This window comes from Taklimakanibacter lacteus, from assembly GCA_003576695.1.
Taxonomy (GTDB): Bacteria; Pseudomonadota; Alphaproteobacteria; order Rhizobiales; family Aestuariivirgaceae; genus Taklimakanibacter; species Taklimakanibacter lacteus.
The window spans coordinates 446367-495327 of sequence record QOZQ01000004.1; the positions used below are offsets into that span (position 1 = coordinate 446367).

At 61.0% G+C, this 48961-nt stretch carries 33 protein-coding genes (1 of these 33 running past the window's edge); 11 read left to right on the plus strand and 22 right to left on the minus strand.

All coding sequences use genetic code 11. The features are described from left to right. Together DT068_RS10390 and DT068_RS10395 are read left to right on the plus strand one after the other, a co-directional pair. A protein-coding gene (locus DT068_RS10390; protein ID WP_119389806.1) for a cupin domain-containing protein crosses the window boundary here: on the plus strand, positions 1–396 show its 3' portion. Its footprint begins 84 nt before the window's first position; the window shows 396 of its 480 coding nt (coding positions 85–480); the start codon falls outside the window, past its left edge; the stop codon is at positions 394–396. Between the two features lie 127 nt (positions 397–523). Continuing rightward, positions 524–835, plus strand: coding sequence for a PQQ-binding-like beta-propeller repeat protein (locus tag DT068_RS10395; protein ID WP_119389738.1), 312 nt, complete (start codon positions 524–526; stop codon positions 833–835). A gap of 6 nt (positions 836–841) precedes the next feature. Here the strand turns inward: DT068_RS10395 and DT068_RS10400 are convergent, their stop codons facing one another. From DT068_RS10400 to DT068_RS10435, 8 genes are all read right to left on the minus strand, one after another. Continuing rightward, positions 842–2134: an NAD(P)/FAD-dependent oxidoreductase gene (locus DT068_RS10400; protein WP_119389739.1), complete on the minus strand. Its 1293-nt coding sequence runs from the start codon at positions 2132–2134 to the stop codon at positions 842–844. 8 nt (positions 2135–2142) lie between these two features. Then, positions 2143–3189, minus strand: a complete 1047-nt coding sequence (locus tag DT068_RS10405) for an ABC transporter substrate-binding protein (RefSeq protein WP_119389740.1) — start codon at positions 3187–3189, stop codon at positions 2143–2145. Positions 3190–3261: 72 nt separating this feature from the next. Beyond that, positions 3262–4323, minus strand: a complete 1062-nt coding sequence (locus DT068_RS10410; protein ID WP_119389741.1) for an ABC transporter ATP-binding protein — start codon at positions 4321–4323, stop codon at positions 3262–3264. Continuing rightward, positions 4320–5120, minus strand: coding sequence for an ABC transporter permease (locus DT068_RS10415; protein WP_119389742.1), 801 nt, complete (start codon positions 5118–5120; stop codon positions 4320–4322). Before DT068_RS10415 ends, DT068_RS10410 begins: the two co-directional genes overlap by 4 nt. Then, complete coding sequence (locus DT068_RS10420; RefSeq protein WP_119389743.1) at positions 5117–5950, minus strand: ABC transporter permease; 834 nt, start codon at positions 5948–5950, stop codon at positions 5117–5119. Before DT068_RS10420 ends, DT068_RS10415 begins: the two co-directional genes overlap by 4 nt. 3 nt (positions 5951–5953) lie before the next feature. Further along, the gene (locus DT068_RS10425) at positions 5954–7123 is read right to left on the minus strand and encodes an acyl-CoA dehydrogenase family protein (RefSeq protein WP_119389744.1); all 1170 of its coding nucleotides are present in this window, start codon (positions 7121–7123) and stop codon (positions 5954–5956) included. After that, on the minus strand, positions 7120–9240 hold the full coding sequence (locus tag DT068_RS10430; RefSeq protein ID WP_119389745.1) for an acetate--CoA ligase family protein: 2121 nt from the start codon (positions 9238–9240) through the stop codon (positions 7120–7122). The genes DT068_RS10425 and DT068_RS10430 overlap by 4 nt, the downstream gene beginning before the upstream one ends. A gap of 204 nt (positions 9241–9444) precedes the next feature. Beyond that, positions 9445–10368, minus strand: coding sequence for a LysR substrate-binding domain-containing protein (locus DT068_RS10435; protein WP_119389746.1), 924 nt, complete (start codon positions 10366–10368; stop codon positions 9445–9447). 369 nt (positions 10369–10737) lie between these two features. Between DT068_RS10435 and DT068_RS10440 the strand changes: the two genes are divergently transcribed. Together DT068_RS10440 and DT068_RS10445 are read left to right on the plus strand one after the other, a co-directional pair. Continuing rightward, a complete protein-coding gene (locus DT068_RS10440; protein ID WP_162914120.1) occupies positions 10738–12612 on the plus strand; it encodes an autotransporter assembly complex protein TamA in 1875 nt (624 codons plus the stop codon). After that, on the plus strand, positions 12612–16880 hold the full coding sequence (locus tag DT068_RS10445; RefSeq protein WP_119389748.1) for a translocation/assembly module TamB domain-containing protein: 4269 nt from the start codon (positions 12612–12614) through the stop codon (positions 16878–16880). Before DT068_RS10440 ends, DT068_RS10445 begins: the two co-directional genes overlap by 1 nt. On the opposite strand, the gene DT068_RS10450 is transcribed toward DT068_RS10445, so the two are convergent. The 4 genes from DT068_RS10450 to DT068_RS10465 all read right to left on the minus strand — a co-directional run bounded on the left by DT068_RS10450 (position 16874) and on the right by DT068_RS10465 (position 23408). Next, positions 16874–18214 (minus strand): glycoside hydrolase family 15 protein, encoded by a 1341-nt coding sequence (locus DT068_RS10450; protein ID WP_119389749.1) that lies wholly within the window; start codon positions 18212–18214, stop codon positions 16874–16876. The two genes, DT068_RS10445 and DT068_RS10450, sit on opposite strands and share 7 nt — an antisense overlap. Positions 18215–18333: 119 nt before the next feature. Further along, a complete protein-coding gene (locus DT068_RS10455) occupies positions 18334–19623 on the minus strand; it encodes a glucoamylase family protein (RefSeq protein WP_119389750.1) in 1290 nt (429 codons plus the stop codon). Next, on the minus strand, positions 19620–21443 hold the full coding sequence (locus DT068_RS10460; protein WP_119389751.1) for an ABC transporter ATP-binding protein/permease: 1824 nt from the start codon (positions 21441–21443) through the stop codon (positions 19620–19622). The genes DT068_RS10455 and DT068_RS10460 overlap by 4 nt, the downstream gene beginning before the upstream one ends. A 234-nt stretch (positions 21444–21677) precedes the next feature. Further along, positions 21678–23408 carry an ABC transporter ATP-binding protein/permease gene (locus DT068_RS10465; protein ID WP_162914121.1) on the minus strand — a complete coding sequence of 577 codons (1731 nt, stop codon included), beginning with the start codon at positions 23406–23408 and terminating at the stop codon, positions 21678–21680. A 371-nt stretch (positions 23409–23779) separates the two neighbouring features. On the opposite strand from DT068_RS10465, the gene DT068_RS10470 reads away from it, so the two are divergent. Next, positions 23780–25933, plus strand: a complete 2154-nt coding sequence (locus tag DT068_RS10470) for a glycoside hydrolase family 3 N-terminal domain-containing protein (RefSeq protein ID WP_119389753.1) — start codon at positions 23780–23782, stop codon at positions 25931–25933. Between the two features lie 326 nt (positions 25934–26259). On the opposite strand, the gene DT068_RS10475 is transcribed toward DT068_RS10470, so the two are convergent. Together DT068_RS10475 and DT068_RS10480 are read right to left on the minus strand one after the other, a co-directional pair. After that, positions 26260–27453: a glycosyltransferase family 4 protein gene (locus DT068_RS10475; RefSeq protein ID WP_368904620.1), complete on the minus strand. Its 1194-nt coding sequence runs from the start codon at positions 27451–27453 to the stop codon at positions 26260–26262. After that, complete coding sequence (locus DT068_RS10480; RefSeq protein ID WP_119389755.1) at positions 27450–28517, minus strand: hypothetical protein; 1068 nt, start codon at positions 28515–28517, stop codon at positions 27450–27452. Before DT068_RS10480 ends, DT068_RS10475 begins: the two co-directional genes overlap by 4 nt. 771 nt (positions 28518–29288) lie before the next feature. On the opposite strand from DT068_RS10480, the gene DT068_RS10485 reads away from it, so the two are divergent. The 3 genes from DT068_RS10485 (at position 29289) to DT068_RS10495 (ending at position 32097) form a co-directional block, all read left to right on the plus strand. Further along, positions 29289–29816 (plus strand): hypothetical protein, encoded by a 528-nt coding sequence (locus DT068_RS10485; protein ID WP_162914123.1) that lies wholly within the window; start codon positions 29289–29291, stop codon positions 29814–29816. Positions 29817–30007: 191 nt separating this feature from the next. Beyond that, positions 30008–30331 carry a hypothetical protein gene (locus DT068_RS10490; protein ID WP_162914124.1) on the plus strand — a complete coding sequence of 108 codons (324 nt, stop codon included), beginning with the start codon at positions 30008–30010 and terminating at the stop codon, positions 30329–30331. Between the two features lie 425 nt (positions 30332–30756). After that, positions 30757–32097: a porin family protein gene (locus tag DT068_RS10495; protein WP_119389758.1), complete on the plus strand. Its 1341-nt coding sequence runs from the start codon at positions 30757–30759 to the stop codon at positions 32095–32097. A gap of 151 nt (positions 32098–32248) precedes the next feature. Here the strand turns inward: DT068_RS10495 and DT068_RS10500 are convergent, their stop codons facing one another. The 4 genes from DT068_RS10500 to DT068_RS10515 form a co-directional block, all read right to left on the minus strand. Continuing rightward, positions 32249–33343, minus strand: a complete 1095-nt coding sequence (locus DT068_RS10500; RefSeq protein WP_119389759.1) for an SGNH/GDSL hydrolase family protein — start codon at positions 33341–33343, stop codon at positions 32249–32251. A 17-nt stretch (positions 33344–33360) separates the two neighbouring features. Next, the gene (locus tag DT068_RS10505) at positions 33361–35268 is read right to left on the minus strand and encodes a glycosyltransferase family 2 protein (RefSeq protein ID WP_162914125.1); all 1908 of its coding nucleotides are present in this window, start codon (positions 35266–35268) and stop codon (positions 33361–33363) included. A 56-nt stretch (positions 35269–35324) separates the two neighbouring features. Then, the gene (locus DT068_RS10510; RefSeq protein ID WP_119389761.1) at positions 35325–38627 is read right to left on the minus strand and encodes a DUF6212 domain-containing protein; all 3303 of its coding nucleotides are present in this window, start codon (positions 38625–38627) and stop codon (positions 35325–35327) included. A 243-nt stretch (positions 38628–38870) separates the two neighbouring features. After that, positions 38871–39182, minus strand: coding sequence for a hypothetical protein (locus DT068_RS10515; RefSeq protein ID WP_119389762.1), 312 nt, complete (start codon positions 39180–39182; stop codon positions 38871–38873). A gap of 449 nt (positions 39183–39631) precedes the next feature. Between DT068_RS10515 and galE the strand changes: the two genes are divergently transcribed. After that, complete coding sequence (gene galE, locus DT068_RS10520) at positions 39632–40606, plus strand: UDP-glucose 4-epimerase GalE (protein ID WP_119389763.1); 975 nt, start codon at positions 39632–39634, stop codon at positions 40604–40606. A 597-nt stretch (positions 40607–41203) separates the two neighbouring features. Here the strand turns inward: galE and DT068_RS10525 are convergent. Continuing rightward, positions 41204–41737, minus strand: a complete 534-nt coding sequence (locus tag DT068_RS10525) for an AAA family ATPase (protein WP_119389764.1) — start codon at positions 41735–41737, stop codon at positions 41204–41206. Positions 41738–41740: 3 nt separating this feature from the next. After that, entirely contained in the window at positions 41741–43033 is a 1293-nt protein-coding gene (locus tag DT068_RS10530; protein WP_119389765.1) for a hypothetical protein, read from the minus strand. 334 nt (positions 43034–43367) lie between these two features. Here DT068_RS10530 and DT068_RS10535 point away from each other — a divergent pair, with 334 nt between their 5' ends. Then, positions 43368–44552, plus strand: a complete 1185-nt coding sequence (locus DT068_RS10535) for a glycosyltransferase family 2 protein (RefSeq protein ID WP_119389766.1) — start codon at positions 43368–43370, stop codon at positions 44550–44552. A 56-nt stretch (positions 44553–44608) separates the two neighbouring features. Beyond that, complete coding sequence (locus tag DT068_RS10540; RefSeq protein WP_162914126.1) at positions 44609–44971, plus strand: GtrA family protein; 363 nt, start codon at positions 44609–44611, stop codon at positions 44969–44971. Positions 44972–44989: 18 nt separating this feature from the next. Here DT068_RS10540 and DT068_RS10545 read toward each other — a convergent pair whose 3' ends face one another. Together DT068_RS10545 and DT068_RS10550 are read right to left on the minus strand one after the other, a co-directional pair. After that, the gene (locus DT068_RS10545) at positions 44990–46000 is read right to left on the minus strand and encodes a UDP-glucuronic acid decarboxylase family protein (protein WP_368904622.1); all 1011 of its coding nucleotides are present in this window, start codon (positions 45998–46000) and stop codon (positions 44990–44992) included. 479 nt (positions 46001–46479) lie between these two features. Then, entirely contained in the window at positions 46480–48435 is a 1956-nt protein-coding gene (locus tag DT068_RS10550; RefSeq protein WP_119389769.1) for a D-apionate lactonase family protein, read from the minus strand. Between the last annotated feature and the right edge of the window lie 526 nt (positions 48436–48961).

The following is a 48961-nucleotide window of genomic DNA, read 5'->3' on the forward strand; positions in this document are numbered from 1 at the left end:
ACGGCGCAGACGCCCGGCATGGACCGGCGCGCGGCCATCAATTTCGCGCGCGTCGGGGCGCAGAAACTGTGGGCGGGAACCGTCACCATCCATGCCAATGCCAAGACGGGCGCCCATCATCACGGGCCGCTCGAAAGCGTCATCTATGTCGTCAAGGGCAAGGCACGCATGCGCTGGGGCGAGAAGCTCGAATTCGTCGCCGAGGCGGGGCCCGGCGACTTCATCTATGTGCCGCCCTTCGTGCCGCATCAGGAGATCAATGCCAGCCCGACGGAGCAGCTCGAATGCGTGCTGGTGCGCAGCGACGGCGAGGCCGTGGTCGTCAATCTCGATATCGAGCCGGTGGAGAAGCCGGAAGCGGTGGCCTGGATCGACCCGATCCATAAGGCTCCGTAGCGCTGCTCTCCAAAACCTCCTGAGCTACCATGCCGCCTGTGCCTGCAAGGTAACGCTCGGGCGGCTGAGAGGGAGGCTTTCCTTGTGCGCCACGTCAGCGGCTTGACCAGGCGGCCGCCTGTTCCCGATGTCGGGCAGGCCCTACGGCATCAATCTCACCACCTTCCTCAACCCTCTCGGCACGCCGTGCTGGAAGCCGCCGGTCATCACCGCGAGCGGCCTGATCTTCATCGGCGCCTCGATGGATTCGATGGTGCGGACTCTCGATCTCAAGACCGGCGAGGTATTGTGGAAGGCGCTGGTCGGGGCGCCAGCGGTAGCACTTCCGGCCGTCTACCAATACAAGGGCAAGCAATATGTCGTCTTCACCGCCGGCGGCAATTCGATCCTGACGCCCAAGGTGAGCGATGAGATCGTTGCCTTCACGCTTCCCGACTGAGCTGGTCTAACGGGATTCGAGCCAGTCGAGCAGGCGATAATACTGGCTCATCGCGAAGACGCCGAGCTTGCGGAATTCATGCAGCACAAAGGGATTGGGCGCGGTCACCGGAAAGGCGAGATCGCGAGGGGCCGTGCCCGAAGCGAGCTCGGCAATGATCTTGCCCATCATGGTGCACATCGCCACGCCGCGGCCATTGCAGCCAAGCGCCGCGATGAGTCCCGGCGCCAGCATATGGAGATGCGGCAGCGTATCCTTGGTGATGGCGACCTTGCCGCTCCACACATAGTCGATCATGCGCGCATCGAAGCCCGGGAAGATGCGCCGGATCGCCGCCTGCAGCGGTGCCGCATCGGACCGGGCCGGGTTATCGTCGACCGGCGAGCGTCCGCCCATGATGAAACGGCCCTCATGATCGAGGCGGAAATAGAGAAGCAGCCGGCGCGTGTCGGTCACGCCCTGGCCGCCCGGAATGATGCAGGCGCGTGTTGCCGCATCGAGCGGGGCGGTGGCGACCTGGAAGCTCGATACGGGAATGACGGTGCGGGCGAGGCCCGGCCACAGCGCGTCCGTATAGGCATTGGTGGCAAGGATGACCTGCTTCGCGGTGAGCTCACCTTGCGCCAGTGACAGGCGCCAATGATCGCCAGCACGCGCCAGTGTTTCGACCTTGCTGCTGGCGCAGACCCTGGCGCCCTCGGCCATGGCGGCGGCAGCGAGGCCGCGGGCATAGCTCAAAGGCTGCAGCAGCCCGCCGCGCGGGTCGAGCCAGCCGCCGTGATAGGCCTGCGGGGTACTGCCGACCAGTGCCGCGACTTCGCTTTTATCGAGCAGGCGGGCGGCGACGCCGCGGGCCTGCCATTGCCGGCAGCGCGGCACCACGAGATCGTCATAAGGCCTGGGACCATGCGCGGCCTGGATCCAGCCGGTGCGTGTGGCGTGGCAGGCGATGCGGTATTCATCGATGAGCGCGAAGACGAGATCGGCGGCGGCGCCCATCGCGGTCGAGATGCGCTCGCCCGTCTCAGGCCCGAAGGTCTCGTTGAGGTTGTCAGGATTGTGCTTGAGGCCGGCAATGACCTGCCCGCCATTGCGCCCCGAAGCGCCCCAGCCGGGCTCGGCCGCTTCCAGCACGGTGACGCCGAGGCCCCGCTTTGCCAGATGCAGGGCGGCGCTGAGCCCGGTGAAGCCGCCGCCAATGATCGCCACATCGCATCTTTCGGTGCCGGCGGGAGTGGAATAGTCCGGGGGCGGCGAGGCCGTCGCCGCCCACAGACTTGCCGGAAGAGAGCTGCTCACTTTCCGGATCAGCCCAGCATCAGCTGGTTCCACTTCTCCTCATATTCATACGAGTATTTATTCGCTTCCTCCTCATTGAGGATCAGCATGTTCTTCACATTGTCGGGCGCCATGACCAGGATCCTGGCGGTCTCGGCATCGGCACCCGCGGTGGCCGAGCCCAGGACCGGCCCATAGGTCTTGAGGGTCAGCAATTTTGCCTGCTGCTCCTCGGCGAGCGCGAAGTCGATCGCTTCGTGAGCCAGATCGCGATTGGGCGATCCCTTGGGGATCACCCACCAATTGGCCCAGGCGATTCCGTCATTATAGGTGTGGCCGACGGGCGCGCCTTCGGCCTCGGCGGCAAGCATGCGCCCGCTCCAGGCCGAGGACAGAGCCAGTTCGCCCGTCGACAGGAGTTGCGGCGGCTGCGCGCCCGCACCCCACCACACCGAGACGCTGGGCTTAAGCTCCTTGATCTTGCCGAGCGCCATGTCGGCCTTCTCCGTCGTATAGGGGAAGACCTCCTCGCGCTTGACGCCCGCGGCGAGCAAAGCGGCTTCGTAGTTGTAGTAAAAATATTTATAGAGACCGCGGGCGCCCGGGAAGCGCTTGACGTCCCAGAATTCCGCCCAGCTCTGCGGACCGGCTTCCGGGAAAGCCGTCTTCGACCAGGCGATGATGCTGGCGCCGGTCGAGGTGGCGACGCCAAAGGGCGACACCCAGCCTTTTTCGAGCTTCGCCGCATTGGGGATCCTGGCGAGGTCGAGGCTTTCGAGGAAGCCTTCCTTGCCGCCCTGCCACACCGTGCGGCCGCCGACGTCGACGAGGTCCCATTCGACCTTGCCGGCCTGCACCATGGCCTTGATCTTGGCGGTCTCGGTGGGCGAGGTATTGACCACCGGGATGCCCTTAAGCGTGCCGAAGGGATCGATGAAGGCTTCCTTCTCCGCATTGGAGAGGGCGCCGCCCCAGGATGTGAAGGTGAAGGGCCGGTCCTGGGCGTGAGCCGATCCGGCGAGACCGGCCATGGCGCCTGTCGCTGCAACACTCATCAGAAATTCGCGTCTACGCATTTTGCTTCCTCCTTGGTTGGCTCGTGAGCGTTTCCCTGTCGCGAAAGTCGAACAACTCTCGCGGAAGACGCTTTAGTCTTTGGGCACGATGCGGGCCGCAGCCCGTTCCCATGAAACCTTGACCGGCATGCCGCGCTGCAAGGCCTGATTGGTGATCTGGCGTCCCCACAAGGTGGCGCCGCCGGCGAGGCGCAGGTGAAAGGCGGTGAGCTCACCCAGATAGACGACCTCGGTGATCTCGGCCGCGAGGCCTTCGCGGTCGATGCGGACATGCTCCGGGCGGATCAGCAGCAAGGCGTCATCTCCGGGATTCAGCCCGTCTGCCGCCGGCACGGTCGCGTTCTGCGCGAAAGCCCCGATAGCGACATTGGCTTCGCCGCCTTCGAGCGATGTGACCTTGGCCGGCAGCAGATTCGATTCGCCGATGAAGCCCGCGACGAAGGCGTTGACGGGCTTGTCATAAAGATCGCTTGCCGAGCCCAGTTGCTCGATGCGGCCGTCACGCATGACGGCGACGCGGTCGGACAGCACGAGCGCCTCCTCCTGGTCATGGGTGACATAGATCGTCGTGCGGCGGTGCTCTTCATGCAGGCGGCGCAATTCAAGCTGCACCTGGCGGCGCAATTGCTTGTCGAGGGCGCCCAGCGGCTCGTCCATCAGGAGCACATCGGGCTCGATGACGATGGCGCGCGCCAGGGCGACACGCTGCTGCTGGCCGCCGGACAGTTCCTGGATGCGCCGGCTTCCATACTCTTCGAGGCGCACCATGGCCAGAGCGGCGGCGACGCGCCGGGCGATCTCGTCCCTGGGGCGGCGGCGCACGGTGAGTCCGTAAGCGACATTGCCGGCCACCGTCATATGCGGGAAGAGCGCATAGTTCTGGAACACCATGCCGATATTGCGCCGGCGCGCCGGCAGATCGGTCACATCGCGCTCGCCGATGAAGATGCGCCCGCCCGAGGGCTCGAGATAGCCGGCAGCGAGATTGAGGAGCGTCGTCTTGCCCGAGCCCGATGGTCCGAGCAGCGTCAGGAACTCGCCATCGCGCACTTCGAGATCGGTGGGCTTGAGGGCCTGGACCTCGCCATAGCTCTTGGCCGCGGCGGCGAAACGCAAGGGAAGGCCTCTGTTCATGCGGTCCGTCTCCCGGCCGATTTGGTGAGGAACTGGGCCAGGGCAAAAAGCACGACGGCCAGGATGATCATGAGGGTCGCAGCGACGGCGACGACAGGCGTGAATTCAAGGCGGATCGATTCCCATATTTTCACCGGCAAGGTCTTGTTGGCGTAGCCCGCCAGGAAGACGGCGACCACGACCTCATCGAAAGAAGTGATGAAGGAGAAGATGGCGCCGGCGACGATGCCGGGCGTGATATTGGGCAGCGTCACGGTGCGGAAGATGGTCCAGGGGCCGGCGCCGAGGCCGGCCGCGGCGCGCAGCCAGTTCTCCTCCACGCCGCGCAGCGCGATGCCGACATTGATGACGACGAAAGGCAAAGCCAGCAACGCATGCGCAAGCCCGAGGCCCACAGGCGTGCCGCTCAGACCGACATCGAGCGCGCTTCTATAGACGGCGACGGCGGTGACGATGACGGGCACGATCATGGGGGCGAGGAACAGGCCGGTGAGAAGTGAGCGCCAGCGGCCGTCGGCGCGGTGAAGCCCCATGGCGGCGGCGGTGCCGAAGACGACCGCGACGAGGGTGGCGATGACGGCGACATGGAGGCTGGCGAGGAGCGCATTGCGCCATTCGGCATCGGCGATGAAGGCTTCATACCAGCGGCTCGAATAAGCGAGCGGCGGGAGGGCGATGAAGCTCGCCTTGTTGAAGGAGGCGGGAATGACGGCGAGGATCGGCAGGCAGAGGAAAGCGAGCACCAGCCCGGCCGAGCCTTGCGCGAGAATTTTCAGCCACAGCGGGGTCTTGCTCATCTGGCATAGACTCCCTTGCCGAAGGGCAGGAAGCGGGCGGTGACGGCCAACAGCGCCAGCACGATGACGAGAAGGATCAGCGAGCCCGCCGCCGCGAGCGACCAGGCCAGCCGGTCATTGATGAAGCTCGCGATCAGCATCGAGAGCGTGATGGCATTCGAGCCGCCAAGCAGCGCCGGCGTGATGAAGAAGCCGAGGGAGAGCAGGAAGACGAAAGTGGCGCCACCCACAAGGCCCGGCAGGCAAAGGGGGAAATAGATGCGGCGGAAGGTGTCGAAGAGGCCGGCGCCAAGGCCATCGCTCGCCAGCAGGAGGCGCTGGTCGATGCGCAGCATCGCGCCATAGAGCGGCAGGATGGCATAGGGGAGGAGGACATGCACCATGCCGATCATCACGCCGGTGTCGTTGAAGAGCAGGCTCAGCGGCTTGTCGGTGATGCCGATATTGATCAGGAAGCGGTTGAGCGGGCCATTGCGCTCGAGCAGGATCATCCAGGAGAAGGTGCGGACCAGCACCGAGATCCAGAAGGGAAACAGCACGCCATAGAGCGCGAAAGCGAACCAGAAGCCTTTCAGCCTGGTCAGGATATAGGCCACCGGCCAGGCCAGCAGCACGGTGATGAGCGCCACGGCGAAGGCGACGAGGAAGGTGTTGACCATCACCCGGCGATAGACCTCGCTGTCGATGAGCGTCGAAAAGGTCGAGAACATGCCCGCCTCGTCGGTGAAAGCGAGCGAGAACAGACGCGCCAAGGGGGCGACGAAAGCCAGGCCTAAGAAGATGACGGCCGGCGCCAGCAGCAGGAGTGTCTCGATGTGCCGGCGCTTCATGCGTCAGCTCCAGCCGCTGAACACGCCAAGGCCGCGCTTGCGGATCTGGCCGGCTACGATCACGCGCTGGATCTCGGATGTGCCTTCCCAGATGCGGTCGACCCGGATGTCGCGATAGAGGCGCTCCACCGGGTTCTCGCGCATATAGCCGCGCCCGCCCAGCACCTGCAGCGCCTTGTCGATGACGCGACCCGCCATTTCGGAGGAATGGAGCTTGAGGGCGCTGGCATGGGCATGCACCAGCTTGCGGTCGAGGCCGTTGTCGATCTCCCAGGCGACGCGATAGAGCATCGACTTGGTGGCGAAGATCTCGACCGCCATGTCGGCGAGCATGAATTCGACGCCCTGGAAATCGCGGATCGGGCGGTTGAACTGATGCCGTGTCGTCGCATAGCCGTTGGCGAGCTCGGCGGCGCGGATGGCGGCACCCAGCGCATGCGAGGCGATCTGCAAGCGGGCCTCGACGAACCAGTCCTTGGTGAGCTCGAAGCCCTGGCCGATCCTGCCCAGCATCCGGTCTTCGGGAAGGATCACATCCTCGAAGCGCAATTCCGCATGGTCGAAGGCGAAATTATGCATGAATTTCGGCGATCGGAGATGGACGAGGTTGTCCGCCGGCTTGTCGACCAGGAACAGAGTGGGCTTGTCGGGATCGTCATCGACATGGGCATGGACGATAATGAAATCGGAGGCATTGTAGGAGGTGACGAACCATTTCTCGCCGGCGAGGTGCCATTTGCCGTTCTTCAGCACGGCGCGGGTCTTCACCTGGCGCGGGTCGGATCCGGCATCGGCCTCGGTGATGGCGAAGCAGCCGCGCCGATGGCCGGCGCAGGAGGGCAGGAGATAGTCCTTGATCTGCTGCGCGGTGCCGAATTTGAGACTCACCGGCGGGCGCCAGACGCAGCTCCACAGGCCGTTGGTGACACGGCCCAGCTGTTCCTCGATGAGCGTCTGGTCGAGCATCGACAGCCCGAGACCGCCATGCTCCTTGCGGTGGTTGATGCCGGCAAGACCCCAGGCGCGGACCTGGTCCTTCACGCCGTCGCGCCGATCCATGGGCAATTCGCCATGCTCGTCGGCGACCTGCTCGAGCGGCAGCAGGACCTCGTCGCAGAACCGGCGGCCAAGATCCGCGAGCTCCTTCTGCCGGGCGGTGAGTTCGAAATTCATGGGGTCCTCTTCTGCGGGATGACGAGCGCATCGACGGCGACGGCGCCCGATGGAGAAACGATGAGCGGATTGATGTCCATCTCGCCAATGAGATCGCCCAGCTCCTCGGCGATGGCGGAGAGGCTCATGACGGAAGCGGCGAGGCTCGCGAGATCGGCGGGCGCCGCGCCGCGCCTGCCGTCGAGCAGCGGGCGGATATGCAGGCCATCGACGAGGGCCGTGGCGCGCCTCGAATCGAGCGGCGGCATGGCGACGGTGCGGTCCTTCAGCACCTCGATCCAGACGCCCCCCGCGGCGACCATCAGATAGGGCCCGAATTGCGCGTCATGGACGAGACCCAGAGCGAGCTCGACGCCCTTGGCCGCCATCTCGGCGACGAGCACCTGCGGACCGAGACGCTGCGCCATGGAATGATAGGCGGCGGTCAAGGCCGTCTCATCGGTGATACCGAGCACGACGCCCTGCTTGTCGGATTTGTGCAGGATGCCGGGCGATGCGGTCTTGAGCGCCACCGGGAATCCGATGCTGCGCGCCGCGGCAAGCACATCTTCGAGTTTCTCGGCCCAGTGATGGCGCGGCACGCGGATGCCGTAATCGGCAATCAGGGCCAGACCTTCGCTTTCGCTCAAAGGTGTGCCGCTCGAAAGACGCGCTCGCCATTTCGCCTGCGCGGGGTTGGACGGACGCCCGGGCGGCGCTGACGGAAGGTGATCGCGGAAAGCCAGCAGGTTGCGGATGGCCATGAGGCCTTCGGCGGTTCCATCGATGACCGGCACGCCGGCCTCGGTGACCGCAAGAGCAAGCTCGCGATGGTCGAGGGCCGAATAATTGGCGACGACGGCAACCGGCTTCGGGCTGCGCCGGCTGACGCGAATGGCCGCATTGGTGAAGCCTTCGGCAACATAGGAGCCGGTGCGGATATCCTGGAACATGACGCCAATGGCCGTATCGGAATCCTCGATGAGCGCCTCGAGGCACGCCTCGACATGGGTCTCGAAATCGCGGCCGGTGCCCCAGGCATCGAGCGGATTGTCGGGCTTGAGATCATCATCGAGATGGGCGGCCATCCTGACCCTGGTTTCACTCGATATGCGGGCAAAGGGCACGCCCGTGCGCTGGGCGAGATCGGCGACCATCTCACGCTCGCCGCCTGAATCGTGGATGCTGGCGAGGCCGCCGGGGCCCGGCCTCTTCGTGCCGCCGAACAGGAGCAGATTGGCGGCGAGCTCATCGAGCGTATTGGCGGTGAGCACGCCATATTTCGAGAACAGGGCGTCATAGGCGGCATTGTCGCCGGCAATGGCGCCGCTGTGGCTCGCAGCAAAGGCGGCACTCATCTCGGTGCGCCCGACCTTGAGCACGACGACCGGCATGTGCCGCCGCTCGGCCGCGGCGAGACTTGCCGCGAAGTTTTCGGGATCGCGCGCCGTCTCGAGGAACAGGCCGATGGCGCGCGTCTCCTTCTGGGCCAGCGCCCAGTCGATATAGTCGGCGGTGGTGACGGTGAGCTCGCGGCCGCTCGATATGGCGGCGGAGAATTTGAGACGCCGGTCATTATAAGCCAGCGCGCTGAAGGCCGATCCCGACTGGGTGATGAAGGCGATGCCGCCCGGCGCCAGCGGGTGTTTCGCCATATAGCCCGAGACGACGAGGCCTAACGGGGGATTGGCGAAGCCCATGCTGTTGCCGCCGCAGATCACGATGCCGGCCTCGCGCGCCATCGCCTGGAGGCGGCGGGCAAGGCTGTCGCCATGGCCCGGCAAGTTGCAGCTGGCGAAAATGGTGACGGCACGCGCGCCATGGCGGATCGCCTGCGCAAGGCCGGATTCCAGATGCTCATTGGCGACACCGAGGACGACATGATCGACGGTCCGGGGCAGGGAGGCGAGATCGGGATGGCAGGCGATGCCCTCGACCGACGGGTATTTCTTATTGATGGCGAAGACCTCGCCCTTATAGCCATCGCGCAAGGCGGCGCGAATCATGGCATTGCCGGGCGTGTTGGGGCGCGTCGAGGCGCCCATATAGGCGATGGACGCCGGCTTGAGCAGCGGATCGAGACGATGCGCCGCCGCGCTCGTTGCGGCGCGCTCAATCGCCACGTCGTGGATGGTCAAGCAATCCCTCCCGGAAATCAGTCTTCTGGTTAGCCCGGGAGACTAGGGGCTTCGGGCTCGCCGGGCACGAACACAATGATCAGGGCGTCATGATCTGTAGGAATACTCCAGGCACATGCCTGCCAAGGAGAAATCATCTTAAGATATTGTATTTGCTATATATTATCTTGATTCTGTGGAATCTTCGAAGTTTCACCGGCCTTACTAGGCCAGTACTTCTGGGCGCAGGCCCGCCATCTCGGAAAGCAGCCAGTCGCGCACCAGCTCGGCCGGCTTGCGCAAGGGACGCCTCGATGTGGCGACGAGGTAATAGAACTGCCCGGTCTTCAATATGTTGCGGGAAGCCGCGACCAGCTCCTTCTGCAGGAGCTCATGCGCCACGACATGCCACCAGCCGAGCGCCACGCCGCGGCCATTGACCGCCGCCTGGATGACCAGCGTGTAGTCGGAGAAAGTGAGGCTGCGGCTGCCGGCCTGCGAGGGATAATTGAATTCGGCGAGATAACGCGACCATGGGATGCGGATCGAGCCGGAGAGATGCGCGAGCGTATGACCGTTCAGGTCGGTCGAGCCGTCGAGACTGCCATGGGCGGCAAGATAGGCCGGGCTGCAGACGGGAAGCACCAGCTCCTCCATCAGGGGCCAGCGCTTCTGGTCGGTATCGGCCGCCAGATTGTAGCGGATGGCGAGATCGACGTCCTCGATCGGCCCGGTGGGCTCGCCGCGCACCAGCTGGAAGCGCAGATCGATATTGGGGAAGCGCGCCTGGAAGCGGTCGAGGCGCGGCATGAACCAGTGCATCGCGAAGGCCGATGAGATCGAGAGCGTCACCGTGCCGGCATCGCCATGCTTGGCCCTGATGTCCTCGATCGCGATCTCCATATGCTGGAAGCTGCCGGTCACCGCATTATAGAGATGACGCCCGTCCTCGCTGAGCTCGAGGCCGGTGGTGGTGCGGATGAAGAGCTTGGTGTCGAGATGCGCCTCGAGCCGCGCGATCATCCGGCTGACGGCGGATTGCGTGACATTGAGTTCGCCCGCTGCGCGGGTGAAGCTCAGATAGCGGGCGGCCGCTTCGAAGACGAAAAGCGCGCCGGATGAGGGCAGGAGACGGCGAAGCGAGGTCATGGGGGCGGATGTGGTGATCTGGGCAGAAGATAGAGCCTATATGGCACAGGAACAAAGCCTTTATTAACCTCGCGTCACTATAGCATGCACGCATGGCCGGGCCAGGATGCGGTCCCGGCGGCAATCCTGTTTCTATTCCAAAACAAGGGACCGATGTTTCCGGAATGTTTCGCGTCGATCGGGCGGCGATCGTCATGAATGCCGGTGGTCGTTGCGTCAACCACGACACATTTTGACCGGATTTTGGCCGCAACTTGTTACGGCACAAAGAAAATAGCGTGGTGGGGCGTTGTGCGTCGGTGGGCAGTTCCAAGCTTTCGATACGACTTGCGAATAATCGGCGCTGCCGGCGCGATGGTGGCGTGCCTCATGGCCGGACCGGTGCAGGGCCAGACGATGCTGGACGACCTCACTTCGTGGTTCACCGGCAAGAAGGCGGATGAACCGATCGCCGATGCGCTGGCCTATAAGGTCACGATCAGGATCGATCATGGCGAGGGCGCGCTGCGCTCGGCCATCGAGGAAGGCTCCAACCTGGTGACGCTGCAGGACAGCTCTGCTGCCGGGGCGGCGGGGCTGGTGCAGCGCGCCCTCTCCGATCTCGAGCGCATCACCGCGATCCTCTATGAGAACGGCCATTATGGCGGCGAGATCGCCATCAGCATCGCGGGCGTCCCGGTCGATGATGCATCCGTGTTCGATGCCGCTGAAGGAGCGCGCCGCAATGGCCCGGTTCCGGTGCAGATCACCGTCGATACGGGACCGGCATTCCGCTTCGGCAGGATCGAGGTCCGTGATGCGGCATCGCGCCGGCTGATGACGGATCTGGTCGATATCGAAGAGCTTGGCCTCATGGAAGGCGAGCCGGCCCTGAGCCCGGCGATCGCCGATGCCGAGCGCGCCATCGTCAAGGAACTGCGCGGCCGCGGCTATCCCTTCGCCCGCATCGCGGCCAAGGATGTCGCCGCCGATCATGCGACGCTCAGGCTCGATGTGGCGCTTTTGGTGGAGAGCGGCCGCAAGGCTGGCTTCGGCCGCTTCAGCGTGTCCGGGACGGAAGGGCTCGATCCTGAATTCGTCGCCAGCCGCATCGACATCGAAGAAGGCGAGCCCTATTCGCCGGAACGCCTCGACAAATTGCGCAAGCGGCTTGCCGGCTATCCGATCATCGGCGGCATCAGGCTCAAGGAAGCTGAGCAGCTCGATGCCTCGGGCCTGCTGCCCGTCGATGTCGAGATCAGCGAGCGCAAACCGCGCTATTTCGGCTTCGGCACCAAATATTCGAGCTCCGAGGGAACGGCGCTCAATGCCTATTGGGGGCATCGCAACCTGTTCGGCGAGGCGGAAACCCTGCGCATCGACGCGCAGGTCTCGTGGTTCGGCGGCACGCCCGATGCGGTGCCTGATGCAGATCCCTTCGGCTACATGCTGAAAGCGAGCTTCGGCAAGCCCGGCATCCTCACGGTGGACGACGATCTGGTGGCCGAGGCTGCGGTGTTGCGCGAGGTGACGGACGCCTATGTGCGTGACGCGGTGACGCTGGTCGCCGGCGTGCGCCGCCGCTTCAGCGACCAGCTCTCGGTGCAGGTCGGCGTCGATTTCGAGCAGGCTTTCGTCGAGGATAGTTTCGGCAAGCGCGATGATTTCGTCGCCGGCCTGCCTGTCGACATCGTCTATGACACGACCGATTCCCTGCTCGATCCGGCCCGCGGCATCCGCTCCAGCGCCAAGATCGAGCCCTTCGCCTTCCTCGGCGAGGCGGGAGCAGGCCCGGTCCTGCTCAAGGGATCGCTCGCCGCCTATCAAGGCGTCGATGAGCGCAACCGCTTCATCATCGCCGGCCGCGTCGCCGCCGGCAGCCTGATCGGCGCGGATGTCACCGATGTGCCGCCGGCGCGGCGCTTCTATGCGGGCGGCGGCGGGTCGATCCGCGGCTATGGCTACCAGTCGGTGAGCCCGCGCAATGGCGATGGCGACATTATCGGCGGCCTGAGTTTCTTCGAGGCTTCGGCGGAATTGCGCGTGAAGATCACCGACACGATCGGCGTCGTGCCGTTCTTCGACATGGGGGCTGCCTTCGAGGACGAGATTCCGGATCTGTCGGGCCTGCGTTACGCTGCGGGGCTGGGACTGCGCTACTACACCTCGATCGGGCCGGTGCGCCTCGATGCGGCGATCCCGCTCAATCCGCGCGACGACGATGACGGCTATGGCATCTATGTCAGCATCGGGCAGGCCTTCTGATGGCGCTCAAGCGGGCCATAAGATTTATCCTCTTCGCACTGGCCGGCCTGGTGCTGCTTGTCGCCGTCCTTTTCGGCTTCATCCAGACGGGACCGGGAAAGAACCTGCTGGCCAGCCTCGCGGGATCGCTCGCTTCGGGCAATGGCGTCACGGTCACGGTCAGCGGCATCGAAGGCTTCGTGCCGTCCAATATGCGTATCAGGCGCATCGCGGCTGCCGATGAGCAGGGGACATTCGCCGAGATCGAGGGGATCGATCTCGCCTGGAGTCCGCGCGCGCTCCTCAATGGCATGGTCTCGGCCGAGACCATCGCAATCCGCAAGATCGCCCTCGAGCGCCTGCCCGATCTGCCGCCCGATCCGCAGGCGCCGCCTTCATCCGGGCTCGCCCTGCCGCGGCTCGATATCGGGCGTCTCGATCTCGCCGAGATCGATATCGCGGAGCCCGTCTTCGGGGAACCCTTACGCCTTTCCTTCACCGGATCGGCCCAACTCGTCGATCCGGCGCAGGGGCTGGCGCTTGATTTCGCCCTTGACCGGCGCGATCTGCCGGGGCGCATCGCCGGCAAGGTGAATTTCGTTCCCGACCGGCAGTTCCTCGATATCGATATCGTCGGCGATGAGCCGCAAGGCGGCGTCATTGCGGGACTTGCGCGGATCGATGGTGAGCCGCCGGTCAAGCTGACCCTCAAGGGCAAAGGTGGGCTCGATGATTTCAAGGCGGCGCTCTCCTTCCGCGCCGGCGCCTCGCTCCAGGCCCAAGGCGCTATCGCGATCCGCCGGGCCGGAACCGGGCATGCGATCAATGCCGATCTGAGCGGCGAGGTTGCGGCGCTGCTTCCGGCCGGTCTGGCGCAGCTCTTCGAAGGCACGACGACGCTTGCCGCCGCACTCACGATCGATGACGCGCAACGCATCGCTGTCGAGGATGCGCGGCTGCGCAGCGCAGGGTTTGGCGTGACGCTCAAAGGCGCTGTCGATACGAAAACGAGCCAGACCGATCTGCGCTACAAGATCATCGGCGGGGCCGCCGAACGCTTCGCCGGCCTGGTGCCCGGCGTCCAATGGCAGGATGTGTTTGTCGATGGCAGCCTCAAGGGCGCTCTCGCGCAGCCGGAGATCAAGGCCGCCCTCACTCTGTCGATGCCGCGCGCCGAAGGCTATGGCGCGGAGATGGTGAGCGCCACGGTCGAGATGCTGCCGCAAGCGGATGGAGGCTTTGCGCTCTCCGCCGATGGCGACGCCAAGGGCCTTGAGGCCAACGATGCCAAGGTCAAGGCGGTGCTCGGCGATACGCTGGAATTCGCCGCTGCCGGCCGGCTCGCGGGCGACGGCAAGCCGGTTCTGACGGGGGCCACGGTCAAGCTCGCGCCGCTGGTGGCGGATTTCTCAGGGGCGGCCACGCCGGACGGCGCCAAAGGCAAATTCCGCCTGGGACGCCTCGACCTCGCCGCGCTGACGCCCCTTGCCGGACGCCCGCTCAGCGGTCAGGTGACGGCGGAAGCCGATCTCGATGTCTCGCCGCAGATGCTGCGCGTGGCCGGCCGGGGCAGCTCGATCGGAGTGAGCACCGGAATTGCCAGTCTGGACGGCCTGCTCAAGGGACCGGCCGAGCTCTCGGGCGGCGTGCAGCGCGGCGCTGACGGCGTCATCGTGGTCGAGAATGCCAGCCTCAAGGCAAAGGATGCGACGCTGACCGTCGGCGGCCGCATCGATCGCGCCGTTGCGGATCTGCGCGCCGATCTGGCGCTCAGCGACCTGGCCCTGCTCGATGCGCGCGTGAGCGGCAGCGTGAAGGCGACCGCCGCCTTTTCCGGGACGCTCGACAAGCTCAGGCTGAGCGCCGATCTCAGCGTTCCCAATGGCCGTGCGATGGGCAAGCCGGTCGAAGCGCTTCAGCTCGCGGTCACGGCCGAAGACCTGACCGGAGCGCCGAGAGGGAAGCTCTCGCTGAGCGGCCGCATCGAGGGCAAGCCTGCGCAAGGCGAAATCGGCTTTGCCGCGCTGCCCGGCAACGCCTATCGGGTCGATCCGATCGACCTGTCGATCGGCGCCAACAAAGTGAGCGGTGCGCTCCGCAATATTGCCGGGGGCCTGGCCGAAGGAAGCCTGAAGATCGCGGCCGGCAATCTCGCCGAACTGTCGGCGCTGGTCCTGACGCCGCTCTCCGGCGCGCTCGATGCCGATATCAGCTTGTCGGCGGATCAGGGAAAGCAGAGCGTCGCGATCAAGGGCAAAGCGGGCAATCTTCATGTCGCCGGCCAGGTGCTGGGCAAGGCCACGATCGACGGCACGCTGAAGGATGCCCTGGGCAAGCCGCTTTTCGATGGCGAGCTGGCGATTGCCGACAGCAGCGCCGGCAGCGTCAGGATCGATCGGGCAAAACTCACCGCCAGCGGCACGGGCAGCGACAGCAGGATCAGCCTCGATGCGGTGGTCGCGGGCACCACGATCTCGGGCGAAGGCCAGGTTGCGGTGGCGGCGGAGACGATGACGCTGACCTTGCGCGCGCTTGCCTTGTCGAAGAACGGCACGCGCGCCAATCTGGCGGGGCTGGCCAGGGTCAGGCTCGCCGGCAGCGCTGTCGAGATCGAGAATTTCGCCATGGTGTCCGGCAAGGGGCGCGCGATGCTGTCGGGCACGGCCGGCGCCGACAGTCTGGCGCTCGATGTAACGCTCGCCGCGCTGCCTTTGTCGCTGGCGCGCCTCGGCGGCTATGAGGATGATCTGCGCGGAACGCTCGCCGGCACCGTCAAGCTCCAGGGCCGGCCGCAGGCGCCGCTCGGCCGGTATGACATCCAGATCGCCGGCCTCAGCAATCCCGATATCCAGCGCAGCGGCGCCAGCCCCTTCGACATCGGGCTCAAGGGCGATCTCAGCGATGGCCGCGCCGGGATTGCGATGACGATCAGGAACGACCAGTTGCAGAATATGCAGGTCACCGGATCGGTCACCCTTGCCACGCTGGGGCTCGATCTCAGGGCGCGGGGGGAAGTGGCGCTGTCGATCGCCAATGCGATGCTCGCCGCCTCCGGCAACCGGCTCGGCGGCACGGCATCCATCGATGCCACGGTGAAGGGGTCGGCGAGCGCGCCAGATGTCAGGGGGACGGTGCGCATTGCCGATGGAAAGTTCGAGGATGTCGTGAATGGCGTCGCCATCACCAGAATCAATGGCGATATTACAGGCGAGGGGCGTTCGCTGGTGCTGCGGAGTCTGAAAGGCCGGACGAGCAATGGCGGCTCGGTCACGCTGTCCGGCCGGGTCACCGTCGATCCGGGCTCGGGAATTCCCGCCGACCTCACCGTCGCCTTCGACAACGCCTCGCTGCTCGCGAGCGAGACGGCGCGGCTGGTGGCGGATGGGCGCATCGAGGCCAACGGGCCTATCCTGTCGCGCCCCAAGGTGACGGGCCGCGTCGCGGTGCGCAAGCTCGACATCAACCTGCCGGACAAGCTTTCGGGCGGCGCCAAGCCCATCGCGGTGCGCCATGTGAACAAGCCGGCCGGCAAGAAGCTCGCCGGCGCCAAGCCGCCCGCGCCGGACAAGGGCAAGGCGCGCGCCACCGATTCCGGCTTCATCGCCGATCTCGATGTGACGCTTTCGGCGCCCAATGGCATCTTCGTACGCGGCATGGGAATCGAGGCCGAGCTGGGCGGCGATCTCACCATACGCGGCACCAGCAATGCGCCGCGCTCGCTGGGCGGGTTTGCGGTCAAGCGCGGCCGTTTCGACGGCTTCGGCAAGAGGCTCGATTTCGAGAAAGGCCTCATCTCCTTCAACGGGTCGCTCGATCCCGAGCTTGATTTCGTCGCCCAGTCGGAGAGCGACGGCATCACCGCCAAGGTGTTGATCTCGGGCCCGGCTTCGGCGCCCAAGATCAGCTTCGCCTCGACGCCCGAATTGCCGCAGGACGAGGTGATCTCGCATCTCCTGTTCGACCGCAGCGCCAGCGAGCTCTCGATCGGCCAGGCGGCCCAGCTCGCCCAGACGATCGCGCAGCTGTCGGGCTCAGGGCCCGGCGTTCTCGACAAGATGCGCCGCTCGCTCGGCGTCGACAGCCTCGATGTCGGCACCGAAAATGGCGGCGAGGTGGGACTCGGCAAGCGGATCAACGACCGCGTCTATCTCGGCGTGAAGCAGGGGACGGAGCCCAATTCCAGCAAGGTCACGATCGATGTCGACATCACCAAGAATATCCGGGCGCAAGGCGCCACCGGGGCGGATGGCAGTGCCGAGGTCGGCATCGGTGCCGAATGGGACTATTGATGCTCCCGACACCGGCGGCGCGCCGCAACGGCAGTGATGAAGGCGGCATGGCTCCAGGCGAGTTGCCTGGCCGAGGTCTGAATACCGGTTTTCTGGTCGAACTGCTCGGACAGGGCGCCGTCTTCGGGCGTATAGGCGCGCACCGTCGCCAGATAGGCATCGCCGCGCGCGCTGTATGTCTTCGCCAGGTCGCCGGAGCATTCGCCGGCGAGGCGGTAGCAGAACTCGGCCGCAGCCAGGGTCGAGAAATAATAGGCGCCGCCTGAAAAATAGACATCGCCCTCATAGCGGCCGAGCGCCGGCGCCTGCGTCTTCGGGCGGCTGCGGTTGATCGGATAGAGGCGGTCGAACAGGTCATCGAGCTTGTCCAGCGTGGCGAGCATCCGCACGTCGCGGATGCTGTGCAGGGGCCCAACGCCTCCGGCATGAATGGCGGCAAAGATCACCGAGATATCGAGGAACTTGTTGGGCGCGCCCGACAGCCGCGAGCGGTAGAAGCTCCGGGATTCCAGCCAGAACTCATCGAGCCTGTGCTGCAGTGTAGCCGCGGTGGCACGGCAGGTCTCAGCCAGCGGGTCGCTCTTGAGCCAGAGGGCGGCTTTTGCGAGCGCCGTCGCGCTCAGGCGCAAGGAATAATAATTATGCCCGCGCTCTTCCTCCCACATGTCGAAATCGGGCTCGCCTGCATGAAGCAGGAGGAAGTCGATGTCGGCGCGCAGGAGCAGGGCCGCCCTTGCGGTGATCGCCGGATCGAGTGCCGGCATGCCCGCGAGCCAGCGCAGGACGGCAATGACGCGCAATGCCGGCCCATCATGCTGCGGCCGCGACCAGCGCGAAATGTCGAGCGTGGCGTCGGGATTGACGCGGGTCTCGGCGACGACGGTGTCGGGGCGGATCGCGGCAAGCTCGGCGTCCGGTCTCAGATATTGCCGGAACCTGGCCTGGGTGCGTTCGCGCCAGGAGGGATCATCCACCAGCGGCCGGCCATCCAGCGTATTGAGTGCCAGCGAGAATTCGACGAAGTCACGGAAATGCGTTACGGCGTCGATGTCCGGCATGCCACCCGCATGGAGCACGCGCAGGGCGTCGATGACGATGGCGGAATCGCGGAACCAGTGGAAGAAATAATCGGGATCGGGATCCCAGTCGGCCAGCACCGGAGAGGCGATGATCGAGCCCCGCTTCGGCACGATGGTCTGGCCGAAGCCGGGCCGCGTCTTGGTGAGATGCGTCGCCGAAATGGCGGGGAGCATCGCCTGCGCGGAGAGCTGATATTGCCGGTCGATCCAGTTTTCAAATGCGGGGTCTTCAGCCATCTTCGCGTGCTCACCCATTCCGTCATCCCGGCGAAAGCCGGGACCCATTACACTGGTGAAGCATGAACAGCGCCGCCCGGCTGAGTCTATTCAGGGGGTCCCGGCTTTCGCCGGGATGACGAAAAGAGAGGAGCATATCAGCTGATCTTCGGGTCGAAATGCGGGCTGGTGAAACTGAGCTTCTTCAGGCCGGCCTGGATCTCGGGGATGCTCATGAACAGATTCCACAACAGGCTCGAGCGGTGATTCTCGATCATGACGATGATCGGGCCCTGGTCGATGGCGAGGAAGGTATCGGCATACCATTCGCGCGTCTCGTTGAAGGCGTCGATGAAGCCGAAACGGCCCCAGAGCTTGTTGCCGCCCTTGAGGAAATGGCGCAGCGCCCGCATGGCTTCCCTGGGCGCATAGGGAAAGCTCGACAGAGCCGCGGTCGGCGAGATCGTGCCGTTGTCGTTGTCGGGCGCATGCGCGCTGTAGCCGTCGGGGTCATCGCTGGCGGTCAGGCCCCAGCAGGACTTGCCATAGCCCTTGTGCTTGTGGGGATTGCGCAGGCAATGCTCGTAATTGATGCGGACATGACGGTTGTTCTGCTCGCCATAGTCGGCATAGCGGTCCCTGAGGCCGCGCGGATCGAGGCCGCAGAAGGAATAATGCGCGAAGAACAAAGGCCCGCCCCCGGCGGGACCAAGCGGCAATTCGACACCGTGATAGGACTTGCCATTGAGGAAGTCGCGGCCCGCGGCGAAACCGTCATGATAGGCATCGGCGGAAATGCCGTAACGCGGGGCCGAGGCTGCCAGCACATAGGTGATGAGGCATTCGTTCCAGCCCCTTATGGCATGGCCGAGGCTCCAGCCATTGTTCGGGCTCCAATGCCAGGTGAGCGCTCTTTGCCCGCCTTGCGTGTGCCAGTCCCATTCGACTTCATGCCAGAGGAAATTGATGCGCCCGCGCAGCTTGCGCTCCGCCGCCGTATCGCGGCCGAAATACTGCCTGGCGCAGAGCAGGCCCTGGAACAGGAGCGCCGTCTCGACCAGGTCGGACCCGTCATCCTTGCGCCAGAAGGGGATGGTGGCGCCCGTCGCGCCATGCATGAAATGCGGAAAGACGCCGTGATAGCAGGTCGCGCGCTCCAGCACGTCGAGCATGGCGCTCAGGCGCTCGAGCGCATCGCCGCGCGTCACCCAGCCGCGCTCGACCGCGACGATGAAGGTCATGACGGCAAAGCCCGTGCCGCCCACGGTGACCTTGTCGTCGTCGGGATCGCTGGTGCGATAGCTTCGGTCGCGCGCCATGAAGCTTGCGGGATGGCCGCCTTCCCAGAAAAAACGGAAGGTGCCGCGCTGCACCGCTTCCAGAAGATCGGTGTCGGGAAGTCCCGGATCGGGCACCGAAGTGGTCTTCCTTGTGGTCCTGGCGTTCATGTGGCGGCTACCGCGTAGCGAGGCTTGGGACGGATGTCGGGCATGGGCTTGCGCGGCGCCAGATTGCGCGTGCAGGGATCCTTGACCAGATGCAGCACACGCTCGAACACATGGTCATGCGCCTCCGCCTTGCCGATATGGATGACGCCTGTCTGCTTCAGGTCCTGGGCCAGCATCGCGACGACCCGCTCATACGTGCTGTCTTCCATCGAATCGAGGACTTCGTCAATCAGCAGCCATTGCGGCTTGTGCAGGCGGACACGGGCGAAGGCCAGCGCCTGCTGCTCGTCATCGGAAAGTTTCTTGTCCCAGCGTTTCTGCATGTCGAGCTTGCCGATGAGATTGTCGAGGCCGGCGCTCTTGAGCGCGGCCGGGAACTCCGCTTCCGCGAAGCCTTTCACGACGGCGGGATAGGCCATCACCTCGCGCAAGGTGCCGGGCGGCATATAGGGGGTGCGCGGCATGTACAGGATGGTCTCGCCCTTGGGCCAGGCGATGCGCCCGTCGCCCCACGGCCACAGGCCGGCCAAGGTCCTGAACAGAAGCGTCTTGCCGCTGCCCGAGTCGCCTACGATCAGCACACGCTCGCCGGCCTTGATCTCGACCTTGGTCTCTTTCAGCATGGTGCAGCCGGTGGGGGAGGCGATCTCGAGCTTGTCGAGGCGAACTTCGCCCGGCTTGCCTTCGACGAAATCGATGCGGCTTTCCACGTCATGCAGAATGTCGGTCTTCATCACGGCGCTGCGGAAGCTCGCGATGCGCAGCAAGGTAGCGCGCCAGTCGGCAATGGCGCTGAAATTGTCGATGAACCAGCGCAGCGAGTTCTGCACCTGGTTGAAGGCGCCGACCGCCATCATCAATCCGCCGAAGGACAGATTGCCGGCGAAATAGACGGGTGCGGCCACCAGGATCGGCGCCACGATGGTCAGCCAGCCATAGCCGGCGGTCACCCAGGTGAGGCCGACGGTGCGGTTGATGATGCTGCGGGTCGCGGCGAGCGCGGCGTAGAGATCGACCTCGATGCGGCGCTTCTCGTCCGCCTCGCCGCCGAACAGCGCCACGGCGTCGATATGCTCGTTGACGCGCATCATGGAGAAGCGCAGATCCGCCTCGCGGGCATAGCGCTCGGCATTGCGCTCGATCAGCGGCCGGCCGACCCAATAGCTGACGAGCGAGGCCGAGCCCGAATAGATGATCGCCGCCCAGACCATATAGCCCGGTATGTCGAAGCTGCGGCCGCCGACATTGAAAATGAAGCCGGATGAGAGAGTCCACAGAACGCCGATGAAGCTGGCGAGCAGGATGGCCGACTGGAACAGGCCGATGCCGAGATCGGCGGAAAGCTCGGTCAGGTGGCGGGCATCCTCATGCAGGCGCTGGTCGGGATTGACACCGATGGGGCCGGCATTGGCGAGCCGGAAAGCGCGGCGCGGCAGCAGCCACTGGCCGATCAGATCGCGCACCAGACCTTCGCGCAATTTGAGCTTAATCATCTGGTTGAGGAAGGTCTGGAAGACATTGAGGATGAGGAGGCTGCCGGCGATGAGGCCAAACACGCCGAGTTGCGTGAGGAAATCAGGCAAATCGCGCCGGGCGAGAGCATCATAGAAGGGCTGGTTCCAGCTGTTCAGCCGGATCTGGCCATAGGCGGTAACGAGGATCACGGCCACGAGCGCGAATCCCAGCAGCAGCAAGGTGTTGCGCACCGGCGAAGCGAAGAGGGCGCCGATCATCATGGAGAGCTGCTTTACGAGACCGGCCTGGGCCGCCTCGTCGATATCGCTCGCGGCGTCGGCGAGCTTGGTGGATTGATCCGTCATGTCTTCCGGCCTTAGTTCTGTCCTGGCTTCTCGCCCCGCCTCGAGATGCAAGCGCCGCTCTTGCCTGGCGCCTCGCAGTTGTTGCCTGGAGGAGCTGATGGCCGCCGCGAAGGTGGCCATGACGAGTCGAGCAGGCGGCTCCCTGGCTGAGGGCAACTCGAGAGACGGGTATTCCAAACCTTCCGGACTGGAAAGTCCCCCATCCTCGCACCCTTTTATTGTCGGGAAAAAGGCCTATTCAGCCGCTTCGAGGGGAAGCCGCGACAGGCCTGCCTCTGCGTCATCGACAGGTTGGGCTGGCACCGCCTCGAGGCTGCGGGCGAATCTGAGCCGGCGCCCGAAGAAGCCGCTCAGCGCCGAGCAACTGCCGATGCCGATCACCGCCGAGCCCGCGAGCTCGCGGGTGAAGATGGAGCGCAGGAGATTCAGATCCTGCTCGGTGGCGCTCATGGCCATGTCCTCGAAGATCACCCAGTGCGGCCGATGCAGCACGAGGCGGGCGAGGAGGAAGCGATGCTGCTCGGCCGTGGGCAGGACGCGGTCCCAGCGTTCCCTGGCGTCGAGGCGGCCGATGAGATGCATGAGGCCGACCCTGACCAGAGCGGCACAGATCATGGTGTCATCGAAATCATCGGCGCCCGCCGGATAGGTCATGGCCTCGCGCAACGTGCCGATGCGGAAATGAAGACGCGCCGGCGCCAGCATGATGTCGCGCGGGTCGGGCAAGAGGATGGTGCCGGAGCCCTCTGTCCACAGGCCCGCCATGGCCCGCAGGAGCAGGCTCTTGTCCGCGTCGGCCGCCCCCTCGATGAGAGCGCGCTCGCCCTGGCGGATCTCGATATGGGGAATGGCGAAGGAGATGGGGCTGAGCTCGCGCTTGATCACCAGATTCTCGAAGCGCAGCTGGCCATCGGGATGCGGGCTGACCGTGATGCCGCCCGCCGTGCCGTCATCGGGGTCGAGCTGCGACAGGCTGTTGCGGAAGCGCGAGACGCGCAGCAGCGTGGCGCGCCAGTCGGCGATGCCGGGGAAATTGTCGACATACCAGCGCAGCGAGTTCTGCACCTGGTTGAAGCCGCCGACCACCATCATGAGGCCGCCGATGGTCAGGCTGCCGGTGAAGAAGCCGGGCGTGGCCAGCAGGATGGGGACGATGATGGCGAGCCAGCCATAACCCGAGGTGACCCAGGTCAGTCGCGACAGGCCGTTGGCGAGCTCGCGGCTCAGATCGATCACGCTGCCGATCGAGCCATTGGCGGAGCGCCGCTCATCCGCTTCGCTCCGCTGCAAGGTCACGGTCTCCACCGTCTCGTTGATGCGCACGATGGCGTAGCGCAAGTCCGCCTCGCGGGCATAGCGCTCGGCATTGAGCTTGATGAGGGGACGCCCGACCAGCCAGGTGAGCCATGAGCCGGTCAGCGCATAAGCGAGCGCGCACCACACCATATAGCCCGGAATGGTGAAGGACTTTCCGTCATAGACGAAGACGACCTGGTTCGACAAAGTCCACAGCACGCCGACGAAGCTCAAGAGCAGCAAGGTGGCATGGAACAGACCGATGGTGAGGCTCGCCGACATCTCGGCCAGATGGCGCGCATCGGCCTGGATATATTGATCCGGGTTGGCGCCGTCCTCGCCGGCCTGGGTCAGGAGATAGGCGCGCTTCGGCTTCAGCCACTGGTCCATGAGATCGTGGGTGATCCATTCGCGCAAGCGGACCTTGATGGTCTCCTGCAGCCAGGTTTGCGCCACGACGAGGCAGAGCAGGCCGCCGACGATGATGAGGAAGCTCACGACCTCGCCGGTGAGCAGGCTCAGCGAGCGCTTGACCAGCGTGTCATAGAAGGAACCGAACCAGGTGTTGAGCTTGATCTGGCCGAAGGCATTGAGCAGGATGACCGCCATCAGGCCGCCGGCCATCACCGCCAGCTTGTTGCGTTGCGGCGAGGCGTTGAGGGCGCGCAACAAAGGCAGCGCCTGAACCCAGAATCGGCCATCATGTTTTTCGGCACTAGGTTTCAGTTGCGCCGGAGGTGCCGTCTCCGACGACTTCTCGTCCATCATAATAGGTCCGTGACCAGCCCTTTTAGTTTCCGTCTTTCTTCTTCTTGATTCTTGCCCTTCGTGAATCCTAATCGAAGATAGTGAGCGCAGCTAGTAAACGCTTTATGTAAACTTGCTATGCCACCCTAAAACCTCGATTATTCGGGAAACTGTGACGGCAAAGCCACAGTTCGAGAAGTTCCATCATTGGAACCGCTCATTTGTCAGGCAAATAGTGTGCCGTGATTGATATGAATGCTCGCTGAACGGACGAATTTTTTGGTGGAGGAAGTATGTCAGCCAGGTTGACCGATCGGGTTGTGCAGCTGATGCGCGCGATGTCGGTCGAGGAAAAGATCGGTCAACTGAATATGTTGACCGCTGGTCTGGTGACGACGGGCCCGGGCGATCCCGCAAATTACCTGGAGGCGCTCAAGGCCGGACGTTTGGGAAGCCTGTTCAACCTCTTCGGCCGCAAGCAGGTGCGCGATGTGCAGCGCATCGCGGTGGAGGAGACGCGCCTCGGCATTCCGCTGATCTTCGGCTACGACATCATTCATGGCCACCGGACAATCTTTCCCATTCCGCTGGGGGAAGCCGCGGCCTTCGATGCCGCTCTATGGGAACGCACGGCGCGCATCGCCGCCCTCGAAGGGGCGGCCGAGGGACTCAATCTGACTTTCGCGCCGATGCTCGATGTCTCGCGCGATCCGCGCTGGGGGCGCATCGCCGAAAGTGCGGGCGAGGATTCCTGGCTGACATCGCTTTTCGCCAAGGCGAAGGTGAAGGGCTTCCAGGGCGACGACGTGAAGTCGCCGCTCTCGCTCGCGGCGACGGCGAAGCATCTGGCCGCCTATGGCGCCGCGATGGCGGGGCGCGATTATGCCGAGGTCGAGATTTCCGAGCGCGCGCTGCACGAAGTCTATCTGCCGCCCTTCGAGGCTTCGGTCAAAGCGGGTGTGGCGGCGCTGATGCCGGCCTTCACCGACATGGACAGCATTCCGCTCACCGCCCATGTCGCCATCCTGCGCGATATCGTGCGCCGGCAATGGGGTTTCGAGGGCGTCATCATCAGCGACTACAATGCCATCGCCGAGCTCATCGCACATGGCATCGCCGCCGACCTCACCGAAGCGGCGACGCTGGCGCTCAAGGCCGGCGTCGATATCGACATGATGGGGCATGCTTATGTGCAGGGCCTGCCCAAGGCGCTGCAGAGCGGGGCGGTGACGATGGATCTCATCGACCAGGCGGTCGGGCGCGTGCTCATGCTCAAGGAGCAACTGGGGCTGTTCGATGATCCCTATCGGGACGCTGCCGCCAATTTCGACCACAAGGCGCGGCGCGTCGAATATCGCGATGCGGCTCTCGATGCGGCGCGCCGGTCGATCGTGCTCCTCACCAACCGCAACAATGTGCTGCCGATCCGCCAGGCGCCGCGGCGCGTCGCGATATTGGGGCCGCTCGCCAATGCGCAGGCCGAGATGCTGGGCCCGTGGTCGGGCGCAGGCCTGATCGAGGACATGGTGCCGTTCCTGCCGGGCCTCAGGGCCGCATGGCCGCAAAGTGAGATCCTGCACACGGCCGGCGTCGATATCGAAGGCGGCGATCTCGACGGCATCGCCGCCGCGGTCGACATGGCGCGGCGCGCCGATCTCACCATCCTGTGCCTCGGTGAGCAGCGCTTCATGAGCGGCGAGGCCGGCAGCCGCGGCAGGCCCGATCTTCCGGGTCACCAGGCGGAACTCGCCAAGGCGGTGCTCGATGTCGGCAAGCCCGTCATCGTTCTCCTCTCATCCGGGCGGCCGCTCGCCGTCACCGATCTCATCGAGCGGGCGGATGCGGTGCTGGCCACCTGGTTCCTCGGCAGCGAGGCGGGCCATGCGGTGGCCGATGTCGTCACGGGCTTATGGAATCCATCCGCCAAGCTGCCGGTCTCGTGGCCCGTCGATGTCGGACAGATTCCGGTCTTCTATGCGCACCGGCCCAGCGGGCGGCCCAAACTGTCCGACTTCCGCTATGAGAGCAAATATCTCGATCTGCCGAACGAGCCTCTTTTCCCCTTCGGCCACGGCCTTTCCTATACGCGCTTCACCTATAGCGGTTTCAGCGCCAGTCCTTCGGAGCTGCGCCCCGGCAACAAGGTGACGCTCGACGTCACGGTCAGCAATGAGGGCGAGGTTGCGGGCGAGGAGACGGCGCTCTTCTTCATGCGCGATCCGGTGGCGAGCGTGTCGCGCCCGGTGCTCGAACTGAAGGGCCTGGCGAAGCTCACGCTGGCGCCCGGCCAGTCGCAGACGGTCACGGTCGTGCTGACAACGGCCGACATGATGTTCCCCGGCCAGGATTTTGCGAGCAAGCTGGAGGCGGGGGAGTTCCTGTTCTTCGTCGGCTCCTCGGCCAGGGAAGAAACGCTTCTCAAAGCCAGCGTGCGCCTGGTGCGATAACTACGTGCCAGCCAACCAGTGTCCGATGACGGTAAAATTTGACAATTTCAATGAGCGCGGCGCCAAGGATCAGGCGCTCTTTTTGCTAGAACAAATATAGAACATCTGTGCGCAGATGCAAGCAGATTCTTTGCCTACCGCTTGCTCGGTCGGGGTAAAAATGTTCATGTTTTGTTCTCGTACGCTGCGGCAATTATACTTAGTTTCTGGGTGAGTTGTCGCGCTTGCTGAGATGGCGCCAGAACGGCACAAAGCTGCGCATCAGCGGGGAGCCAGCCGGCAGGCCTTGGCCAAACGACGTGCGCAATCATCCCGCCTTCCGGCTGTTAGATCGGATTATTCGCGGTGATCGGCACTTGACGAGCTTCTGCCATAGACCGATTGCACAGGTCTCGTAACACCGTCAGATAATTTTCGACCATGCGCTCCGAGGAAAATTCCTCAATGCGAACTCGAGCTCGTTTGGCAAGGGAGCGCATCTTATCCGGCTTGCTCAGTGCTTCGCTTATCCGGGCGACCATCCCGGCGATATCCCGAACCGGAAAAAGCAGGGCGTCGAATCCGTCGCGCAGAACCTCCGGAATGCCTCCGGCGTCAGAGGAGACAATCGGAAGCTCGTGCATCATCGCTTCACGAATTGAGGAAGAGCACCCGCCCTCAAACCGTGTGGGAAAGATGAGCAGGTCCGAAGCGGTGAGGAGCCGCTGGATGTCATTGCGATAGCCAAGTACACGAACCCATCCTTGGAGATCGAGCTGACGAATCTCCGATTCCAGCCTCTGACGTTCTGTCAGATCCCCTTTCCAACCTCCGCCGGCCCATACGAAGCGCACATCAGGGAATTTTTCGACGAGCATCGGCGCAATTTTCAGCAGATCGGAATGGCCTTTCTGCGGATCAAGACGACTGGTGGTCAGCAACAGCCTTGCGTCGGCAGGCAGGCCGAGTTCCACCCGAACGTCCCGGCGCACAGCTTCTCTGTTGCGCTCGTCGCAGCTCTCAATGTCGATGCCGTTGTAAAGAATACCCAAATCGTCCCGGTGTGCTGCGAAAGTATCCTGGAGGTGAGGTAAATTCTGTTGCGATACCGCCATCCAACGCTGCTGTCGGCTGCGGGCCCAAGAAAGCCGCCGGCGGCATTGCTCGGAAAGGGAGATCGGCTTGGGAGCGAGCTGGAATACTGCGAGCAGCGGGACACCCTCAAGAGCGCATCCCAAGGCAGGCTCGATTACTTGTGTTGGCCATCCGGCCGTGAACTGGACAACGTCAGGCCTTATCGCATGGAGAAGTTTGCGCACCTGACGGCAACGCGCGGCGGCCGTATCAGCGTCGCAGTCGAAAGGGCTGTAGGAGACCCCGGCGGCCTGACAATCCGAAATCATCGACGCTGTTCCCTCGGACTGTGGGAATGCGGCATGAACCTGGATATCGTGACGAAGAAGCCGGAAGGCGACGCGCAGCATATGATTCTCCGAGCCGTACCGTGCCTGGCAGTGAGTACGAATGGTCAACAGCCTCATGGCGCCGCTCGCGAGAGGGTACGGGTCCACGCCTTCATGGCGGGGACGGCGACATCAAGATAACGTTGTAATATCGTTCCACAGTTCGCCCGCTCGCGGTCAAAAATTTCCGCAAGGTGCGCCATCATCGTCAGGTAATCGGAGGGCTTTACTTCACTGCGCGCTTTGTCGAGGATTTCCAGAAACTCATCGTTGACAAGATGGCAAATATGCTCCTGCCAGATGTTTCGCTGAAAAGAGCCTTCCTTCAAGTGTCGGATCATCGGGCCGCCGGTCGTCATCCGGTCACCCTTTAGGTCCATTAACGTCTTGAGGATGAATCCGCCCCAGATGTCGCCGTATCGGTCCACCACCCATCCCGGCATTACCTCGACATGCATCGGGAGCTGGTATGCCGCCGGAATCACCTCACGTCGGAACTGCATGTTCATCGAACAGACGGATATCAGTGCCGCATCAGGCACGATTACCGAATCATGCTGCAGTTCTGCGTCAGGGTAGCAGTATTTGGGTCCCTGCAGCTTGTCGATGGCATTCACATCGAAATACTCTCGCCAAAGACCGAGATTGAAGGTCACGGTTCCTCTTGACGAGCCTTCGAATGACCATTTCCTGTATGCGGGACGCTGCGAATATGGAAAGCCGCGCGGATAGATATTCGTCTCGGCGTTGCGGTAACAGTCTAGAACATTGAAATGCCGGCCGGTGCCGCGGGCTACCGGCCGCTGACTGTCGCTCAGGGCGGCTTGCACGGATGCGGCGAAATTCCCGTCTTCGACCTTGCAGTCATCGTCCAACGCAATGATGATTTCGCCAGGCGCCGATTCACGCCAGGCCACGTAGAAACCGAAGTCGCGGCAGGCGCCATTGCGGCGAGGTATGGCAATGACGTCTTTGCCAAGCATCCGAGCTTGGTCTTTCCAGTTGAGGACGCTGAATTGCGGGTGATCTACCCTGACATTTCCATCGCTGTCATCCACAACGATGAAGCGCGCGCCAAAATCGATGAGCGGCTCGAGATATTCCAGGGAAACCGCCCGGGCTGTCGGAATGACCACTAACATTTTGAACCGCCGTCGTGAGCCATAATCGAATATCAGCGATTTTGCGGCTTTCCCAAGCACTCTATGGCGAGGGTCACTCGTGTGTCAAACCCTGCGGCAATTGCCGCAGGCGTGCTAATGCACGGTCGGGATCTCACGAACGTGCAGGTCATCGATATTGCCCGGAAGAACGCTCGTGGCGACGGTCGAGGACTTCGAAGCCCTGACGCGGCTCAAGACGCAGCGGTCGCGGCGGCGGTCGATCTTTCTTTCTATCTCGTCGTCCAGGATGTTCTGACGGCGAGCTATTGGAGATGCGCAAGGCGCAGGTCCGGAGCGCAAGTTCGGTGACGTTCCCACCGCCACCCTTACGGTGCTGCGCCAGATGATCCCGTGGCGCCGTGTGACGGGCAGAAGCGGCTGCTCGGCATGGTCGTCCGTGATTTCAATGCAGGAGCACCCGGCGAGCAATCTCTATTCGGGTGAACCCGAGGGGCCGGAGAAGAGGGCGGGACCGGCGGCAGGTGTGCCGGCGAAGGAGATTCCGCCGGGGTGGAGGCCGGCGCACGTGCTTTGCGGTGTGCCCGCGCCGACCGTTAGTTGTAGTTTCGCTACGCATCTGATCTGACAGCATAAATAAAAATTTCATCAAACTTAAATGTATTGAACAACGCGGAGTTAAACACATAAAGCCGGGGAGCCGGTTTATCTCGCATTGTAGTGGTTATTCTAACTCTATTGAGGGGGGCCTGCGATTACCGTCCGTCAAATTTCGGGAACGGGAGTCGTCATATGCTTAATTCGAGAATGATGCGCGTCGCGCTGCTGGCAGCCTGCACGATTGCTTTTACAGCCGATCTCGCGCTTGCGGCAAAGAAACTGAAGCTTGCCAGCCTGCCGCCCAACAACGACTATTCGCGCTCCGTGTCGGTTGGATCGGACCGGGGCGGAGTGGTTCTGAACTACGGCCTGCGCATGCTGAGATGGCGCCAGAACGGCACGAAGGTTCGCTTCAGCGGCAGCTGCCAGTCGGCCTGCACGCTCTATCTGGGCCTGGCGCCCAGCCAGGTATGCGTCAGCCCCGGCGCCTCTTTCAGCTTCCATTCGCCCTTCGGCGCGTCGGCCCACGGCAACCGGGTGGCACAGCAATTCATGATGCGGAACTATCCCGGCTGGGTGAAATCCTGGATACGCAGCCAGGGTGGCCTTTCGGGGCGGATGAAGACCATGAGCTATGGCTATGCCAGCCGTTTTATCAAGGCCTGCGGGTCTGCGGTGGTCCGCCGCGGGTCGAAATCGCGCCTGCGTGTTGACGGCTAAGACCTCAGAACCAACCACATCCTTGAGATCGTGAGCGCGGGTCCGAAAAGGCCCGCGCTTTTGGTTGTCTAAGCCGCCAGGAAGCCTGTTTTGGCCCGATATTTGCTCCAGAGCGAGGTAACCATGATCTTACCAAAGGGTAGATTGTGGGTTAATGAAGTGTTAATATTTGTCCCATTGTGAGTTGTAGTGTGAAGGCGATGAAAACCACACAAAAGTTCGTACTGGTCCTCGGTGCTCTCGTGCTGGGCATCAGCAACAATGTCGTTTCAGGGCAAAGTGCAGCCCGGCAGTGCGCCTCGGAAGAATGCGCTTGCGAGGAGGCGCTTCAGAAAAACACGGTCGAAGCACTGGAAGACTTCCTGAGAAAGTATCCGCAAAGCGTCTATGGCGGCAAAAGCGCTTGCGCGGCGCTGGCAATCCCGCCCGGGGACGGGCTTGTGGTTCCCGAAGGCCAGAGCCATGACGATAGTCGCGCGCCGGAAGACCCCGTGGTTGTGCCTTCCGAAGGCTAAGCATTTGAGCATGCGCGACATAAGACGAATCGGCCAAACAGCCTGGAAGTAGACTATTCTTCGCAATTCGCACTCGATTGAGCGAGAAGTTGAAGAGGCCAAGCTGCCGTAATGCCAAATCCAGTCGGCATCCGTTGCGTCTGGAGTCGCCCCTTCGCCGATGGCGGCGGGTTATTAGCATTTAGCCGCGGCACAGGCTCAAGCCGACGGCGGGGCTTACTCAGTAGGAATAAAGACGTATAAAAATGATCCTTTTTAAGAATTTGGCAATAAACATTGTGGCTTTCCTGTCACACTGACCAAAATTTCCCCGATGTCCAGCAAGGTTCCTTGACCGCCAGGGCCCCCTGTCAGATGTTGGAACATATGAGTCTGCCAAGCAGGCTTAAGCTGTACGCTTTGAGTTGAGGGATGGGGAAAAAATCATGAAGATTACGAAATGGGCGCTTTTGTCGGGTGCGGCGATGTTGGTCGCCACGACAGCGGCACGCGCCGATGATTTGAGCGCGCTCAAAGCGGAGATCGAGGCCTTGCAGACGCGAGTTTCGCAACTCGAGACCCAGCCGCAGGCGTCGATGCCTTCAGGCTACAGCCTGCTGTCGATCCGTGATGGCCAGGGCACGTACGAGGGTATCCTCCCCGAGCGTGCTGCCGATCGGGTTCAGGAGAATTCGGGCTTTACGCTTTCGGTCCTGCCTACGGCTGACGCTGCTCCGGCAGCAGAAGTCTCCGTGTCGGGCGAAATCCGCACGGCGCTGGTCTACAGCGATTTCGATGCGACCGAAGATGACAATGTCGACTTGAAGGTGCGCGGCCGAATCTACATCAAGGGCAAGGCTGACACGGCGGTCGGCGAGGTGGGCGGCTATTTCCGTCTGCAAGCCGATGGCGGCGGCAATTTCCGGGACTACTCCGAGAATGCCAAGATGAACAAAGCCTATGGCTGGTGGAAGTTCGCTCCTAACTGGGAACTCATGGCGGGCTACAACGACAACACTGGCGCTCTGCAGGTGGGTTGGGACTGGAATGCGGCGACTGGCCCGACATTTTCCTTCGGTCCTTCGAACACTAACAACGAGCAGATGCGTCTCGCCTATGCAAATGGCCAGTGGGCCTTTGCGATATCCCTCGAGGACCCGGATGAATTCTTAGGCCAGGATATCGCATTCGATGCAGATGGCGATGGTGTTATCGCTGCCGGCGAGGGAACTGTCGCCGGCTCGGCCGATACTTCTGACCTCCCGAATTTGCAAGGTTACCTGCTCTACACGTCGGACGCATTTACCGCTCAGATCGCCGGTCTTGTCCAGGATGATGATTTCGGGGACGACCTTGATTGGGCAATCGGCGGTGGCGCGACCGTCAATGTAAGCAGTTTCACCGTTACGGCGGGCGTGGTTCTTGGTGAAGGTACTTCGTCCTATGCAAACAACGTCGGACCGCTGACTGCCGACGAAGAATTTTGGGGAGCATCGGTCGGCATATTGGCCTATCTCTCGGAAGATACCCGCCTCGAATTGGGTGTAGGCTATGAGGATTATGATAATGCGGGCAACGCCTTGGGCTTCGGCGGGGGCGTATACTGGACGCCAGTTAGCCAGGTAACGCTTGGCGTTGGCGCGACCTATATCGATCGCGGCGATAGCGCGACCTTCGTGGCATTCGATACCGATGCTGACCAGGTTCCGGATACATTGGACATCGTCGACATTGACGACAACGATAGCCTGGAGATTTTCTTCGGAACCTGGTTCAGGTTCCCGTAGGAGCTACCCAGCTGAAAGCTGGTCAATTCCCACTGCTGCATTTTAAGACCTCTGCTGCCCGTGAAGGGCAGCAGAGGTCTTCTCTTATTGAGATGCGCGATTGCGCCACTGAGTTCCATTCGTCGCTTCCTCGCACTACGGTCGCACAGGGTTACAACTCATCGAGGAAAAAACGACACTCGGGAAACTGCTGCCCAGCCTCAGCTTCCTTTACCTCCCGGACCAGGTAGCATTTATCGCGAACGATCTTGATGATTTGCTCCCCCACCTCGCGATGACCGATTGCCGTCATGTGCTGATCAAGGGGATAGCCACTTCCGCGACGCGTCGGATACCCAAGCACGAACAATCTAGAAATAGCATCGGGCCGTGGCTGCGCTCTGGCCAAGGCAGCGCGGCTGATCTCCGCCGGCCAGGGGAGGCGCTGCACGATCACCAGCGTACTGTGCGGTGCTAGCTTCGCCCTTTGTGACAACTCGTCAAACTTGGTGAATAGAACGCTGAAGAAATATTTGGCCTCATCGGCCCGTTCTTGGGCATGGGCGGATGCAAACAGCGACCCGACAAGGCGCCTAACTAACCAAAGGACATGCTTCCCGGCGAAATACTTCGTTTGGTCGAGATGCTGTCGCCTTGTTGTCTCGTAGACGTTGTTACCACTAATCGGCAGCTTGTTGCCGTGGTCGACAAAAGTTTTGTTCTCCTCCAGGTCGTTATGTGAATACTGAACAATCAGTGTATTCAATCGACTTGCATCAGCTCGGTTTGAAATATCGAACTCCCTGACCGTGCCATACGAGGATACTGCGAGATTCAAAACCTTGATGCCAGTTTCATTTTCGACGATCGATGCGAATGTCTCGTCGTCCTCTACACCCCATCCCATCGCAATAGAATCGCCTAAAACGAATATCTCCGGCGCTTGCAAAGATTGCTCGTTGTCACGGACACCAAGTGAATTGATCGTCACGGTGGTATCAAACTCGCGGCCCGAGAATCTGCAGGATCCTGGTTTGAGAGTATAGGTCAGCTTTCGATCATACTTGGCGCAGTCCGGCAGGTACTGGATATATCGCTGGTCCTCGGCGTAGTAGTATTGCCTCATGGCCGGCATCATGGAGTTCGGTATGTACCCCGGAAAACGAAGCATCAATTCCAGAATACCTTCGGCAGATACGGCGGTAATCGCGAAAATCATCGCTAACGAGGCGATTTTACCGGCCGCGTTACGCCAACGTGCTGCCATTGGTCGTTTCTCAATCGCTACAGGTCGGATCGCAAACGAAACTTGTCAAATGCCGGACTGCTCTGAGTCCAACCCAGATCGACTAGTTGCTCGGAGTTTCTGTATTCTACAGATTGGGAATTCCGGATTGTCAGGTTCGGTTGCTTCTTTATGACGGCGAGGTACGCCTCCCTTTCCTCGAGGCTTTTCTCTTCAACTTCGGCATTGTCCAGGACTTCTACTTCCGTTCTGAGGTGGAACCCCGTGAGGAACTTGAAGTGGAGCAACGCACCAGTGACGGGCGAAAGTTCCGCCTGATTGATGAGGTGTTGGGCTACAAGGTAGCGCATTCCGTCTCGCCATTTGACGAGCGGAACCTTTGTCAGGCATGGTGGCCTCGAATTGCGACCGCGCCAGAAAAGTCTCTCCCTGACTCCTCCATACATCTGAATCGGAGGAAACACCCCACTGATGGGCCTGAGCCAACCGGGCTTCGGATCGAAATAGGGGGCAGTTTCAACGAAGGACTCACCTTGGCGATAGGTAAAGTCCGATGCAGGTCCGTCAGCGTACATATCGATCATTGATGCAGACATCGCATCGGCACCATCGTCACCGAGAAAACCACAAAACTGCTGGAGCGAGACGTTCTCGGATCCCGGATAGACGAGAAGCTCATCACCATCTATGACGACGCACCAATGCCCTTTGCAAAAGGCGTTCAACACCGCGTTGCTCCAGTTTGGCGGGTCGATATTGTTGGCAAAGTGCGAGCCCTCGGTATGAAAGCAATGGCAATCCTCCTGGTCGAGGAGATATTCCGTTGTTCCATCGTCGGAGCCGTTATCCATACACAAGAAACGATCGACTCCGAGCTTGCGGTGATATTCGAGGAAGTACGGCAGTCGCAAGAGTTCGTTCCTCATGCCAACAACGCAAAGTACTTCGTCGCGAGCAAATTGCATCCTGCGAGTATCAATCTTCGCGAGTGGCGTATCTGTGACTTGCCGGTTGGCTTGCTTCGCCCACTTACTTTTAATTCCCAATTTTTCTATGGTCTTTTCGCCTGCGACCATTGCAAGCTCGTCGAGGGCCCATTCATGGCGTATCATGAACGCGCGCGTTCTTACCTCGATTTCTTCCGCTGTGTAGTGTGGCAAGTCACGATGGTCGGCAAGGTACCTGTCGCAGATCTCACAAAGAAAACTTCCTTGCGGCGGAAGCTTCACGAGCTCCAGGCCGATATACTGTGGGAATGATCCATAGATCGGCAAGAAAAGCGCCTTGTTTGCGCGCTCCGTCACCTCATCCCTGAATTGCGGCAGCCACAGCTTGAACATCTCGATCCAACGAATGGGATAAAACGTATCAGGCGTGCCGAAGAGGTCGGTGGGAAGACCTTGCTCGCGAACCAGGTCGCTGATGAGGTCAGGGCCAATCTCATGACGTAGTGTGCCGGCTCTGCAATTCTCGAGACACCGACGGTACAATTCAAGAACCATGGAATCGCCGGCAGGAAACGCAATCTGGCTGCTCCCGAGGGCGCCAGCCTCTCGTTCCGGCTTCTCCTGTGCCCACGCGCGACTGACTTCGGGGATATCGGAAGACAGGCATATTGCATCCACATCCGACCACCATCCGCCACGCTCCGACAGCAGCTTGAATCGGAAGAGATCCGAAAATGGGCTGATCTCGGATTTCCCGGTCATCGGATTGTCCCAATAGAACAACTCGGATCGGGGGATAATTTTGTTGGCATCCCGCAAGCGAACGCCAGGCGGCACTGCTACCTTGTCGTAGCAGTACAGGTCAAACCTATGACCCATCTTAATGAAAGAGGCCAAGCATGCGCGAAGCAAGGGGCCAAGAGGAGCGCCGTGCCAGAACCCCTGGAACAAAGTGCGTTCCCGGCGATGCGACAACAAGGTGGGGTTGAGCTTTATCATGCGCAGTCTCCAGCAACCCATCCGATCGATACAAAGTGAGTATTTGCCGAAGCCCCTCACTCGTCCCAGGTCAATACCAGCTTGCGCCAGAATGCGTTTGCCGGTGCTGGTGAAGACCCCTTCGGCAAACGGATTGCCAGGTTCAAATCGAAGGGGACTTTGGCCATTTGTCTGTTCTCAAGCACGATTTCGTGGAGCTGAAATTTCTCGGTTACCCGCTTCCAGCCGGAAAATTCATGACAGTTCCGCGGCGTCTCGGTACGCCAATCGGCGAGTTGATCCGGTCTGGTCAAAGCCATTGCAAACTCGAACGGTGAGGCCTCTTCATGGGCGATTTCCACATAGCCGATCAACCTGCGGGCAAAAGGCGGAAAGGAGTCGCTGAGTACGGCGACAACTGGTCCTTTTGTGTTCGGACGCAGAAAAATTCCTCCCTCGCGCGGGAAAAGCAAGGTTGGCAATGTCGAAGGGTGATTCGTGACAAGCTTCGCGTGGGCATAATCCTCGGGAGTGAATTCGCGTGCCCGCTGTCGTGTTTGCAGGACCCGACTGCGGGGCCTTGTCGTCTGTTCCGCACCGAGCAACCGCCGTAGTTTGATATTGGAGAAGCATGCTGTGGCGGACCGGCCTCCGTCGCGAGATACTGGTCTGACCGCGATGACAAGGTTCATGGCGGAAGAAGAGGGTTCAGAAAGCCGCGCCTCAACCTCTCGCGATTCGTTGGGAAGCGAAAGCAGGCACCAGCCGCTGCTTCCCGCCCCCGGCTTCCGGCCCGCGCCAGCAATGGCCAAAGCCGGGTCCAGGTTCATCGGTACGATCATGACCAAGATTTCTGCCGATTCGACTATTGGCTGGTCAAAAGCGACGGTGAGTGACACGCCAATGGTCGCAGGTGGACACCCGGCAGGGAGCGTCGCGACGGAAATTTGTCCTCTTGCCTCGAGATAGAGGCGGTCCGGATCGCTCTCCAGGTAGAACGAAGGAGACACATTCGGAGATCGCGGCGTGGGAACGGTGAACATGCGAAGATCCCGACCGCCTAACAGGGTTTCGTAAGGTACGCCGGAATTGAGTTCCGCCACGGCCTTCTCGATTTCTGAATCGCTCCTAAGCACCTTAACCGCATTGGCGAACGAGTCCTGCTGCTGGGATTGCGCAAGCAAGGACAGCGCCGTGCTCGGCCTCCCTTCCGAAGCCGCAATCCTGGCGAGCAGGTTCAGGGCTTCGTCCGATCCGGGTCTTAAATCACAAAGGTGAAGGAACTGCGCGTCCGAAGGTGAGAAACGCAAGTTGTCGCGAAGGCCATAAACTTCCGATCGACTGATATGCGCCGAGAACGCAAGATGATATAGATATTCAAGTCCTTTGAAGCCGTGCTTCTTGTAGGTCTCGAATGTCGGCAGCCGATTGTCGTACCAGTGGGAGTTGCGGAACATCCCGCGCGTACTGGAGCGGTACCAATAGAGAGGTTCCGGCACGACGCGAAGCTTCATATCCGCGAGAACGGCGCGAGCAAAGAACTCCCAGTCTTCCCCTGTCCGGCCAAATAGCTCGACCTGGTATCCTATCTTGTCAAAGACTTCCCGTCGGATCATGGCACTTGCGTCACCAAAGGAGTTCTCAATGAAGCCCAGGTCCAAGGAGCCGCCAAGTGTGATATATTGGATATAGCCGGCTTCTTCCCTGACCGGGATGGTTTCGCCGTAAAGAGTTCGGTGAAAGCATGTACAAATGTCCGCGCTCGAACTGGCCATCGAATGGACAAGCGTCGACACTGCCGATGTGAACAGTGCGTTGTCGTCGTCCAGAAACAGAACATAGTCTCCCTTGGCCGCGCGCACGCCGGTATTCCGCGCGGCGCCAAGATACTTGTTCTCTTCCCGCAGGATCTTCCAGCCTCGCTTCGTAAAGCTCGGCTCCAATGCATCCAGAGCCACCCGGGACTCCGCGAGCCTGCTTCCGTCATCAACGAGAATCAGCTCGAGATTCTCGTAGTCCTGCTGCTCCACCGACTTTACCGCCTGCAACAAATATTGCGGTCGGTCGTGATGGACCAGAACCACCGAGACCAGAGGCGACGTCGTGTTCTCCGGGGCCGAGCGTGGTTTCCTTTCGCCGGCGCCAGCGGCAACTGCATCAAGATGGCGTACCCAGTCGTCGCTGCTTGATCTCAGTGCAGCGCTGGGGACGATCTTCGGGGATCCCGTCGTGACGGCATCGATTATCTTCTGTGCCAACGAAGTGGGCGAAGGTTCGCAGAGGCTATCTGGGTGGCATTCCGGCGCCAAGATTTCCGGGATGCTTCCGACAGCCGTCGCAATGAATGGGAGTTGTGTCGAGACGCATCCGGTTACCCACATGTTTGTTGCCGATGCATAGGCCGGAAATACGGCCAATGCTTTCCGGGCATGCATGTATGCCAGACATTCTCTTGGGCTGACATGCGGCAGAAATTTCACTTCGAAAGGCCAGTTGCGGGCCCGTCTGAGCACCATCCCGCCACTGTGCTCACCCAAAATTTGGTCGAAGGACCCAACCACCGTGATCACGAGATCGTTTGGTACCTTGCCGGTCACTTTGTCGAGCGCGTCGCACAGGAGAGTCAGCCCCGTGTGATATTCGTGCCCAGCGCAGAAGACAAGCTCGGTTGCCCATTCGACCGGCTCACCGGGCCGCCGATCGGGCAGGAGCCACTCATTGGGCAATACGGGCATCATGACCACCGCGTCGGCGGGCAGTTTCCAATCCATGTGCTGCATCCAGGATAATACAGCTTTGGAAGTACAGATCAGGCTACCACATTGTTCAACGCAGTACCTCTCCATGTGAGCGCAAGCAACCTGCTCGACGTTGGTTAGAAACGACTTGTTAGATTCGGCCTTCCAGACGGTCGGGGATTGTACAATGACATGGAACTGGGGGGGATCCTTGTAGACACCCGTTTCGACTGCAAGAAGCGAGTAATATCCCAGTCCGCCCTCGAGCATGAAATAGACGGCATCGAACTGCTGCTCGCGAAGATAATGGTAGACGGCAATAGACTGTTTGGGGCGAGTGGTGCCTTCCGGCGCCAAGTCTCGGGATGGCGGCAGTAAAGCGAGATTGATCAAGGAGGTTTCAAAGAGAGACTTTCGGAACTCTTCGATTTCTTTCGCATTGTTGTCGACAAGGAGGGCGGGGTCAGGGACCCACACGAGGCTTACGATATCGCCTGTTGATGCGAACTTCTGGGCGATTCCCGCGATAGCAGCACTATTCTCGGTTCTGTCCCGACCGGGCAAACACGTTGCAACGATGCACAGTCTGATCGGCTTTCGAGCCGAAGTTTGCTCTTTGTCGGGATTTGCTGGTCTTGCCATAAGATTCTCTACAACGCCCCGGTCTCCTTTATAGGAGCGGAGATGTTGATCCAAGCTTACACATGTCTAGAAAATCCCCGGATGCTTAAGCAAACCGCGTATCCGGCCTTATAGATAGATTCTGTGAGTTGCGGGAGTGAATTCCTTGAGCCATGAAACCGCCACCCCGAAAATGTATTCAGGGTGGCGATCAACAACAGCTTGGATCAGCTTGGCTCCGCTTAACCCGCAGGTTTGCGTGACTTACTGGGCGTATCCGCCATCGCCAGGCCTGCCACGCTCTGTCGGGTCGCGGTCATCGCCCGAAAATTCATTCAACGCACCGAGGGCGAGGGCGTAGCAAGCTACGTCATTCTTATACTTTTTGGCCGGGTACTTATGAAGAAATTCTTCAAGGGCCTCGATCGTGTTCGCTTGCAAAGCGCGCTCACAAGCTCGTTGGACCTCTGCAAGTGTAACCTTTTTTGCCGCCTCAACGGGCTGCACATAGGATTGTGTAACACCCCCGAGCGCAAAAACACTCAGAGTCGCCAGCCAATATTTGATCGCCGTCATGATCTTCTCCGTCCAGGGACAACTCTACGAACAATTTTATCCTTCTGAGTAACCGTGTCCCAACGTCATTGTAGTCGAGATTGGCACAAGTCGTCAATCAATTTACTTATGACCGGTTTTGACGTATATTGGAATCAGTAAGTTAAATCAAAGAGTTAAGATAGAAAAGTCATCGCAGGAACTGACTGCTAATGTTAATGCTGCAACCGTTTTTCCTGCACTATCGTTAACGCCTGTTTGCTCGCCGAAACATCCTCCACGGTTTGGTTCCCTCTGCAGATCGGATCACAACTAAAAATTGTACGCCGGTCGTGCTGGGCTTACTGAGCTGGGCAAGCATAAACCGTGCCAATGATCTAGCAGGCCTATTGGCTGTTTTTGGGTGAGTCGGATCATTGCAGGGTATGTTCATCAACGACGAGTAGGGTGGCCCAAGAGAGGCGTTAATCATGGCGAATATACTTGTCACGGGTGGAGCCGGCTATGTCGGCAGCCATGCCTGCAAGTTGCTGGCATCAAAGGGAATGAGGCCGGTAACTTTTGATTCCCTCAGAAATGGACACAGGGAGGCCGTTCGCTGGGGCCCCCTGGTAATCGGCGATATCAGAGACAAGACGGCTGTTCGAAATGCCATCGTAGACTACAAGGTTGAGGCTGTGTTCCACTTTGCTGCTTTGGCCTATGTCGCAGATTCCGTAGCGCAACCGGATACCTACTATGATGTGAATGTAATCGGAACATTGAAGTTGCTTGAGGCAATGCGCGAGACATCGGTAAAACGACTAATTTTTTCAAGTAGTTGCGCGACATATGGTATCCCTGATGTGGTCCCGATCGATGAAGATCATCCGCAGCGCCCGATAAACCCGTATGGCAGAACCAAGCTGATCTGTGAGCAGATACTGGCCGACTATGCCAGGGCCTTCGGGTTCAGCCATGCCGTTCTCCGCTATTTCAACGCGGCAGGCTGTGATCCTGAAGGTGATTTGTTCGAAAAGCATGTTCCAGAGCCCCACCTCATTCCGAGAGCGCTCATGGCAGCCGCTGGCATCGGTCCCCCATTGCAAATTAACGGTAGTGACTATGAAACCCCGGACGGCACGGCAATCAGAGACTTTATACATGCCAGCGATCTCGCCACGGCACACTGGCTGGCCTTCGATCAGCTAAACAGGAATGCTGCTCCTATTGTCCTCAATCTTGGCACTGGTCGGGGATTCAGTGTCCGGCAGGTGATCGATATGGTGCAGCGGATAACCGGGCGGGCCGTGCCAACAAATCTTGGTCCGCGACGGCCGGGTGATCCGCCGGTTCTTATAGCTTCAACACGTCTCGCGGCTGAGGCAATCAGATTTCAGCCAGAATATTCCGATCTGGAAACGCTCATACTGACGGCCTGGAAAGGCATTCGGTCAATTTACTGACTGAAACGGGCTTGGCAGCCCCACGTAACTGCCAGGAGTGAATTAAGATAAGTTAAGTACATCGTGTGCCCGGATTGTGTATTGTCCGTCGCATGGCGCATGGAGATGGGCAATACTTCGGCGGCTTTGCGACCGGAGAGCATGCTCTAGCCAGGGTGATGCGAATGAGAATGCCGGCTCCAAGCTCGTTCACCATCGCCGCCAAAGAGTGACTAATCAGAGGTTTCGATGAATAGTTCGGGCGCTGGGGGATTGCTCGGTTTCAGTCTTTCGTTCTTGTTTGTTTGGATCAAACTGGGCACAGCTTTCTCGCGAATGGCCAAGCGGAAAGGAGTCAGGACAAACTTCGCGCTTGTGGGGGCTTTTCCCGTCTGGGCCCCGCTTTTCGGCTTGTGGCTTTTGGTCAGACCGGATGGCCGTCCGAAGTCCAGTGAATCCCGTTCGCCTGACGAAGCGCAGCCAGACTGATGACCCTGCCTAGGCGGCAGCTCTCCGCTTTGGAGAGACCTGGAGGAACAGCACGAAAGTATTGGCAATGGCTCGCGACAAGCTGTTCGCCTGCAGATGGTCCCAGGTTTGTCATTCCGGTTCGAGAATCTACTGATCGCGCCGAACCATCTCCAATATTTCGTCAGCAATCATTGCTGGCGGCCGATCGGAATCTATCGGGATCATACCTGACTTTTGACTGAAGGAGGTGAAATAGTCATTGTACTCAAACAGTCTGTTCAGTTCGGCCGAGTTGGTGATCCATCGCCTCGGCTCCCTCACCTGAAGGCGCTTAGCCAAAACCTCATTTTTGATGATCAAGACAAACATTCTGGTAAACCAAGAAAAGAAATCTCTTTCGTTGCTCGCTCCGCCGCATATGAACAAGGGGCCCGTGTCCTTTTCGTCCAAGATCGCTCGCATCCGATTCTTGTCCCAGCTCCATTCGTGCTCTCGCAGCCACTCAGCGCTGAGCGGGTAGACCGGTTTTTCAATTGCTCGTTCGCCAGTAGCGCGAACGCGCCAGCCACTCAGTGCCCGATCTGAATCGGTTTCAACGATCCTGGAACCACGAGATCTGAGTTCATGGCCGATCGTGGTCTTTCCTGAGCCGGAAACGCCGGAAATCAAGTAAATCGACATCTGTCAGACGATGCTTTCAGTTCTCCGCCTGGCCATCAATGACACCAGAACGACGAGCGCAAGGATGCCATATGCTCTCACAGTATACCGTGTCCACATTCCTGAAAGGAGCGAGAACACGAAATCATTTGCCAGAAACGCAAACCACAGGGTCAGCAATGTGGCACGAGAAGTTCTTTCAAGAATAGGGAAGAACACTATGCTCAGTGCCAGCGCTGCTCCGAGCAGGATCGTATTGGCGAAATATACGGGCTTGCAAAGTATCGGCGATGAGAGCCAGCCGAGACGGGCAAGGGTGCCGTGATCCTGATCAACGAGGAAATGTATGTGATGGTTCGACTCTTTCTTCTCGATGTAACCGGCGCCGAAGCACCGCGCCGGATCGTAAGCGCGAATCCAGTCGCTACCCGTGGCAAGCGCCAGCTGAAGCGGACGTTCCATCAGCGCGATCATGAAGAGCTTCTTGCCCAGGTCAGTAAATTCCGCGCGTGCAAGCCCGCCTGTGTGAACCCAACTCAAATCGCTGAACCAGACGTAATAGTCGTCGGCGTTGTAAACGTTGCCGTTCATAAGTTGCCTTTTTCCACAGATCGGGTGGCCAGGTTCCTCCTTGCAGAGCTGTTCAACCGTCTCGGGAATATCGTTCATCATTTTGGATGCCGTTATCGACCAGGCATAGGTCTCAGGGAAGGGCTTGCCGGAAACGATGAGGTTGGCAGTCATTAGTGTCGCTATACTGGCGGCCAGGCAACTGCCAACCACCAGGATCGCCCATCTCGGGGAGGGCCAAACAAGTGCGATAACGGGCAGGAGCAAGAGCAATATCGCGAGATTGGCGCCGTGGCCTGCGGCAGACAGTGCAACCATGACAAACACCGGCGTCCGCCAGCGGTGCAACAGGATTACCGTGCCGGCCACCTGGGTGAGTACCCAGATATCCGGCATGATAAAGGAAGCGAAAATGGGGACGCCGGCCGCGATCAGAAGCAAAGACAGCGCCGAGAGAGGAGGGGGACCGCCGAGGACGGTGTCGCAAAACTCCGTCACGAGGCAGGCAATCATCGCACTGGAAATGACCGGCAAAGCCCATGCACCGATCAACGCGTAAAGCGGCAAGGAAACCAGCCCTGGGACGGGCGACCTCATGGCGCTGATGCTGTCCAGCCAACCGGCATAGTCATCCGAATCCGGCGTGTACAGAGGAAACCCATTGGCAAGGGCTATGGACAGGCACAAGAAGAAGACAAGGAAGAAATCAATGGCGGTGCTGCGTGCCCGGCGGACGTCGGAGAACATCAACCCGTGCACCAGTCAGTGTCCCGGCCCATGCGAACCGTGAAAGACGACGTTTGTCTCACCGGACATACCTCCGAAGATTCCTTCTCTAAAATAGCCTTCCAGCATAAGCGCGCTGCCCCAAACCCTTGTCTCTTTTTCCCGCTTCTGCCCATTGCGGGGAACACCTTGACGTATCCATTCTTCCCATCAATGAGCAAAATAGGTGAGTCGGTGCAAGCGGGTGCCTAGGAGGCCAAATGCAAGGGAATTTCTGTAGGCCGGTCAACTGCCGGTCAACTAAAGGGCATCGTTCTTGCAGCTCGAAACGGATTTACACGGCTCGGAGTGTCGGATGGACATTGAACTGACCATATTGATCCCATGCCTCAATGAGGCAGAGACGCTGGCTACCTGTATCGGCAAATCGAAATTATTCCTAGAGATCAGCGGTATCACCGGTGAGGTGCTCGTCGCGGACAACGGCTCGACCGACGGCTCCCAGAAAATCGCTGCCGACATGGGCGCGCGCGTGATTTCCGTCCCAACCAAGGGGTACGGAGCGGCCCTATGGGCGGGAATCAAGGCTGCGAAGGGGAAGTTCGTCATCATGGGGGATGCTGATGATTCCTATGATTTTTCCAGCCTGTCCTTGTTCGTCGGGAAGCTTCGCGGAGGCGCTGATCTGGTGATGGGCAACAGGTTTCGCGGCGGAATCGCGCCCGGTGCGATGCCCTTCCTTCACCGGTATCTCGGCAATCCGGTCCTGAGTTTTTTGGGCAGGCTTTTCTTTGATATTCACATTGGAGATTTTCATTGTGGGTTGCGCGGTTTCGATCGCGAAAGAATGACCAGTCTCGAACTGCGTACCACCGGCATGGAGTTCGCGAGCGAGATGATTGTTCGTTCCGCTCTGGCTGGTTACAGGATCGAGGAGGTTCCTGCCACGCTTGCCAAGGACGGGCGATCGCGGCCCCCGCATTTACGGACATGGCGCGACGGTTGGCGGCATCTCAGCTTTCTTCTCGTATACAGCCCCAAGTGGCTGTTCCTCTATCCCGGACTCGCCATCATGCTGTTTGGTGTTCTGGTTGCCGGCCTGCTCCTGCCCGGCAAGATGAGGGTGGGAAGCGTGGATTTCGACATCCACACTTTTGCCGTCGGTTGCATATCGACGCTGGTCGGTGTGCAGGCAATAAGTTTTGCGGTGACCGCGAGACGCCTGGCGACTATCTACCGGATGCTTCCCCAAGTTCGCCGCTTCACGTCCGCTCTTGATGCCTTTACCCTTGAAAGAGTGCTTCTTGTCGCTTTGGTTTGCCTTGCGATTGGCTTGGCGGGCTTTGTCTGGTGCATTGTCTCGTGGATGTCCTTGGGGTTCGGCCCCATTCAATATTCCAGCATATTGCGTATCCTGCTCGTTTCGCTGACGGCGATTGCCATCGGAATACAATTGGCGCTGACCGGCTTCCTGAGTGCTATTCTGGAAATACCTGCGAAGATGATACCGCCGCGATCGACGCCGGAAAACGGCCCATGAGGAGCTTTATGTCCCTCCGACAGTCAGATTCCTTTGGGAGCACCGTCTGGAAGCTTGTGAAATTCATCTGGATAGGGGTGTTGGGAGCAACTCTCTATGCTGCGATAACCACGATAGCTGTCCGGCTGGGTGGAGAGCCGCAGCTTTCCAGCCTGCTTTCATACGGCCTTTTGGTTCCTTTCATCTACATGCTACACAGCCGCTTCTCGTTCGAATCGAAAGCTGCCCATCGAACGGCTTTTCCGCGGTATATCGTGGTTCAGGCGACCGCTCTTTCGCTCTCATTTTTGCTGCCGCCTCTACTCTCTCCCTTGTTTGGAGGAGCAAACGCAGTGCTTTTTATTGCGATCGCGGTTATCATCAGTGCCATGAATTTTCTCGCCAGCTTGATGTGGGCATTTGCGGCGCCGGGCAAGTAGCAAGCGAGTTAGTCGGCGTCAGATGGCGGATGACATGCCGCGCAAGGTTGCCGTGCGACGCGCGGTTGCTGAGTCCGGCTGATGTGCAGGCTCAACTTTACCCAATAATCCGTCGAAGTAGGCAATCGTGCGCCGGACACCGTCCTCGACTGCAATCGTCGGCCGCCAGCCGAGTTGCTCGGCGGCTCGCGATATGTCGGGTCGGCGCTGGCGCGGGTCATCTGTAGGCAGCGGCAGATGAATGATCTGCGAGCGTGAGCCGGTGAGGCCGAGGACGAGTTCCGCAAAGTCCCTGACCGTGAATTCCTCCGGGTTGCCAAGATTGATAGGACCCGTCACCTCATCAGGCGCATTTGTGAGACGGACGATGCCTTCGACGAGATCGTCGACATAGCAGAAGGACCTGGTCTGTGCGCCGGCACCGTATACGGTGAGTGGCTTGTTCTGCAGGGCAGCGACAATGAAGTTCGACACCACGCGCCCGTCATGGACCGCCATGCGCGGACCATAGGTGTTGAATATCCGCGCCACGCGGATTTTTACGCCATGGACGCGATTGTAGTCGAAGAACAAGGTCTCGGCGCAGCGCTTGCCTTCGTCATAGCAGGCGCGGGGGCCGATCGGATTGACATTGCCCCAGTCGGATTCGTGCTGGGGATGGTGCAGGGGATCGCCATAGATCTCCGACGTCGAGGCCTGGAAGACCACCGCCTCATGCTCGCGCGCGAGGTCGAGCACATTGATGGCGCCGATAACGCTGGTCTTGATCGTCTGGATGGGATCGGCCTGGTAGGCAGGCGGGGATGCCGGACAGGCGAGATTGTAGATCTGGTCGAACTTTTCCGAGAACGTCATCGGCTTGACGATATCGCTTTGAACCAGCGCGAAACGGTTGGTCTGCATCAGGTGCTGGATATTGGCGAGCGAGCCGGTGGCGAAATTGTCGACGCAGGTCACCCGATGGCCGTCACGGATGAGCCTGTCACAAAGATGCGAGCCGACGAAGCCGGCGCCGCCCAGCACGAGCATGTTGCCAATCCGGGGGGACGATTTCGGTTCTGAGGACCAGGGCGTTTCGGGAGTCTGGTGGTTGTCAGCCATAAGTGTGCGCTCGCCTATCGGTGTTTCGGACAAGACCCGTCCGGGGTCCTGGCTTGACGCCCTGCAAACGCCGTGCCTCAATTTCGCTGCGTAATGTTTTGATACGGCCCCGATGCCCTGCCGGTCTCCCGGCGGCTTGCACCTTTTTCGAGACAGGCACGTAGTCCGAATAACGACACGAATGCATGCACTTAGCCATCCAGCCGGAAATCTACGCTAGGGCAGGTCTATTATCTACTAAAAACTAAGTAAAATTCGACTCTTATTTCGCGTTTACAAATGGTTACCAGGCCGTCCGGTTTTGGAACATTCTCAATGATTTCAAATGAATGGGGACGCCACTCGCGAGAACGACCGGCGTCGGCCCTGGATCGGTTCCCTTAACCTTGCCAGGAAATTTCGCGGTTTCAGCCCGTGACGATCCGGCAGATCGCGAAGGGCGAGAGCGTCATGCGCGGGGAATCCAATCGAGACTTGCCGCTGTCCAGAAACTCGGGCTTCTCCGCCGCCCGGACAAAAGCCTGTTCATCCAGAGCAACGGAGCGACCGCCCACGAATTTCCGCCCGACATCGACCGTGACAGCCTCGCCTGAGAGATTGGCGAGCCATAATTCCGTCCGGCCGTCCTTGCGCCTGGCCGCAACCGCCTGGACATCGCGCGGCCGGCTGATCGTGGTGTCGAGGAGGTCCGCGCCTTTCAGACGAGCCAGCCCGCGCAGGACATGGAAAACCGGATAGAGCCCCTTGTGCCTGTCGAACCAGGCCTGCGGCCAGGCGCTCTTGCTATAGAGCACGCCGAATGGACCAGTGAGACCGCCGAGCGCTATGGAATCGGCGCCATGGCGGGAGAAATGGGCGAAATAGGCCAAGGCCCAGGCGGCGCCCAAGAGGCCACGCTGGCGCGGATCGTTGCGGTTCATCGCCTGGCGCACATCCTTCGGATTGGCTTGCGGGGCAGCGCCATAGGGATTGAAGCGCATGCCGATGGCGCTGGGGCCTACGGCGAAAGGTTTCGGCCCGATGAAGGCCTTGACGCTTTTCGCCATGGCGGGCAGCGCCTCGAGGCCTTCCGTCACCGAGCGGTCGTCACCCGCATGGACCAGCGATGAATTGGTGAAGGTGATGAAATCGGCATGCCCGGCGGGCGGGCGCTTGCGGTTGATCTCGGTGAAATAGCTCATCATGCCGCCACCGATGCGGGCACCCGGGAACAGCAGGCGGGCGAGCTTATAGATGTCGGAGAGCGGCGGGCAGGGCGGCCACCGGCCCGTCGGCTGCGTCGACTTCATGTCGGAGGCGGGCGACAGGAACACGCGGCTGAAGGGCGCTTTGAGCCGGGCCACAATTTTGGCGAGGCCTGCGATCTCGTCCTCAAAGCCCTCGACCCTGGTGACGACAGCCTCGAGCCAGGCTTCGGCCTTGAGCGCCTGCGCGACCTTCAGCATCGCCTTCAGGGATTTCCGGTCATGGCCGAGGCGCGTGTCATAGTGGCAGACGACATAGGCGGGCCTGATCCTGGCGAGGCTCGCGATCGCCCTGGCTGCGGAAGCGGCATCCTCAGGCGCCAGGCCCACGCCCAGAGGCGGCACAGGCCCCAGCTTCCGGCCCACCCTTATGGTGACGGGCTTCGCCTTGCCGCCTGCCGAAGGCGCCTTGCCCTCGATGCGCAGCGACACTTTCTGCGAAAGCTTCTCGCCGGCCTTCAGCGTGTAGGGCCAGGGCCTGGCCAGCGGGCGCACATAGGTCTTGTAGGAGGCATCCATCCAGTTGCGCTGGTCCTCCATCTCGTAGACATCGCCCTCCATGCGGCAGACGACCCTGGCGCCCGGCGCAAATTCATGGGTGATGGCGCGCATGTTCATGATCGGCTGGGAGGGCTGGATGAGATCGGGGAATCTCGTGTCGATCACCTTGCCGTCGGCCGTCTCGACGCGCGCCGCCTCGCCCGCGACACCGGCAATCGGATGCAGCACCACGAAGCCGGTGCGGTTGGTGACGAAATCGGTGGCCGCCGCACCCTGAGCCGAGAATTCAACCCGGCCATCGGCGGTGCCTTCGATCCTGGCGGAATAGCGAAAGGCCTGGTCCTTGTCCTTCGTCTCGGCGTCATAGCTGACGGCGAAGCTCTCGCCATCCTCCTCGACCAGGAGGTTGGAGAGGACCGGCGTATAGGTCGCCCAGTTCCTGTCGCGCACGATGAAGGAGATGGCGCGGATCATCTCGATGCCGCCATAGCGTATATAGCGCAGATTGCCGGCTTCGAACTCGGCCGAAAGTGCCCCGGCCTTCAGCAGGCGCGGCGGCTCCACCGGCTCTTCGGTGCCGAACAGCTTGATTGCGCGCGATGGCTGCTTCGAAGTCATGATGACCCTCTCTATTTCCGTCATCCCGGCGAAAGCCGGGATCCCCTGAATAAGCGCAAGCGGGCGGCGCTGTGCGCGTGGAATGAATTTAGTGGGTCCCGGCTTTCGCCGGGATGACGAACTTGAAGAGGGTGCGAAGTCAGCAGCATCCTACGACCCCAGCACCTTCCCGCTGTCCGGCTCGATCAGGATGAAATGGGCAAGATCGAAAGCGATGGCAATCCTGTCGCCGGGCTTGCCGGCATCATGGTCGTCGAGCGAAGTCATACCGGCCCTCTCCATGTTCCGTCATCCCGGCGCAAGCCGGGATCCCCTGAATAAGTGCAAGCGGGCGGGCTGCTCGCATTGAGAGAATTTAATGGGTCCCGGCTTTCGCCGGGATGACGAACTTGAGGAGGGTGCGAAGTCAGCAGCATCCTACGACCCCAATACCTTCCCGCTGTCCGGCTCGATCAGGATGAAATGGGCGAGATCGAAAGCGATGGCGATCCTGTCGCCGGGCTTTCCGGCATCATGGGCGTCGAGC

Excerpts from the sequence above, each read along its gene's own strand:
- DT068_RS10395 (WP_119389738.1), top strand. The coding sequence starts at position 524 with ATGTCGGGCAGGCCCTACGGCATCAATCTCACCACCTTCCTCAACCCT.
- DT068_RS10405 (WP_119389740.1), bottom strand. The coding sequence starts at position 3,189 with ATGCGTAGACGCGAATTTCTGATGAGTGTTGCAGCGACAGGCGCCATG.
- DT068_RS10410 (WP_119389741.1), bottom strand. The coding sequence starts at position 4,323 with ATGAACAGAGGCCTTCCCTTGCGTTTCGCCGCCGCGGCCAAGAGCTAT.
- DT068_RS10415 (WP_119389742.1), bottom strand. The coding sequence starts at position 5,120 with ATGAGCAAGACCCCGCTGTGGCTGAAAATTCTCGCGCAAGGCTCGGCC.
- DT068_RS10420 (WP_119389743.1), bottom strand. The coding sequence starts at position 5,950 with ATGAAGCGCCGGCACATCGAGACACTCCTGCTGCTGGCGCCGGCCGTC.
- DT068_RS10425 (WP_119389744.1), bottom strand. The coding sequence starts at position 7,123 with ATGAATTTCGAACTCACCGCCCGGCAGAAGGAGCTCGCGGATCTTGGC.
- DT068_RS10435 (WP_119389746.1), bottom strand. The coding sequence starts at position 10,368 with ATGACCTCGCTTCGCCGTCTCCTGCCCTCATCCGGCGCGCTTTTCGTC.
- DT068_RS10440 (WP_162914120.1), top strand. The coding sequence starts at position 10,738 with ATGGCCGGACCGGTGCAGGGCCAGACGATGCTGGACGACCTCACTTCG.
- DT068_RS10445 (WP_119389748.1), top strand. The coding sequence starts at position 12,612 with ATGGCGCTCAAGCGGGCCATAAGATTTATCCTCTTCGCACTGGCCGGC.
- DT068_RS10450 (WP_119389749.1), bottom strand. The coding sequence starts at position 18,214 with ATGGGTGAGCACGCGAAGATGGCTGAAGACCCCGCATTTGAAAACTGG.
- DT068_RS10455 (WP_119389750.1), bottom strand. The coding sequence starts at position 19,623 with ATGAACGCCAGGACCACAAGGAAGACCACTTCGGTGCCCGATCCGGGA.
- DT068_RS10460 (WP_119389751.1), bottom strand. The coding sequence starts at position 21,443 with ATGACGGATCAATCCACCAAGCTCGCCGACGCCGCGAGCGATATCGAC.
- DT068_RS10470 (WP_119389753.1), top strand. The coding sequence starts at position 23,780 with ATGTCAGCCAGGTTGACCGATCGGGTTGTGCAGCTGATGCGCGCGATG.
- DT068_RS10475 (WP_368904620.1), bottom strand. The coding sequence starts at position 27,453 with ATGAGGCTGTTGACCATTCGTACTCACTGCCAGGCACGGTACGGCTCG.
- DT068_RS10480 (WP_119389755.1), bottom strand. The coding sequence starts at position 28,517 with ATGTTAGTGGTCATTCCGACAGCCCGGGCGGTTTCCCTGGAATATCTC.
- DT068_RS10485 (WP_162914123.1), top strand. The coding sequence starts at position 29,289 with ATGCTTAATTCGAGAATGATGCGCGTCGCGCTGCTGGCAGCCTGCACG.
- DT068_RS10495 (WP_119389758.1), top strand. The coding sequence starts at position 30,757 with ATGAAGATTACGAAATGGGCGCTTTTGTCGGGTGCGGCGATGTTGGTC.
- DT068_RS10500 (WP_119389759.1), bottom strand. The coding sequence starts at position 33,343 with ATGGCAGCACGTTGGCGTAACGCGGCCGGTAAAATCGCCTCGTTAGCG.
- DT068_RS10505 (WP_162914125.1), bottom strand. The coding sequence starts at position 35,268 with ATGATAAAGCTCAACCCCACCTTGTTGTCGCATCGCCGGGAACGCACT.
- DT068_RS10510 (WP_119389761.1), bottom strand. The coding sequence starts at position 38,627 with ATGGCAAGACCAGCAAATCCCGACAAAGAGCAAACTTCGGCTCGAAAG.
- DT068_RS10515 (WP_119389762.1), bottom strand. The coding sequence starts at position 39,182 with ATGACGGCGATCAAATATTGGCTGGCGACTCTGAGTGTTTTTGCGCTC.
- galE (WP_119389763.1), top strand. The coding sequence starts at position 39,632 with ATGGCGAATATACTTGTCACGGGTGGAGCCGGCTATGTCGGCAGCCAT.
- DT068_RS10525 (WP_119389764.1), bottom strand. The coding sequence starts at position 41,737 with ATGTCGATTTACTTGATTTCCGGCGTTTCCGGCTCAGGAAAGACCACG.
- DT068_RS10530 (WP_119389765.1), bottom strand. The coding sequence starts at position 43,033 with ATGTTCTCCGACGTCCGCCGGGCACGCAGCACCGCCATTGATTTCTTC.
- DT068_RS10535 (WP_119389766.1), top strand. The coding sequence starts at position 43,368 with ATGGACATTGAACTGACCATATTGATCCCATGCCTCAATGAGGCAGAG.
- DT068_RS10545 (WP_368904622.1), bottom strand. The coding sequence starts at position 46,000 with ATGCTCGTGCTGGGCGGCGCCGGCTTCGTCGGCTCGCATCTTTGTGAC.
- DT068_RS10550 (WP_119389769.1), bottom strand. The coding sequence starts at position 48,435 with ATGACTTCGAAGCAGCCATCGCGCGCAATCAAGCTGTTCGGCACCGAA.